Source organism: Mucilaginibacter sp. PPCGB 2223 (genome assembly GCF_001705515.1).
Lineage (GTDB): Bacteria > Bacteroidota > Bacteroidia > Sphingobacteriales > Sphingobacteriaceae > Mucilaginibacter.
Map to the genome: position 1 here is coordinate 403,700 of NZ_MDJS01000004.1, position 57,671 is coordinate 461,370.

The 57,671-nt window shown below is 46.5% G+C and carries 53 protein-coding genes (1 of these 53 cut by a window edge); 20 read left to right on the forward strand and 33 right to left on the reverse strand.

Annotated elements, in window-relative coordinates:
* The 5 genes from gldM to BEL04_RS20125 all read right to left on the reverse strand — a co-directional run.
* Nucleotides 1-1,455 carry the 5' portion of a gliding motility protein GldM gene (gene gldM, locus BEL04_RS20105; protein WP_066006851.1) on the reverse strand. The gene continues 66 nt to the left of window position 1, outside the view, so 1,455 of the gene's 1,521 nt are visible here — the first part of the coding sequence; it begins with the start codon at nt 1,453-1,455; the stop codon falls past the left edge of the window.
* 42 nt (nt 1,456-1,497) lie between these two features.
* Nucleotides 1,498-2,283 (reverse strand): gliding motility protein GldL, encoded by a 786-nt coding sequence (gene gldL / locus BEL04_RS20110; protein ID WP_066006852.1) that lies wholly within the window; start codon nt 2,281-2,283, stop codon nt 1,498-1,500.
* A 79-nt stretch (nt 2,284-2,362) separates the two neighbouring features.
* Nucleotides 2,363-3,679, reverse strand: a complete 1,317-nt coding sequence (locus BEL04_RS20115) for an SUMF1/EgtB/PvdO family nonheme iron enzyme (protein ID WP_066006854.1) — start codon at nt 3,677-3,679, stop codon at nt 2,363-2,365.
* Between the two features lie 233 nt (nt 3,680-3,912).
* Nucleotides 3,913-4,671, reverse strand: a complete 759-nt coding sequence (locus BEL04_RS20120; RefSeq protein WP_175404121.1) for a uroporphyrinogen-III synthase — start codon at nt 4,669-4,671, stop codon at nt 3,913-3,915.
* A gap of 28 nt (nt 4,672-4,699) precedes the next feature.
* Nucleotides 4,700-5,665, reverse strand: a complete 966-nt coding sequence (locus BEL04_RS20125) for a DUF4271 domain-containing protein (RefSeq protein ID WP_139113123.1) — start codon at nt 5,663-5,665, stop codon at nt 4,700-4,702.
* Between the two features lie 90 nt (nt 5,666-5,755).
* On the opposite strand from BEL04_RS20125, the gene hemW reads away from it, so the two are divergent.
* The 6 genes from hemW to BEL04_RS20155 all read left to right on the forward strand — a co-directional run bounded on the left by hemW (nt 5,756) and on the right by BEL04_RS20155 (nt 11,199).
* Complete coding sequence (gene hemW / locus BEL04_RS20130; RefSeq protein WP_066006859.1) at nt 5,756-6,877, forward strand: radical SAM family heme chaperone HemW; 1,122 nt, start codon at nt 5,756-5,758, stop codon at nt 6,875-6,877.
* Nucleotides 6,878-7,116: 239 nt separating this feature from the next.
* On the forward strand, nt 7,117-7,665 hold the full coding sequence (locus BEL04_RS20135; protein ID WP_066006861.1) for a fasciclin domain-containing protein: 549 nt from the start codon (nt 7,117-7,119) through the stop codon (nt 7,663-7,665).
* 139 nt (nt 7,666-7,804) lie between these two features.
* The gene (locus BEL04_RS20140) at nt 7,805-8,686 is read left to right on the forward strand and encodes a cupin-like domain-containing protein (protein ID WP_066007314.1); all 882 of its coding nucleotides are present in this window, start codon (nt 7,805-7,807) and stop codon (nt 8,684-8,686) included.
* Between the two features lies 1 nt (nt 8,687).
* Entirely contained in the window at nt 8,688-9,026 is a 339-nt protein-coding gene (locus BEL04_RS20145) for a hypothetical protein (protein ID WP_066006862.1), read from the forward strand.
* A 145-nt stretch (nt 9,027-9,171) separates the two neighbouring features.
* Complete coding sequence (locus BEL04_RS20150) at nt 9,172-9,927, forward strand: BPL-N domain-containing protein (protein WP_066006863.1); 756 nt, start codon at nt 9,172-9,174, stop codon at nt 9,925-9,927.
* Between the two features lie 87 nt (nt 9,928-10,014).
* Complete coding sequence (locus BEL04_RS20155; protein ID WP_066006864.1) at nt 10,015-11,199, forward strand: cytochrome-c peroxidase; 1,185 nt, start codon at nt 10,015-10,017, stop codon at nt 11,197-11,199.
* Nucleotides 11,200-11,348: 149 nt separating this feature from the next.
* Here BEL04_RS20155 and BEL04_RS20160 read toward each other — a convergent pair whose 3' ends face one another.
* A complete protein-coding gene (locus BEL04_RS20160) occupies nt 11,349-11,774 on the reverse strand; it encodes a DUF4440 domain-containing protein (protein WP_066006866.1) in 426 nt (141 codons plus the stop codon).
* Nucleotides 11,775-11,949: 175 nt separating this feature from the next.
* On the opposite strand from BEL04_RS20160, the gene BEL04_RS20165 reads away from it, so the two are divergent.
* The 8 genes from BEL04_RS20165 to BEL04_RS20200 all read left to right on the forward strand — a co-directional run bounded on the left by BEL04_RS20165 (nt 11,950) and on the right by BEL04_RS20200 (nt 21,552).
* Entirely contained in the window at nt 11,950-12,843 is an 894-nt protein-coding gene (locus BEL04_RS20165) for a carbohydrate kinase (protein ID WP_066006868.1), read from the forward strand.
* A 23-nt stretch (nt 12,844-12,866) separates the two neighbouring features.
* A complete protein-coding gene (locus BEL04_RS20170; protein WP_139113124.1) occupies nt 12,867-13,268 on the forward strand; it encodes a hypothetical protein in 402 nt (133 codons plus the stop codon).
* A gap of 90 nt (nt 13,269-13,358) precedes the next feature.
* Entirely contained in the window at nt 13,359-15,530 is a 2,172-nt protein-coding gene (locus BEL04_RS20175) for a TonB-dependent receptor (RefSeq protein ID WP_066006876.1), read from the forward strand.
* A gap of 498 nt (nt 15,531-16,028) precedes the next feature.
* Nucleotides 16,029-17,126 carry a VWA domain-containing protein gene (locus BEL04_RS20180; RefSeq protein WP_066006878.1) on the forward strand — a complete coding sequence of 366 codons (1,098 nt, stop codon included), beginning with the start codon at nt 16,029-16,031 and terminating at the stop codon, nt 17,124-17,126.
* A 96-nt stretch (nt 17,127-17,222) separates the two neighbouring features.
* On the forward strand, nt 17,223-18,722 hold the full coding sequence (locus tag BEL04_RS20185) for a sigma 54-interacting transcriptional regulator (protein WP_066006880.1): 1,500 nt from the start codon (nt 17,223-17,225) through the stop codon (nt 18,720-18,722).
* A 6-nt stretch (nt 18,723-18,728) separates the two neighbouring features.
* Nucleotides 18,729-20,009, forward strand: a complete 1,281-nt coding sequence (locus BEL04_RS20190; RefSeq protein WP_066006884.1) for a metallophosphoesterase — start codon at nt 18,729-18,731, stop codon at nt 20,007-20,009.
* Between the two features lie 37 nt (nt 20,010-20,046).
* On the forward strand, nt 20,047-20,922 hold the full coding sequence (locus BEL04_RS20195; protein WP_066006887.1) for a UbiA family prenyltransferase: 876 nt from the start codon (nt 20,047-20,049) through the stop codon (nt 20,920-20,922).
* A gap of 9 nt (nt 20,923-20,931) precedes the next feature.
* Complete coding sequence (locus BEL04_RS20200) at nt 20,932-21,552, forward strand: class I SAM-dependent methyltransferase (protein WP_066006889.1); 621 nt, start codon at nt 20,932-20,934, stop codon at nt 21,550-21,552.
* 31 nt (nt 21,553-21,583) lie between these two features.
* Here the strand turns inward: BEL04_RS20200 and BEL04_RS20205 are convergent, their stop codons facing one another.
* From BEL04_RS20205 to BEL04_RS20220, 4 genes are read right to left on the reverse strand one after another with little or no spacing between them, the layout of a single operon-like run.
* Nucleotides 21,584-21,919 carry a hypothetical protein gene (locus BEL04_RS20205; protein ID WP_066006891.1) on the reverse strand — a complete coding sequence of 112 codons (336 nt, stop codon included), beginning with the start codon at nt 21,917-21,919 and terminating at the stop codon, nt 21,584-21,586.
* Between the two features lie 58 nt (nt 21,920-21,977).
* Nucleotides 21,978-22,670 carry a response regulator transcription factor gene (locus BEL04_RS20210; protein ID WP_066006892.1) on the reverse strand — a complete coding sequence of 231 codons (693 nt, stop codon included), beginning with the start codon at nt 22,668-22,670 and terminating at the stop codon, nt 21,978-21,980.
* A 3-nt stretch (nt 22,671-22,673) separates the two neighbouring features.
* The gene (locus tag BEL04_RS20215) at nt 22,674-24,341 is read right to left on the reverse strand and encodes a sensor histidine kinase KdpD (protein ID WP_066006893.1); all 1,668 of its coding nucleotides are present in this window, start codon (nt 24,339-24,341) and stop codon (nt 22,674-22,676) included.
* A gap of 13 nt (nt 24,342-24,354) precedes the next feature.
* Complete coding sequence (locus tag BEL04_RS20220; protein ID WP_066006894.1) at nt 24,355-26,304, reverse strand: prolyl oligopeptidase family serine peptidase; 1,950 nt, start codon at nt 26,302-26,304, stop codon at nt 24,355-24,357.
* A gap of 161 nt (nt 26,305-26,465) precedes the next feature.
* Here BEL04_RS20220 and BEL04_RS20225 point away from each other — a divergent pair, with 161 nt between their 5' ends.
* From BEL04_RS20225 to rfbC, 3 genes are read left to right on the forward strand one after another with little or no spacing between them, the layout of a single operon-like run.
* Nucleotides 26,466-28,274, forward strand: a complete 1,809-nt coding sequence (locus BEL04_RS20225; protein WP_066006896.1) for a tetratricopeptide repeat protein — start codon at nt 26,466-26,468, stop codon at nt 28,272-28,274.
* A 21-nt stretch (nt 28,275-28,295) separates the two neighbouring features.
* Nucleotides 28,296-28,598: a DUF4286 family protein gene (locus BEL04_RS20230; protein WP_066006901.1), complete on the forward strand. Its 303-nt coding sequence runs from the start codon at nt 28,296-28,298 to the stop codon at nt 28,596-28,598.
* A gap of 1 nt (nt 28,599) precedes the next feature.
* Nucleotides 28,600-29,148 carry a dTDP-4-dehydrorhamnose 3,5-epimerase gene (gene rfbC / locus BEL04_RS20235; RefSeq protein ID WP_066006903.1) on the forward strand — a complete coding sequence of 183 codons (549 nt, stop codon included), beginning with the start codon at nt 28,600-28,602 and terminating at the stop codon, nt 29,146-29,148.
* 131 nt (nt 29,149-29,279) lie between these two features.
* On the opposite strand, the gene BEL04_RS20240 is transcribed toward rfbC, so the two are convergent.
* The 21 genes from BEL04_RS20240 to BEL04_RS20340 all read right to left on the reverse strand — a co-directional run bounded on the left by BEL04_RS20240 (nt 29,280) and on the right by BEL04_RS20340 (nt 50,360).
* A complete protein-coding gene (locus tag BEL04_RS20240; protein WP_066006905.1) occupies nt 29,280-30,038 on the reverse strand; it encodes a metallophosphoesterase in 759 nt (252 codons plus the stop codon).
* Between the two features lie 349 nt (nt 30,039-30,387).
* Complete coding sequence (locus BEL04_RS20245) at nt 30,388-31,236, reverse strand: OmpA family protein (protein WP_066006907.1); 849 nt, start codon at nt 31,234-31,236, stop codon at nt 30,388-30,390.
* Between the two features lie 43 nt (nt 31,237-31,279).
* On the reverse strand, nt 31,280-31,936 hold the full coding sequence (locus tag BEL04_RS20250) for a DUF2461 domain-containing protein (RefSeq protein ID WP_066006909.1): 657 nt from the start codon (nt 31,934-31,936) through the stop codon (nt 31,280-31,282).
* On the reverse strand, nt 31,914-32,321 hold the full coding sequence (locus BEL04_RS20255) for a DUF983 domain-containing protein (RefSeq protein ID WP_066006910.1): 408 nt from the start codon (nt 32,319-32,321) through the stop codon (nt 31,914-31,916). Before BEL04_RS20255 ends, BEL04_RS20250 begins: the two co-directional genes overlap by 23 nt.
* Nucleotides 32,322-32,351: 30 nt before the next feature.
* Nucleotides 32,352-32,624 (reverse strand): hypothetical protein, encoded by a 273-nt coding sequence (locus tag BEL04_RS20260; RefSeq protein ID WP_066006912.1) that lies wholly within the window; start codon nt 32,622-32,624, stop codon nt 32,352-32,354.
* A 25-nt stretch (nt 32,625-32,649) separates the two neighbouring features.
* Nucleotides 32,650-33,222 (reverse strand): DUF420 domain-containing protein, encoded by a 573-nt coding sequence (locus BEL04_RS20265; RefSeq protein WP_066006915.1) that lies wholly within the window; start codon nt 33,220-33,222, stop codon nt 32,650-32,652.
* 43 nt (nt 33,223-33,265) lie between these two features.
* Nucleotides 33,266-33,982 carry an SCO family protein gene (locus tag BEL04_RS20270; RefSeq protein ID WP_066006917.1) on the reverse strand — a complete coding sequence of 239 codons (717 nt, stop codon included), beginning with the start codon at nt 33,980-33,982 and terminating at the stop codon, nt 33,266-33,268.
* On the reverse strand, nt 33,964-34,317 hold the full coding sequence (locus BEL04_RS20275) for a cytochrome C oxidase subunit IV family protein (protein WP_066006919.1): 354 nt from the start codon (nt 34,315-34,317) through the stop codon (nt 33,964-33,966). Before BEL04_RS20275 ends, BEL04_RS20270 begins: the two co-directional genes overlap by 19 nt.
* A 20-nt stretch (nt 34,318-34,337) precedes the next feature.
* Entirely contained in the window at nt 34,338-35,060 is a 723-nt protein-coding gene (locus BEL04_RS20280; RefSeq protein WP_066006925.1) for a cytochrome c oxidase subunit 3, read from the reverse strand.
* 19 nt (nt 35,061-35,079) lie between these two features.
* Nucleotides 35,080-35,664, reverse strand: a complete 585-nt coding sequence (locus tag BEL04_RS20285; protein ID WP_066006927.1) for a cytochrome c oxidase subunit 3 — start codon at nt 35,662-35,664, stop codon at nt 35,080-35,082.
* Between the two features lie 4 nt (nt 35,665-35,668).
* Nucleotides 35,669-36,529 carry a heme o synthase gene (gene cyoE / locus BEL04_RS20290; protein WP_066006929.1) on the reverse strand — a complete coding sequence of 287 codons (861 nt, stop codon included), beginning with the start codon at nt 36,527-36,529 and terminating at the stop codon, nt 35,669-35,671.
* On the reverse strand, nt 36,526-37,590 hold the full coding sequence (locus tag BEL04_RS20295) for a heme A synthase (protein ID WP_066006931.1): 1,065 nt from the start codon (nt 37,588-37,590) through the stop codon (nt 36,526-36,528). The genes cyoE and BEL04_RS20295 overlap by 4 nt, the downstream gene beginning before the upstream one ends.
* Nucleotides 37,591-37,675: 85 nt before the next feature.
* Nucleotides 37,676-39,565 carry a cbb3-type cytochrome c oxidase subunit I gene (locus BEL04_RS20300; RefSeq protein ID WP_175404122.1) on the reverse strand — a complete coding sequence of 630 codons (1,890 nt, stop codon included), beginning with the start codon at nt 39,563-39,565 and terminating at the stop codon, nt 37,676-37,678.
* Between the two features lie 17 nt (nt 39,566-39,582).
* Nucleotides 39,583-40,794: a cytochrome c oxidase subunit II gene (locus BEL04_RS20305; protein ID WP_066006936.1), complete on the reverse strand. Its 1,212-nt coding sequence runs from the start codon at nt 40,792-40,794 to the stop codon at nt 39,583-39,585.
* A gap of 50 nt (nt 40,795-40,844) precedes the next feature.
* Nucleotides 40,845-42,113 (reverse strand): quinol:cytochrome C oxidoreductase, encoded by a 1,269-nt coding sequence (locus BEL04_RS20310; RefSeq protein ID WP_066006937.1) that lies wholly within the window; start codon nt 42,111-42,113, stop codon nt 40,845-40,847.
* Between the two features lie 14 nt (nt 42,114-42,127).
* Nucleotides 42,128-42,706 carry a cytochrome c gene (locus tag BEL04_RS20315; protein ID WP_066006938.1) on the reverse strand — a complete coding sequence of 193 codons (579 nt, stop codon included), beginning with the start codon at nt 42,704-42,706 and terminating at the stop codon, nt 42,128-42,130.
* Complete coding sequence (locus BEL04_RS20320) at nt 42,690-43,226, reverse strand: DUF3341 domain-containing protein (protein ID WP_066006943.1); 537 nt, start codon at nt 43,224-43,226, stop codon at nt 42,690-42,692. Before BEL04_RS20320 ends, BEL04_RS20315 begins: the two co-directional genes overlap by 17 nt.
* A gap of 2 nt (nt 43,227-43,228) precedes the next feature.
* Nucleotides 43,229-44,698 (reverse strand): NrfD/PsrC family molybdoenzyme membrane anchor subunit, encoded by a 1,470-nt coding sequence (gene nrfD / locus BEL04_RS20325; protein WP_066006944.1) that lies wholly within the window; start codon nt 44,696-44,698, stop codon nt 43,229-43,231.
* Nucleotides 44,699-44,729: 31 nt separating this feature from the next.
* A complete protein-coding gene (locus tag BEL04_RS20330) occupies nt 44,730-47,792 on the reverse strand; it encodes a TAT-variant-translocated molybdopterin oxidoreductase (protein WP_066006945.1) in 3,063 nt (1,020 codons plus the stop codon).
* A gap of 42 nt (nt 47,793-47,834) precedes the next feature.
* Nucleotides 47,835-49,103, reverse strand: coding sequence for a c-type cytochrome (locus BEL04_RS20335; RefSeq protein ID WP_066006946.1), 1,269 nt, complete (start codon nt 49,101-49,103; stop codon nt 47,835-47,837).
* 276 nt (nt 49,104-49,379) lie between these two features.
* Nucleotides 49,380-50,360 (reverse strand): deoxyhypusine synthase family protein, encoded by a 981-nt coding sequence (locus BEL04_RS20340; RefSeq protein WP_066006947.1) that lies wholly within the window; start codon nt 50,358-50,360, stop codon nt 49,380-49,382.
* Between the two features lie 771 nt (nt 50,361-51,131).
* Between BEL04_RS20340 and BEL04_RS20350 the strand changes: the two genes are divergently transcribed.
* Nucleotides 51,132-52,265 (forward strand): BamA/TamA family outer membrane protein, encoded by a 1,134-nt coding sequence (locus BEL04_RS20350; protein ID WP_066006951.1) that lies wholly within the window; start codon nt 51,132-51,134, stop codon nt 52,263-52,265.
* A 551-nt stretch (nt 52,266-52,816) separates the two neighbouring features.
* Here BEL04_RS20350 and BEL04_RS20355 read toward each other — a convergent pair.
* On the reverse strand, nt 52,817-53,113 hold the full coding sequence (locus BEL04_RS20355; RefSeq protein WP_066006953.1) for a GIY-YIG nuclease family protein: 297 nt from the start codon (nt 53,111-53,113) through the stop codon (nt 52,817-52,819).
* A gap of 297 nt (nt 53,114-53,410) precedes the next feature.
* Between BEL04_RS20355 and BEL04_RS20360 the strand changes: the two genes are divergently transcribed.
* Both BEL04_RS20360 and BEL04_RS20365 read left to right on the forward strand, forming a co-directional pair.
* Nucleotides 53,411-54,172, forward strand: coding sequence for an Abi-alpha family protein (locus tag BEL04_RS20360; protein ID WP_066006955.1), 762 nt, complete (start codon nt 53,411-53,413; stop codon nt 54,170-54,172).
* Nucleotides 54,173-54,686: 514 nt separating this feature from the next.
* Complete coding sequence (locus tag BEL04_RS20365; protein WP_175404123.1) at nt 54,687-55,610, forward strand: terminase small subunit; 924 nt, start codon at nt 54,687-54,689, stop codon at nt 55,608-55,610.
* A gap of 511 nt (nt 55,611-56,121) precedes the next feature.
* Here the strand turns inward: BEL04_RS20365 and BEL04_RS20375 are convergent.
* Nucleotides 56,122-57,669, reverse strand: coding sequence for an Rne/Rng family ribonuclease (locus BEL04_RS20375; RefSeq protein WP_066006966.1), 1,548 nt, complete (start codon nt 57,667-57,669; stop codon nt 56,122-56,124).
* Between the last annotated feature and the right edge of the window lie 2 nt (nt 57,670-57,671).

Consider the following 57,671-nt stretch of genomic DNA (forward strand, 5'->3'; position numbering starts at 1 on the left):
ATCATCGAAAAACACACGTGTGCCCGGGCCGATGGTATTCATCGCGGCTTTCATTTGTGCATTCAGGTCACTACCGGTTCCTTTTATTATTAACGCATCCTGACGTGGTTTTTGTATAATCAGCGTAAAATGTGTTACTGTAAATTTAGCCTCGAACTCAAAATTATCCAGGTGAGCAAAAACTTTATCCTGTGCACGCAGGTTAACGGCGCTTGTAGTACCGCTGTTTTTGCCTGCAAATTGCGCAATAGGGTCAGGGATACGTTTTACACGGAAGGTAGAGCTGCTCAATACCTGGGTTTTGCCAGGTGCTATCTCGGCCGAAATAGTAACTTTCGTTTCGCCAGGAGTAGTTACCCTTGCCTCGTAATGGCCGTTTGAACCGGTATATGAACCGCTCGACATACTGATATGTATCTTATCAACAGGTATGCCCGGGGCCGAAACCGATAACGGGTTAGCCACACCGATGTACAACACGTTCATTTTATCTGGCGATACTACTGCCGACGGTTTGGCAACCTGGTAAGTTTGCTCAGGCAGTGCGTATGTTTTTATTTTGCCATCAGTACCTCTAACGCTGATGGTACCTTTGTAGTGTTTTATCCCTTCGCTGTTGGCGGTTACGGTATAAGTACCTTTACCACCGCTCGCCTGAATTTTGCTGCCGTCGATCTCGATATCAGGATTAGATTTTGAATCATACGCTGTTAAAAATATATCAGCCTTGTATTGCTGTCCCTGGATGATATAGCTCGAAGGAGCTACTGCCACAGCAGCAAACTGGTCCAAAGTAACAACGGCCTGTTCCATTTTGCTCAGGATCTTTTTCTGAACCTGGGCCTCGTCGTTCTTAACGTCCGACTGAATTTTGATCAGCGTGGTCATCTCGGCACCCATAGGCACGCCATCACCAAAATAATTTTGTTCCCAGGTTTTTTTCTCGCCTGTTTTCGAGTCTTCGGCCTCCAATGCAAAGCTAATGCTTGCCTGGTCCTGCGGATCAAGTATAGCTTTCAGCTTCTCCTTTGTTTCGTTGATCTTGGCTTTCAGCTCTTTGGCTTTCTGGCCTTCGATCATCAAACGGTTACCTTCGTCAACGTTTTCACGTCCCTCATAATCGCCGTCTTTACTCATGCCGCCTGTTCTTTCGATCAGGGTTTTTTTCAATCCTTCAATGTAATTGTTCAATTCATCTGCAATTGCAGTAGCCTTTTTAGCTTTATCTAAAATAGGCTTCGCTCTTTCGGGCTCTTCTTTAACCTTTTTTTCGAAAGCGGTATAGTTTGCGTCAATACCATTTTGAACGTTGGTTTTGGAGTTCGTTAAGCTATCTCCGATTTTTTTGAATGCATCCAACAAATTTGCCGGTGCTTCGAGGGCAATTAAGCCCAACAGCACCAGGTACAAAATGTTGATCATTCGCGCCCTTGGGGTTTGTTTACCTCCAGCCATATATCAATGTCTTATTATTCTATTAAAAATTGGACCAGTTAATTATGCTTTAGGGGCACTCATTGCCGAAAGCATATTGCCATACACAGCATTTAAAGAAGCGATGTTTTTCGCCAGGCGGCCAACTTCGTCTTTAAATTTCTTCGAATCATCAACCGATTCGGTAAAGCCCTGCATAGTAGCGCTCAAGTTTTGATAGAATTTATTCATTGATTTTAAATGTGCGCTCGAGTCCTGTAATTCAAGTTCGTATACAGCATTTAAAGCCGACAGGTTTTTAGCGAGGTTTGAAACCTGATCGTGGTAAGTTTTAGTATCTGCGCTCGATGAAGCGAAATCGGCTAAACCGGATGATGCTTTCGTGAAAGCAGCGTTCAGGTTATCATAGCTTGCGCTTGCGGCTTTCAACTTCGAAGTAAACTCCTGGGTTGCGGTGCCTGCGTCGGCAACTTTCGAAATAGTAGCTACTTTTTCGCTGAAAGTCCTTAAACCTTCGCCAAGGCTGCCGATCAGTTCGGGACCGATCTTGGCATCAGCCATCATTTTATCTAACGAAGCCGGAGCAGCGCCTGTAGCTTTTGGGGCAGCAATTACCGGTTGGGCATCTTCGGCCAGTTCGGGGTATACTCTTGTCCAGTCAACTTCAACAGGTTCGTTTTGAAAACCAAGGATAAAGAACAATCCCGCTTCGGTTAATAAACCCAATGAGATAAAAAAGCTTGAATAAGGCCAGTGTTGAATTTTAAACAACAAGCCAATAATTACCACTGTAGCACCCCAGGATACGATGTTGTTGATCCCGATTTTAAGTTTTTGTTTGCCAGCCATACTTGAAAATAGTTTTTAGTAAATGTTTAAATAATTAATTTGATTTGATTTTGGTTAATTAAGGTATGTCTTTTAAGGATTAATGTTTATCCCTGATGTCGCGGCCTTCGAAAGCGGTTACGCAACGGAAGCCGATATATGCTTTTGAGGTATCCTGATATTCGTAAGTACGCGATGAATTCTGTAAAAACCATCCCACGTCTTTCCACGATCCTCCTCTTACAACTTTACGTTTCATTATTTCGGGATCGGTTGTTTTGGCATTATATCTGAAAGTAGGCGCCAGATCGCTGACAAAGGATGAAGCGGCGGCGTCATAAGCCGACGATGTCCATTCGGCTACGTTACCGGCCATGTTATACAAGCCGTAATCGTTAGGGAAGTACGAACGTACTTTAACGGGATAGGTCGAGCCATCGTCGCTATAGTTACCGCGCCCGGGTTTAAAGTTAGCCAGCAAGCAGCCCTTTGCATTTTTGATGTATGGGCCGCCCCATGGGTAATTGGCTCCTATCCTGCCCCCGCGTGCCGCATACTCAAATTCGGCTTCGGTTGGCAGATCATATTGCAGGCGATCTAAATCGCGGTGAATTTTATGCCTGTAGCGCTCGTATTTACGGGTACGCCATACGGTAAATGCCACTGCCTGGCGCCAGGTAACCCCAACTACCGGATAATCCTGGAATGCTGCATGGGAGAAATAGCCCTGGGTCATCGGTTCGTTTGCCGCATAGGTAAAATTGTGCAGCCAAACCAAAGTATCGGGGTATACGCTTACCGTATCGTGACGAATGAAATCAGAGCGCTTTTTGGTTACGTCGCCCTGGTAATCAGAGGCCAGGCGCAGGTCCATCTGATCGTATTTATATTTCAGCATCCTTACATCTACCTCGTCGCGATCGAAAATACGGTCGTCGCCCTGGTAGAACATGCTTTGCAATTTGTTAGTGTTATTGGGCGCACCTTTTTTATTAACCCATATCGGATTTTTTTCGACGTAATCCCAGTCTATATATTTCTTTCCGGCTTTGGGGGCACCGCCGCCTTTGGGCTTTACGTAGTACTTATTATCGTTCAAATATTTGGTAATGGCAATGGAATCGCGAACCCAGTTTACAAACTCACGGTACTTGCTGTTCGAAAGCTCTGTTTCGTCCATAAAAAACGGTGGAATAGTAACCTGCTTGTTGTCTTCAACCTGGGCAAAGGTAATATCCTGGTCGACCGGGCCCATTAAAAAACTGCCACCTGGTACATAAACCATTCCGTATGGAACCGTAGCCCTGAACGATCTCTGACGAACGCCCGTAACCTCGCCACGATGATTGCTCACTGAATTACAGCCTACAAAAACACCACCAGCCACTATAAATACTAAAAAGTAAAAAAATCTCATTTTTTTTTAAATTCCACTTAAAAAAGCCTAAGCTTCAAGATGATTCGAATATACCAAAAACTTTTTAACCGGTACAAAAATGTTGTAGCAGCAAAAGTTTCATAATTTTCTACTATAACACCAATTAGCTAAAGATATTGTTATATTTTAAAAAAATAGTGCTACAGTAACCATCTGTATGGAAACAATTATACGCAAAAAACAAAACAAAGGTTTCCTTCTGGTGTTGTATTTTATTTATTTACCTGTTTTACGTACTGTTCGATAGCCATAGTCATGGAAGGGGCGGCGGGGGTTGGAGCGGCTATATCGATAATTAAACCTGCCTCGGCCACAGCCTTTTGAGTAGTGGCGCCAAAGGCGGCTATGCGGGTGTTATTCTGTTTAAAATCGGGGAAATTTTTGTATAAAGATTGTATGCTCGACGGGCTGAAAAAGGCGATGATATCATAAAAAACCTCTCTTAAGTCAGACAGGTCGCTGCAAACTGTACGGAACAATACCGCAGGGGTAAAGTTATAACCGTTCTCAAGCAGGAATTTTTGGGTTTCCTCGGCGGCTACATCCGAGCAGGGGTACAGGAATTTCTCGCCCGAGTGCTTCTTTAATACCTCGGCCAGGTCGGAAGCGGTTTGTTTGCCGAAGAATATTTTGCGCTTGCGGTACTGGATATACTTTTGAAGATAAAGGGCGATGGTTTCAGACAGGCAGAAATATTTCATATCGGCCGGAACCTCAAAACGCATCTCTTCGCAGATACGGAAAAAATGATCGGCAGAGTTGCGGCTGGTAAATATCACCGCCGAAAAATCGGCCAGGTTGATGCGTTCTTTCCTGAACTCTTTTGCTGATACGCCTTCGACATGGATAAATGATCTGAAGTCGATCTTCAGCCCCTGTTTTTTAGCCAGCTCCGCATAAGGATTCTTATCTGTATCAGGTTTTGGTAGCGTTACCAATATGCTTTTAACCTTTTTCTTTCTGTCTTCCAAGTTTGCGATTTATTTTCCCTGTAAAATTTTAAATATCCAGTGCCTTAATCAATATTAAAATTGGGCAAATTTCGAGGGCACAAAGATAGATAAATAAATAGATTTTATGAAACCGAAAATTAGAAATTATGTTTATGGTGCTGCGCAGGTACTGAACAAGGAAAATCGCCCCCAATAAAAGCAACGAAAACCGCAATAACCATGGTAATAAGCTGGTTGACAATAAACTAAAGCCAACTACTACCGGTAAAAAAACAAACGCGATGTTAAAGTAAGTAAGATACAAAATGGAGATGTATTCGTTTACCAGGCGGTTAATATCGAAGATAAACGCGAGCACCCGCAACACCAGTATTTTTAATATAAATAAGACAATAACAATAACCGATAGGGTAATAAATAACTGAAAACCACCGATTGAATAATTTATATCATAATAATCGGTAATCTGGTAAATGTACAGGCCTATGGTAAAACCAAACAACGAAAAAAGACAGATAAACGCCCACGATGTGAGTAAACTCTCCTCCTTGCTTATTTTGCCAAATGCCCGTTTATCATAAAAAGCCAGTATGATATTGTAAATATCCTTGCCAATAACACGGTTTAATATACCTGTGTAAATAAGCAAGGCGAATATGGCCCACATTACCCATTGGTCTCGGCCCTGGCGTGGCGTACCAACACCAATATGGTGCCTTGGTGTACCGCCCTTAAACAAAATACCATCAAAACCATCATTTTTTAACAGGGTATCAATAAACTGGTTATGACGGTTAGGGTCGGGGTTACCGATGAACAGCATGGCGAGCGAGTCGGCCGTATGCTTTTTGCGGGCCTGCGCCAGGCTATCCGCAACATAAAGCATATGCTGTACCCTGAGCGTATCTTCGTGTGTGCGTACGGTATCGGCCTGTGCCAGGCAGCTTACCGCCATGCCGAACACGGCGATAAAAAACAGCAATACCTTACGCATATAAATTTTGAGCCCCATACTTTGTAATGCAAAAGTATACCAAATATGTATAACCTGTGCTTTGCCGGGCAATTATAAAAGCACTGATGTTTTTACGACCTTTGCCGCATGGCCGGTATCTACATCCATATCCCTTTCTGCAAGCAGGCTTGTTATTATTGCGATTTCCATTTCAGCACATCTTTACAATATAAAGAGGAAATGCTGGCTGCGCTGCAAAAGGAAATCACCCTGCAAAAGGATTACCTGAACGGAGATACCATAGAAACCATCTACTTTGGCGGCGGCACGCCATCACTCCTGCAGGCTGCAGAGATCAATTTACTGGTAGATAGCATTACAAAGCACCAAACTATCTCATCAGTTGCAGAAATTACATTAGAAGCTAACCCCGACGACCTGGATAGCGAAAAAGTTAAGCAATTGCGGCAAACCGCCGTTAACCGTTTCAGCATCGGTATACAATCGTTTTTTGATGAGGACCTGCTGTGGATGAACCGCGCGCACCGCAGCCGCGAAGCCGAAGCATCGGTAAAACGGGTACAGGATGCAGGTTTTGAGAATATCACCGCCGACCTGATCTATGGTTACCCCCTGCTCACTGACAATAAATGGAAGCATAACCTGCAGCAGATATTTGAGTTGAATATCCCGCATATTTCGGCTTATTCGATGACGGTTGAACCTAAAACAGCGCTCGACTCCTACATCAAAAAAAAGGTATATCCGCCTATGAACGAAGGTCAGAGCGCCGAACAATTTATGGTACTGATGGATGAGATGCAGCAGCATGGCTACGAGCAGTACGAAATATCAAACTATTGTACGCCGGGCAATTACTCGCGGCATAACTCCAACTACTGGAAGGGTGTAAAATATCTCGGCATCGGCCCATCGGCGCACTCATTTAATGGTGAGGCAAGGCAGTGGAACATCGCCAATAACGCCAGATATATCCAGTCGTTAACCGCAGACAAAGTACCTGCCCAGCGGGAAGAACTAACAGAAGCCGACCGGCTGAACGAGTACATCATGACCTCGTTACGCACCATTTGGGGGCTCGACCTGGACAGGCTCGAAAGCATCCGAAAAGGTGCGGCTGAAGAGTTAAAACATGAGGCTGAAGAGCATTTTTATCGTGGCTGGATATTGCAAAAAAACAACGTTATTACCCTGACCAATGCCGGTAAATTATACGCCGATAAGATCGCTTCCGACCTCTTCTTTTAACACAGGATCTATCCTGAATATCACACTCAATTAATTTTTATATAATTATAAATAACTGACAAACAGATTATTATAAACTTTTTTCGTTTTCCTAAAAACCAACGAACACAATACCGCCGTAACTTGTAACAAATAAATTGATGAATGCTTCGCGAGTTTGAAGTAAACAGGAAATCAAACAAGCGGGCCCTGCAGGCAAGTTCATTTTTACCAGTTTAAAACAAGTTAAAAAGACAAAAATGAAAAAATTATTTTTTGCAGTATTTGCATTAGTAGCTCTTGCAGCAGCACCAAAAACTTACGCTCAAACCAAAATGGTTGGCGGCGCGGCCATGTACCCAACCAAAGACATTATCGACAACGCCGTTAACTCGAAAGACCATACCACCCTGGTTGCCGCAGTTAAAGCAGCCGGTTTGGTTGAGACTTTAAAAGGCGAGGGACCGTTCACCGTATTCGCGCCAACTAACGAGGCTTTTGATAAATTACCCGCCGGCACCGTATCAACGTTACTGAAGCCTGAAAACAAAGCCACGCTGACCAAAATTTTAACTTACCACGTAGTTGCAGGCCGCTGGAGCGCTGCGCAACTGATGGCTAAGGTTAAAGCCGGCGGCGGCAAAGCCGAATTAAAAACAGTAAGCGGCGGCGCTTTATGGGCAATGGCGGATGGTAAAAAACTCTACCTGGTTGATGAAAAAGGCGGCAAAAGCTGGGTAACCATTGCCGACGTAAACCAAAAGAATGGTGTGATACACGTGGTAAATACCGTGTTAATGCCTAACTAACTTTTAACACTACCTGTGTTGTCAGAAAGGCCCGGCCCTAAACGCCGGGCCTTTCGTCGTTTTTATTTTGTGACATTGCCGCCATACAATGCCCGTTTTTAAAACGTTATCTTTGCTGAACCTTGTAAAACAGCCACAAATGAGTTTTAAGCTTTCGCCGATAGATACCGTTGATACGATCAGTCCTGAAGATTTTAAGAAGAATTATTTAGATGCCCGCCGCCCGCTTATTATAAAAGGCCTCACCAAAAACTGGCCCGCCCGCGAAAAATGGACGCCCGAATACTTAAAGCAGGTGGTTGGCGACAAAGTGGTGCCATTGTACGATAACTCAAAGGCCGACCCATCGAAACCGATCAACGCCTCTGCCACCCAAATGCCTTTCGGCGAATATATGGACCTGATCAGATCGCAGCCTACCGAGCTGCGCATCTTTTTCTTTAACATATTTAAGCAGGCCCCGCAACTGGTTGAAGATATTATCTTACCCAAAGACCTGATGGGCGGTTTTCTGGAAAGCATGCCGGCCATGTTCTTCGGCGGATCGAACTCGGTAACTTTTTTGCATTATGATATCGACCTGCCGCACATCTTCCACACCCATTTTGGCGGCCGTAAGCATGTTATCCTGTTCGAAAACAAATGGAAACGCCGTTTATATTGTATCCCCAATGCCACGTACGCTTTGGAAGATTATGATGTATTGAACCCCGATACCAAAAAGTTCCCCGCGCTGGAAGGTGTTGAAGGTACCGAAGCCTTTTTAGAACACGGCGATACCTTGTTTATGCCTACCGGCTACTGGCACTGGATGAAATACCTGGATGGCTCGTATTCGCTGAGCCTGCGCGCCTGGGATGCTTCGATATCGCGTAAAGCAGCCAGCTTGTATAACCTGGCAATTAAAGGCGGTGTGGACAGTGTTTTAAAAATGACCTTTAAAGCTAAATATGCAGCGTATCGCGAAAAGCTGGCTGTTAAATGGGCCGAAAGGGAGTTGAAGGCGGGGAAACCTTATTAACATGAATGATTTTGGAAATTTAAGCAGACGCTCTGTCCTTGCTATTTTTGCAGCCTTCGGACTTTTATTTGCTTTTGTTTTGATTTATTGGAATCATCAATCTTTAGCAGCTAAAGAGCAAAGTCTTAACATCAATTTTGTTGGTACAGTAAACAATGTGTCTTATGATGTGAAAGGTATTCCGAATATTACTATTGGCGATAAAGAATTTTACCTGGGATCGGGCTATCATTTTGATTATCAAATACAAAAAGGCGACTCTTTAATTAAAAAAAAGGGGTCAAACATTTATAAATTGATAAAATCCAAATCTGGAAAAACTTTAGAATTTTCAAATTGAGTTAAAGTCGCTTTTGCGCCGGGTATAGCGTTCTCTTTTTCAATGGCTTGTAATACCTTTGTATAAGTTCACTTTGCGGTAAACAGGTCCGGGATAAGTACGCGAGCCGGCATACCGTTAACATTTGCACTCTAAATCTTGTAAAATGGCTACCCGCGTCACGCTTTTTCTTCTCTGGCTTATTTTCGCCATAACGGTTGCAGAGAGTTGCCGCAGACACAAAAATAAAAGCGCTGGTACCGCATCTTTACTTTTGTTTAATGGAACTGGTGTTTCGCCCAATGATGTCGATGCGATTGAAAAAATTCTGGATAGCCTCCATATTAATTACATGACCGCAAATTCGGCAGAATTGAACGCCATGAACCTTTCGGAGCTAAAATCTTACAGGCTACTTGTCTTGCCTGGCGGAAATTTTATTGAGATGGGCAACAGTATCGAAAAAAACACAGCATATCGCATAAAGCAGGCTGTAGTGCAGGGTTTAAACTATTTTGGCATTTGTGCGGGCGGCTTTCTGGCAGGCGGCTCATCTTATTATAACAGCTTAAATCTTACTTCAGGGTTATCTTTTGGTTTTTTTGCAGCCGAAAAACAAGGCATACGCAAAGCAGCGCTGCCAATAACGGGCCCCAATGGCAAAACACTCACCCAGTATTGGGAAGACGGCCCACAATTTTCGGGATGGGGCCAGACAGTAGCCAGGTACCCCGATGGCAGCCCTGCCGTAGCGGAGGGCCGGTTTGGAAAAGGCTTTGTATTACTGTCCGGTATACATGCTGAAGCACCCGCCAGCTGGCGAAAAGATATGGTTTTTAATACCCCGGTTAGTACCGACAATGCCTATGCCTGTACACTTATCCGCGCAGCTTTGCAAGGCATACCCTTACCCCGATACTGACCATTTGCGGAACAGGTTAAAAAAAATCACATCAACCCGCAGGAAAATAACATCGCCGACATCAAATGGTATATAAACCTAATTACCATGTCATCACGCAAGCTATTTTTATTGGGAGCATCGGCCCTGATCACCGCTTCTCTCGCCATCCAGGCCTGTAAAAAAAACAATAACGAAACTACAGTTGCCGGCTACCCGGCGGTGCAGGCCGCCTTTGGCGATAATATCAATCTCAACAATCTCGAAAATTATGCCGGGCAAACTATTCCGGCTTATATTACTAAAGATAACTCGGGCAGTAACCCGGTTACCAATGCAGGCGCTACGCTTGGCCGTGTATTGTTTTATGATAAGGCGCTATCAGCAAACAACAATATCGCCTGTGGCAGTTGCCATAAGCAAAGTATGGCCTTTGGCGACGATGCCATACAAAGCACCGGTGTGAACGGGCCAACCACACGGCATAGTATGCGCTTAGTAAATGCACGCTTTGCGCAGGAAGTTGCCTTTTTTTGGGACAAACGTGCTACCACACTCGAAAACCAGACCACCCAGCCTATTCAAAATCATAACGAAATGGGCTTTAGCGGAGCCAATGGCGATAGGGACATCAACTTTTTGATAGCCAGGCTGCAGAACATCGGTTATTACAAAGAGCTGTTTAAGTTTGTTTACGGCGACAGCGTGGTGACGCAAACGCGTATGCAGAATGCCATAGCACAGTTTATCCGCAGCATCCAGTCCTTCGATTCGAAATTTGATGATGGTATGGCGCTCACCAAAAACCAGACCGTCGATTTCCCGAATTTTACGGCACAGGAAAACTTAGGCAAGCAGCTATTTCTGGCCCCCCCGGCGCCCGGCGGTGGCGGTGGCTTTGGTTGCCAGGGGTGCCACAGGGCGCCTGAGTTCGATATCGACCCCAACTCACGTAACAACGGCATTATTACGGTAGCCGGCAGTACAACAGCTATCGATATTACCAATACCAACCCGCCATCGCTGCGCAACTTGCTCAATGCATCGGGACAGGTTAACGGGCTTTACATGCACGATGGCAGCATTAATAATTTGAGCGCTGTTATCGATCACTATGCGCACATTGTTGCCGAGCCGGCCAATACCAACCTCGATCCTAAATTATTGCCCGGCGGGCGGCCGCAGGTTTTGAATGTGAGCCAGCAGCAAAAAGATGCCATCATTGCCTTTTTGGCAACGTTAAGCGGCAAGGATGTTTATACGAATAAGAAATGGGCGAGCCCGTTTAGGTAGTCTATAGTCGTGAGTCAAGAGTCCTGAGTCGGAAGCATCGATCACTAATAATTCGTTAGCGTGGACGCTAACATGTGTGTGTTCGAACGAGGGCGCTTGAACGGGCAGAAAAACTTAGTTATCGCATTATGCAATATGCTATCGCAATACTAACTCGTATGATCGCAAACGATAACCCACTTTCCATCTATCTTTTTAAACCATAAAGTAAAATACCCGCCCACATCACCTTTCTCGCGTTTAAGGTGCCAGCCGCCTAAAACAAAGGCATTGGTTTTATCCAGCACGTCGACTTTGGTGATACTAAAAACAAGCTCGCCCATGGTAGCCTTATCCGGATAGCTTTTTTTGTAGTGATCGAGCGTGGTTTGCCAGCCGTAGGCGGGTGCTGTTTTGCCGACAAATACTAACGAATCGGATTTCCAGTACCCTTGCATAAATGCGTCGATATCGCCGCGGTTCCAGGCCAGTTGCTGGGTGTGCAGCACTTTTAAGATAGTTTCCCTATCCTGGGCATTGGCTTCAAATAAGCTGAAAGCCAAAAGCAGAAAGCTAAATGCTAAAAATTTCTTCATAGCTTAAAAATAGCAAAAGCTTTCGGCTTTCAGCCTTTTGCTTTCAGCTCAAAACAAACTCACAGGCGAAGTCAACAATTGTATAAAACTTTTCCTGACGAATAGGGCATTATAAAACATTTCCGACGCTTAAACCTTATAGCTTTGTAGCAAACCCTTTATCATTTCAACCTCTATGAAAAAACAAGTGCTCTGTTTTGGCGAAGTGCTCTGGGATGCCTTCGGCAATGATAAGAAACCGGGCGGTGCCCCCATGAATGTGGCTATGCATCTGGCCCGGCAGGGCGTCAGCTCTTCGTTACTGAGCAGGATAGGCAATGATAAGGAAGGCCTGGAATTATCTGAATTCTTAAAGCTGAACAAATTGCATTCGGGCCTGATACAGGTTGACGAGAAATTGCCAACCTGCAAGGTCGAAGTTCAGCTGGATGCACAGCACCAGGCAACTTATACCATTCCCAAACCCGTTTCGTGGGATTGTATACAAAATAACGAAACGGTTGCCGAGCGGATCAAACACATGTCGGCCATTGTTTTTGGCAGCCTTGCCTGCCGTTGCAAAACCAGCCGCAACACGCTTTTAGACCTGTTCGAGCAAAAAATGCTCAAAGTTTTTGATGTAAATCTGAGGCACCCGCATTACGAGCAATCCACCATACAGACGCTGGCCGCCGTAGCCGATGTGATCAAGATGAACGAGGAAGAGGCTAATTTATTGATCGGCAATTATAACGAACCACTGAAAGATAAGATCATCGAGTTTCAGCGTAAGTTTCACAGCCAGACCATTTGCGTAACCCGCGGCGAGAACGGCGCTATTGTTTGGCACAATGAAAAATTTTACGAACACCCGGGCTTTAACGTAGATGTGGCAGATACCGTAGGCGCGGGCGATGCCTTTTTGGCGACGTTTATTGCCGGCTTGCTGAATGAACAACCGATAGACCAGGTACTTGAACGCGCATGCGCAGTTGGAGCCTATGTAACTACCCAGCGTGGTGCAAATCCGGTTTATGATGATGCCCTAATAAATAACATTATTTCGACAGCCGAAATAGCTGTATCCTAAAACAAACTTTTATTTTTGTGCCGGTGATCAGAAAGATATCGGCATACCTGCTGGCTTTGTATTTCCTTGCGGGAAGTATGCTTTTGCCTTTGGGCGATTTTTCGCTCATCAAAGATCTGCCGCAAATGTACCGCGCCTACCAAAAGCTCGCGCCCGCGCAGGAACAGGATGTTTTTGATTTTATTGGCGATTACCTGTTAAATGGAAAGGCACTTTTGGGCCATAACAAACACGATGCGCCGGAATCGCCACAGTCGGGTATTCAATTTCAGCACGCTACCGTATCCTACGGTCTTACTGCCGCGTACATTCAGCTTGAGCAGGTGATTGTTAACGGGCAAACTATTGAGCACCTGCAAAACGACCTGCCGGTTAACACCTCCGACTTTTATCCGGAACTTTTCAGGCCGCCATCAGCAGCTTAAACAAAACGCTTCATAACGCTTCGGAGTGACACTGCTGAAGCATTTTGTTTAACCGGGTAGTTTTTAAACGCCCATTACTGCTATTTTTAAATGAAATACCATTTATTATTACTGCTGGCTATAATGGCTGGTCATATTGCCTGCGCTCAAAATACGCTGCGGGCCATTGTTAAAGACGATAAAACCAAACAGCCGCTCCCGGGCGCTACGCTTTATATAGCCGACCTGAAAAAAGGCGCTACCGCCGATACCTCGGGAAGGATTATATTATCCAACATCCCCGATGGAAAATACGAATTGAAATTTAGCTTCATCAGTTATTTTGGCCAGGATAAAACATTGGTATTCCCGCTTAAAAACCCTGACGAGGTTTTAGAGATCTACTTAGAGCCACAATCGGGCGAGCTGGCCGAAGTAGTGGTACAAACTACGCGCACCAACCAAAACCTGGCCGATATCCCGACAAGGGTTGAAGCCCTGCCGCAGGAAGAGCTGGACGAAAAAGGTACCATGCGCCCCGGCGACATTAAAATGCTGCTGGGCGAAAGTACGGGCATCAACGTACAGCAAACATCGGCGGTAAGCAGCACGGCCAATTTTCGCATTCAGGGTTTGGATAGCCGGTATACCCAATTATTGCAGGATGGCATGCCGTTGTACCAGGGCTTTTCGGGCGGGTTAAGTTTGATGCAGGTATCGCCGCTTAATCTGAAACAGGTGGAATTTATCAAAGGCTCAGCCTCTACTTTGTATGGTGGCGGCGCTATTGCGGGTTTGGTGAACCTGATCAGCAAAACGCCGCAAGCGCAGCCTGAGCTTACTTTTTTATTGAACCAAAACAGCGCGAGAGGACTGGATGTTAGCGGGTATTACGCTGAAAAGAGTAAACACGTGGGCACGACTATTTTTACATCGTACAATTATAATGGTGCCTATACCCCATCGCATACTGATTTTACGGCTGTACCACGAACACAGCGATTCAGCATTAATCCAAAAGTATTTCTGTATATGGATGATAAAAACAGCGGCTGGTTTGGGGTGAATGCCACTTATGAGGACCGCTTTGGCGGGGATAGACAGGTTGTTGACGGCAATGCGGATAACATTCACCAGTATTTTGAACGGAATGAAAGCTACCGTTTTTCGACGCAGTTGTCGTTTACACACAAAATAGATTCGGCGAGCCTGGTTAATTTTAAAAATACGATAGGATATTTTGACCGGCGGCTGGTGCAGCCCGGTTATACCTTCCGCGCAAAGCAAACATCGAGCTATAGCGAACTGAACTACGTTTACAGTGGTAAAAAAACCAATTGGGTTGCAGGTGTCGATTTGTGGTCGGATCATTTGAACGCTCCTGACCCTTTCGCGCAGTTGAGTTATGATCTGGATACTTATGGTGCTTTTGTGCAGAACACCTACCGCTTTACCAAATGGTTTGCGGTGGAGAGCGGCTTACGTTTGGATGGTAATTCGCCTGCGCCGATGAACGCCGGTAACGGGTTGTTTCTATTACCGCGCATTAACGGGCTGTTTAAGATCAATGAGCAACTGACCAGTCGTATCGGTGGCGGGTTGGGTTATAAGATGCCGACCATTTTTAACGATGACAGCGAAGAAAAAGGTTATCAATACCTGCAACCCCTGAACGTCAACAATACCGATGCCGAAAGATCGTACGGGGCTAACGGCGATGTGAACTACCGCCATACTATCGGTGATGTTTTGATCAATATCAATCAACTGTTTTTTTATACCAAAGTAAACCATCCACTTATTTTACAGGGTAATGCTTTTGTAAGCGTACCGGGATATTTGGATACTAAAGGCACCGAAACCAACATTAAACTATTGATGGACGAACTGGGTATTTACTTTGGTTATACACATACCGACACCAAACAACATTTTAACGGCATATCCTTAACACAAACGTTAACACCTAAAAACAAAATAAGCGCCGATGTGACTTACGAAATAGAAAACAGCTTTAGAGCAGGTGCTGAGGGTTTTTATACCGGTGAGCAGTTGCTGGGCGACGGCACAACCGGCCGGGGCTATTATACCTTTGGCCTGCTCATCCAAAAAATGTGGAAGCATTTTGATGTGTTTATCAATGGCGAAAACATCACCGACCAGCGGCAAAGCAAATGGGGCAGCATTTATACCGGCAGCATTACCAACCCGGCATTTAAAGATATTTATGCACCGCTGGATGGCGCGGTGTTTAATGTTGGGGTAAAAATTAAGCTGTTGTAGAAATATTTTAGCCCTTGCGCTCGTTTGCAACGAGGGCATAATGTGGCTTAGCGATTGTATCGCTTCATTGCGTTTTAAAACGCGGAACCATGTTAAGCACTCGTCAGGAGACGAGCGCAAGGTGCTGTAAAGTTGTGTTGGGGATAGAAGCGCCCGCCTGCCGGCAGGCAGGGATACCGGCCATGTGGCTAAGGCCTTGTGCAGTATGAGCGCCCGCCTGCCGGACGGGCAGGGAAAGCCCGGCCGCAGGCGGGCGCCCAAATTCGACTATTAAAATTACTCTGTGTATCGCTATGCTTTTCCCTTAGTGTGCTCTGTGATAAAAACCGCTTATAAAAATTAACCACAAAGAACACCAGGGGACACTGAGTGCACAGAGCTAATTGAGGTATATCTCCTGTAAAACCCTCGTCACACAAACGTAAACACACGGCTTGGTATTGGTTGCTATAAAACTAATAGCGTAAATTAGTCGTTAGTTAGGATTGAAAGGATAATATGCGTGGTTTTGGTTTTTCGAAGTTCATCCCCCGGCAAATACCCAAAGGCGGTTTTGACGAATTGCTGAAGTTGTTTTTAGAGCTGCTGAATTACACCGCGGGCGATGCCGGCGAGGCTTTGCAGTGGATGAACGAACTGGACAAGCAATACAAATTGACCAACGACCAGTACGGCATGGGCGATTTTATCGACGAGCTGAAAGCCCGTGGTTACCTGAACGAGGACGGCCAGACCGGCGATTTTAGCATCACCGCCAAAACCGAGCAGAGCATCCGCCAATCGGCTTTGGAAGAGATCTTCGGCAAGCTGAAAAAATCGGGTAAGGGTAATCACCGTACGCCGCAATCGGGACAGGGCGATGAAAAGAACTCGGAGCGCCGGGAGTTCCAGTTTGGCGATAGTTTGGACCAGATCGATATGACGCAATCGGTGCATAATGCGCAGGTAAACCATGGGATTGACGATTTCAGGCTCACGGAGCGCGACCTGGAAGTGGAGGAAATGGATTTCAAGACCCTCACTTCGACCGTGCTGATGATCGATATTTCGCACTCGATGATCCTTTACGGCGAGGACCGTATTACCCCCGCTAAAAAAGTGGCCATGGCATTAGCCGAGCTGATCCGCACCAAATACCCCAAGGATACGTTAGATATTGTTGTTTTTGGTAACGATGCCTGGCCGATAAGTTTGCAGGATTTGCCCTATTTACAGGTTGGGCCTTATCATACCAATACTTACGCGGGCTTAGAACTGGCAACCGATATTCTGCGCCGCCGTAAAACGCATAACAAGCAGATTTTTATGATTACCGATGGCAAGCCAACCTGTTTAAAGGAGGGTACGCGGTATTATAAAAACAGCATCGGGCTCGACCGTAAGGTGGTAAATAAAACGCTGAACATGGCCGCGCAATGCAAGCGCCTTAAAATACCGATCACGACGTTTATGATAGCCAAGGACCCGTACCTGCAACAGTTTGTGCGTACGTTTACCGAAACCAACGGCGGCAAGGCTTTTTACAGCTCGCTGAATGGTTTGGGGGAATATATTTTTGAGGATTATATCAGGAATAGAAGAAGGACGGTGCGGTAGAAGCCCCACCCAAACCCTCCCCGGTAGGGAGGGCTTTTTATAAATATTTACAATAATGAAAGTCTCCCCTACCGGGGGAGATTTAGAGGGGGCTAAATGAGCATACCAACTATAAAAACATTAGGCGAGTTAAAAAAGATCGGTTATGTAAGCCGATCGGTGAAAGAAGAACTTCGCGAAAATTTGATTGCGCAGCTGCAAAAAAGCGAGGGTGGCTTTGAGGGCATTATTGGTTATGAGGATACGGTGATCCCTGATCTGCAAACGGCTATCCTGTCGCGCCACAACATTTTGTTGCTGGGTTTACGCGGGCAGGCAAAAACACGGATTGCGCGTTTACTGGTTAACTTATTGGACGAGTACATTCCTTATATTGAAGGATCGGAACTATTTGATGATCCGCTGAACCCGATATCGTGGTTCGGGCATAACGAAGTAACCACCAAGGGCGATGCCACGCCTATTGCCTGGATGCACCGCAGCGAGCGTTATACCGAAAAACTGGCTACGCCGGATGTTACCGTTGCCGACCTGATCGGCGATGTTGACCCGATCAAAGCAGCGACTTTGAAACTGACCTACTCGGACGAGCGGGTACTGCACTTCGGTTTGATACCGCGCGCCCACCGGGGCATATTTGTAATTAACGAACTGCCAGACTTGCAGGCACGGATACAGGTATCCCTGTTTAACATCTTACAGGAAAAAGATATCCAGATACGTGGTTTTAAACTGCGTTTGCCGCTGGATATCCAGTTTGTGTTTACCGCCAACCCGGAGGATTATACCAACCGCGGATCGATAGTAACACCGCTGAAGGACCGTATCGAAAGCCAGATACTGACGCACTACCCGCGTTCGGTGGATATCTCACGTAAAATAACCCAGCAGGAAGCCTCCATCACACCCGAACAAAAAATAGCTGTGGAGGCTGATGGCCTGGTGAAGAACTTAGTGGAGCAGATCGCATTCGAAGCGCGTAATTCGGAGTATGTCGACAAAAAGTCAGGCGTATCTGCCAGGCTAACCATCTCGGCTTACGAAAATTTGATCAGCAATGCCGAGCGCAGGATGATCATCAACCGTGAGAAGAGCACTTTTGTGCGGATATCCGATTTTTTGGGTGTGATCCCGGCGATAACCGGCAAGATAGAACTGGTGTACGAAGGCGAATTGGAAGGACCGGCCAAAGTGGCCAATATCTTACTTGGTAAAGCCATAAAAGCACTTTTACTGCAATATTTCCCCGATCCGGAAAAAGCAAAAAAAACCAAAGCGCCGAATCCTTATGCCGAAATCATCAATTGGTTTGGGAACGGCAACACCCTGGCTATCGACGATAACATGTCGTTACAGGAATACAAAAAACTGTTGAACGCAGTACCAGGGTTGAAAGATGTGATCAAACAATTTCACCCGAAACTGACAGAGAATCAGCAATTTTTGCTGATGGAATTTGTACTGCACGGTTTGGCAGAGTTTTCGCAGTTGAATAAAGGTTTCCTGGATAACGGCTTCGCCTTTTCGGACATGTTTAACAGTTTGTTCAACCTGCAGCCCGATGACGAAGACGATATCGACGACGACCGTTATTAACAAACAATGCAACAGTTTATAACTATCCTTACTATAGCGGCTATACTTTTAGTGGCCGATGCCTATATCATCACCGGCGTACGAACCGGTTTAAAAAAATGGAAATTCACTGCTAAAAGAGCGTTTACCTGGTGGTACTGGGGAATCTCCATTTTTTTAATACTGGGGCTTTTTGCGAGTATTTATATCAAATTCGGCATTGGCTTTAAAGGGGCGATATTACTCATATTTTTTGTGATGCTGGGCGCCAAAATATTGTTCCTGCCGTTTTTGGTTGTGGATGATGTGCGCCGTTTGCTGTTATGGAAAGCTCGTAAGCATAACAGGCCGGAACCCGAATTCCCGGCAAGCCAGCCCGCGCCGGATACCATACCCCGTTCGGAGTTTTTAATGAAAGCCGGCCTGTTAGCCGGGGCATTGCCTATGGCATCGTTAGGATACGGCATCATCAACGGCGCCTACGAATATCGTGTTAAGCACCGCACCCTTTACCTGCCAAACTTACCCAAAGCTTTTGATGGCATTAAACTGGGGCAGTTATCCGATATCCATTCGGGTAGTTTTTATAATAAAAAGGCAGTTACCGGGGGCGTGGAAATGCTGCTGAAAGAAAAGCCCGACTTTATCTTCTTTACCGGCGACCTGGTGAACAACATCAGCAGCGAAATGCGCGATTACCAGGATATTTTTGCGAAAGTCAAAGCGCCGCTGGGTGTATATTCGTCGTTAGGCAACCATGATTATGGCGACTACCACAGCTGGCCGACACTTGCGGCCAAACAAAAAAATCTCGACGATTTAAAAGCCACCCATAAAAATATGGGCTGGGATTTGATACTAAATGATAACCGCCGCCTGAAAGTTGATGGAGAGGAGATCGGTATTTTAGGGGTGGAAAATTGGGGCAGTATGAGCCGTTTCCCTAAATATGGGCGGATAGACCTTGCCGAAAGAAATACGCAGGATCTGCCTGTTAAGCTGCTGCTCTCGCACGATCCATCGCACTGGCGGGCACAGGTTTTAGATCACAAAGATATCGACGTGATGTTTGCGGGCCACACACACGGTATGCAGTTCGGCATCCAGACCAAACATTTTCAGTGGAGCCCGATACAGTATGTTTATAAGGAATGGGCAGGCCTTTACCGTGAGGGCAATCAGCAATTATATGTAAATACCGGGTTTGGCTTTTTAGGATATCCGGGAAGAGTTGGAATATTGCCCGAAATAACGATATTTACATTGAAAGCCGCTGCCGACCCGGCGCTCAAAGGCAAAACAGCATAAAAAGCAGGCTGTACGGGCGGTATTGCTTTGCGATACCATGAAAAAAATTTTTCAGCCTATACTGGATTTTGTGCTGTTCAGTAACCTGTTTATGGCGCTTTGCGCTGTTGCACAGGGTTTACTCACCCTGGCGCTGATAGGCAGCCCGCCTATCTATCCTTTACTGGCCCTGCTGCTCACATCCACGCTTGTTACCTATAACGTCAGTATATTTTTAAGCAAACCCAAGGACCCTCAAAAATCGGAATACAAACGCGTGCGCTGGTTTTTTGCGCATAACCGGCTGATGTACACCATCACCATTATTTGTACTTTACTGCTTATCCCGCTTTTTTGGATGCTGTGTTTTGAGTGTAAGCTGCTGGTGATATTTTTGGGTTTTATATCTATCGGGTATAGCTTACCTTTATTTTCGATAGGCGACCAACGGTTTGGCCTGCGCAATATACCAGGGTTAAAATCGCTGATGATCACCAGCGTTTGGGTATTAAGTTGCGTATTGCTGCCCATATTCGAGGCCGAAAGCCAGCATTTGGCCGATACCTCGCTGCGCAATACCGCGATATTGTTCAGCAAGCGTTTCCTGTTTGTTTTTGCTTTGACCATTCCGTTCGATATACGCGACCTGTTTAGCGATCTGAAAACCGGCGTAAAAACTATCCCGGTATTGATCGGCGAACGGCGCGCCTACCTGTTTTGCCAGGCTTTATTGGCGGGCTATTTAATCTTACTTTTCACTTTTAATAATAATGGTTTTAACCGCGATTTCTTCGCGCTTGGCTTAACGGTTTTATTGATGGGCTGGCTCATTTTTAAATCAGAATGGGAAAAGAACGAATACTATTACTTTTTGTATATGGATGGGGTGCTGATACTGCAATATTTGTTCCTCGTTGTCTTCAGGTTGTTTTAACCACAGCTTATGCCATCCAACTATGATAATTCGGCCGGCTTCTACGACAGGCTTTCGCGGTTGTTTTTTGGCAGGGCGCTTATCAATTCGCAGGTTTATCTATTGAATTATATCCCGGAAGGGGCCAATATTTTGATCGTTGGAGGCGGTACGGGCTGGATACTGGAAAAAATAACCAAACTGCATCCATCGGGATTGAGCATTACTTACGTGGAGATATCGGCTAAGATGACGGCGCTTGCCCGGCGGAGAAATTACGGCGCAAACGCGGTAGTCTTTATTAATAAACCGATTGAAGAGGTGGAAGATATGACCTTATACGATGTGATCATCACGCCGTTTTTATTCGATAATTTTACCGAGGCAACTATTGAAAATGTATTTGTGCATATGCACCGAAGTTTAAGGCCGGAGGGCTTGTGGTTGTGCACCGATTTTCAATTAACAGGGAAATTATGGCAGCGCGTTCTGTTAAAATCGATGTATTACTTTTTCAGGGTATTGTGCCGTATAGATACGACCAGCATGCCCGATATAGAAAGCCGGTTTGTAAAATACGGGTATAAAAAAACAGCCGACAAAGCGTTTTTTGGCGAGTTTATTATGTCGACAGTGTATCGACTTATTTGATAGCACGCTTTCGCTAAGCTGCGGCTAATCGTTATCTCTTAATTTTTCCGACAATTACAGCATATTCATCAGGATGCTCATTCGATACCTCTAATAACAATGCTTCTCCTACTTTAAAGGTATCTACCCGGACCGAAATCTGGTTTTCTATTAATTTCCCATTAAAGTTATATTCAACCTCCAATATTCTGTTTCCTCTTGAAGGTATATAACGTATCAACTTAGCGTTAACTAAACTGCTGTTTTTCAAAGCTGATCTTTCATCTATTTCATGCCAAATCCAGTAGGAAATAACAAAGACAATAAAAGCTACACCAAATCCTAAGTTAAGTCTGTTGTTTCTTCTTTCGTTGCTATTGCTATTCATTAATGACAGCAGTTTATTAAATCTTGCTTCCTGATTCTTGCTTCTTGACTCTATTTCCTTATTCCGACGAAAATTTATAACCGATGCCCCTAACGGTTTGCAGGTATTGAGGCGAATCGGGGTTGATCTCGATCTTTTTACGCAGCCTTACAATGTGCATATCCAGCGTGCGGGTATTTACATCGGTATTATAGCCCCAAACCTCCATCATCAGTTCTTCGCGGTTAATTACCTTGTTCTCGTTCTTTAAAAAGTACAGCAGGATGCGGTTTTCGAGGATGGTGAGCTCGATCTTTTTACCATCGCGTATCAGCGTGTGGGTATTGGGGTGGTGCTCCATATTGGCGAATTTGTACGATTCGCTCTTCTCGCTGTTGAGCGTGAACTTGATCTTATTGTCGATCATCGCTACCAGCACATCCATATTAAATGGTTTGGTGATATAGTCGGATACGCCGAACTGGTAGGCTTCTATCTTATCAATATCCTGCGCTTTGGCAGTCATCATAATCACCAGCTTATCAAACCCCTTTTCGCGGATAGCGGTACATACTTCGGAGCCCTGCTTGCCTGGCAGCATCCAGTCGAGCAGTACGATATCCGGTTTCTGGTCGAGGATCATTTTCTCGGCTTCGTCGCCGTCGGCGGCTTCCAATACCTTGTAGCCTTCGAGCTCTAAACGCTCGGCAACTAAAAACCTTAAGTTTTCGTCGTCCTCAACCAGGGCGATCTTTATTTCTTTATTGTTCATATATCAGGGGTTAATAGGCAATATAATTTTAAATTCGGAACCTTCGGCCAACTTACTCTTAACGGTGATATCGCCGTTCATAAAATTAACAAGTTCTTTACAGAAAGCCAAACCCAAACCAACGCTCCCATTTTGGTTGTACTGGCTTTCGATGCGATAAAACTTACGGAATATATTATCAACCTCGCGTTTGGGTATGCCGATACCCTTATCCTTAAATGAAAAAACGATATCTTTTTTAACACGCTCCACCGTGATATGCTGCTCTTTACGGTTAGGCGGCGAGTATTTATAAGCGTTCTCGATCATGTTCTGAAAGATGCTGCCCAGCAGCACCGGGTCGGATTGGAAGGTCTGCACATTTTTAATATCATAGCTGAGTTTAAAATCGGGATATTTAATTTTAAAGGTATTGATGTATTTGTCGACAAATTCATCCAGTTTGATCTCCTCCTTTTTGATCAGTATCGACCGGTTCTCGAGTTGGGTGAACGAGAGCAGCCTGTTCATCAGTTCATTGAGTTTATCTGCTTCCTGATCGAGTATCTTACCGTAATGCATCCGTTGCCTGTCTGACAGTTCGGCATCGCTGCGCAGGTTCGATCCGGCAATTTTGATCACGCTCACCGGTGTTTTAAATTCGTGGGTAAAGTTGTTGATGAAATCGTACTGGAGCTTAAACAGCTTGTGATTAACGTTGAGGTTGCGATAGATCAGCCAGCCGATGATAAGCAAAAAGATATAAATAGCGATGATGATACCGGCCGACGGTAAAAAACGTCTAAAAACCTCTGTTTGGCCAAAATTAGCGTCGGACTGGAAGTACAACTTATATCCCGAAAAAGCGCCGGGCAGAGCAATTTCGTCGGTAATGAGCTTCTCCCCGGCATTGGCGTCTAAAGGATAATAGAGCACCTGTTGTATGCTGATATGCTGATACAGCTCGGGGTGGGTATTTTTAACAACGAGGTTGGTTGGCGTAAGATTAAACACCATCAAATCCTGCGGGTAGACAGATGAAGATGTTTTACTCGTTAGCAAATCCTTATATATCCTTAAAAACTCGAGGCTCGGGTTATTGATATAGCTTATTTTGTTGGGCTTGATATCGTAAAAAGTACTGAAAGTTTCTTCGGATGTATAGGTGCGCGAAGTATCCACTTCCTGTATGAAGTTACCCAGCTTTAAAGCCATCAGGTTAAAATCATCTTTGCGCTTTACTTCCTTATCGCTGATGGTTTTAGTTTGTATTATGCCGGTATCCCTGGCGGATGGGGTAAAGTGATAGGCGTTCCGTACCACCTGGTTCAACCTTTCGGTATGCACGCCTTGCGGGTCGGGGTGGTTGCTTATCTCGAAATGATAAAAATCGACGCTTTTTACAAAGGGATATGTTTTAAAAACCGATGAGGCATACTCGGTTGCCGAGGCCTTGTTGAGGTATCCCTGGTAAGAGGTGATACGGGGAATTTTATTGTAAAAAAAATCGTTATAGGGCCTGATTGTCTGCTCCAGTACTTCAATTTTTTTCGACGAAAATTCGTTGGTTACGTATTTGCGGGTAAGGCTGTAGGTAATGAGCAACGCAACAACTAAAATGGCCGAAAGCAGCACAATAAATGCGATGATCAGCGAAAAGTTTTTGCGGTATACACTTTTCTGTTTCGTCATGTAGCCGTTGGCATCACTTTTTATCCTGCAGGTTAGCAGCCAGGAACTTTTCGAGCTCAGTATAGATCAGCAACCTGTTACTTTCGCGAACGCCCCCATTACCACCACCCCCATGCCTGTATTGACCGGGCATTTTACCGTGCCCTCCTCCGGGAGGCCCCCCGGGCATCCTGATATTTTTATAGGTAACGGGCACGCCGCGGCGTTTAAGCTCGGTTACATACTGGTTAACTTCGGTAGTGTTGGTACGCTGGTTTTCGCGCTGCACAAATAACAATGGTACTTTTAGCTTGTCGGTATTAAATACGGGCGATATGGCACGGAACTGATCTGCATCCGCAGCGTTTTCGGGGTTGCCCACCATCTCGTAACGCATGCTGAGCATGGCTTTGTAAAATGGCGGGATATCGCGCACATAGGTAAACAAATTGATGAGCGGGTTTTGCACAGCCACGCAATTGTACATACCCGGGTGAAACGATGCGCCGTATAAGGCCGAAAAACCACCAAAGCCCGCTCCGTAGATAGCAATTTTTTTAGGATTGGCTATCTTTTGATCGATGAGCCAGTTTACACCATCTGTAATATCCTGCTGCATTTTACCGCCGGCCTGTTTAAAACCCGCGCTGAAAAAAGCTTTACCATACCCCGCAGAGCCACGGTGGTTCACCTGGAAAACAGCATACCCCCGATTGGCCAGAAACTGTACCTCGGCACTATACCCCCAGCTGTTGCGTTTCCAGGCGTCGTTGTGAGGGATGACCACGACCGGCAAATTTTCGCCGCCGGTGTTTTGCGGCAGTGTTAGGTAACCGTTGATAACCATACCGTCGCCGGCTTTGAATGATATGGCTTTCATTTCGCACAAATCAGCCGGATTGATATCGGCATTCATATCGGCCAGTTTCACCAGCGACTTATCGGCCTTAGTGTACAAATAGTACGCGCCCGGATTACGGTCGCTGTAGGCGTTGATGATCATCTTGTCTTCGGTACTGTCACGGTCAACTATCCGCACCTCGTTACCGGGTAGTTTAGCCAAAAGATCGTTGTAAATGGCTTTGATCTGCGCATTTAAAAAATAATGCTGCGGCTTGGCCTCTTCCCAGCTTACACCATCCAGCCGGTGTTTGCTTCGCAGGTAGATCACGTCCTCAATATCGGCTTTATCATTACTAAAAATAACTTTCTCGTCTTTAATATTCGTCGCGTTGATCTCCATCAGCGCAGTTTTGTCGCGATCGACGTTTGATAAGGCATAGAAATGGGTCCTGTCGTCGCTAAAAACAATCGGCTCCACCCTGTTTTTAAAGTTATTGACGATGATCGGGGTAAATTTGGCATCATCATTAGGGCGATAGAGTATGCTTTCGTTAACCCCGTCGGATGCTTTGGCCAGGCGTATTTTTCCATCCGGATCTGATACCCATTCGGTAACATTACCAGGGTTTTTAAGGTACATCTTTTTTTCGCCTGTTTTGGTATTCAGCCAGTAAACATCGAGGGCGGTCGAGTCGCGCTCGTTGGTAGTACAGGTTATCACATCGGGATCTTTGGTTTTGCGGGTAAGTACCCTGAAAGCCACTTTGCCTGCCTTAAATAAACTATGCCATTGCAATGTGCCGACATCAATTGCCGATAGTTCGAACTCATTGCTCTCAAAACTGTATTTCGGTATGATGATCTGGTTACTGTAGGTCCAGAAATAATCTCCCCGCACATCCGAAAGACCTGATACCGAACGCTCCTTACCATCGGCAAGCGAACGGATAACCAGCGTTTGCTGCCGTTTATGATTGATGAGGTAAGATATATTCTTCCCATCGGGCGAGATATGGTAATTGCTTTTGGTGGTTTCGTTAAAAAAATTGCCAACGGGTATGAGTACAGGAGCTTTGCCCCCGCATGAATATATACTGATAACTATCGCTACAAATAAAAACTTCTTAATCCTGCTCAGCATTCTTCGGTGTTAAAGTCTATTTAGTTAATAGAATAGGTTAAATTAGGAAAAATGAAATGGATAAAGCAAAATGTCACCACAATTTTACCCTGTTGTAAATTTAAATAACTGAAACACAAGCTAAGCAATTTAAATTCGTTTTAATGTTTATTTTTGATTGTATGAGGATAGCGCTCGTTTTGTTTGTGATGACATTTACCGCGCTGGGCGCCTTTGCCCAGAATGACGAACTGCGCCTTGCCGGCCAGTATACCATGAACGGCGAAATGCAAAAAGCCGCCGATGTTTATCAAAAGCTGTACAGGCAAAATAACGAAACCTATTACCCCCTGTACTTTAACAGCCTGCTCGGCCTTAAAAAGTTCGACGAAGCCGAAAACATCACCAAAAAGATGCTAAAACAGCATCCGCAGGTTTACCTGTATACCATTGCACTTGGCCGCATTTACCGCGAAACAGGTAACCAGGAAAAAGCCGACGCAGTTTACGACGGCTTGTTAAAAAGCATGCCTGCCGATCAGAACGCTATCAACGATATTGCCTCACAGTTTTACCAGGCCGAAAACCTGGATTATGCCATTAAAGCATTTGTACAGGGCCGTAAGGTATTGCATAACGAGCAGTTGTTCACTAACGAGCTGATATCGCTTTACCGCTTTAAGCATGATAAGGTAAACATCGTAAACGAGTACCTAAACCTGCTGCAGGTTAGCCCCGAATATATTATACAGGCCAAAAGCGTTATCGCCAGCCAGTTTGATGGCGCTGCCGATTACAACATGCTTAAAATGGCCTTGCTCAAACTGATACAGCAATACCCGCAGCAAACCGTTTTTGCCGATATGCTTACCTGGCAATACCTGCAGCAAAAACAGTTTAACATGGCCATGAACCAGGCGCTTGCGCTAAACCGCCGCCAGAACGATGGCGGAAGCAGCATTTTGGAATTATGCCAGACGCTGGTTGCTAACCAGGCCTACGATGAGGCCATACGGGGCTACGATTATATTATCGCCAAAGGAAAGGATAACGACCTGTATGTGAATGCAAAGATCGAGCTGATCAACACCAAAAGCTTAAAAATAACCTCGGGCAAATACGAACAGGCCGACCTGATTGACCTGGAAAAGGATTACAACAGTTTGCTCGGCGAATTTGGCCGGAACCAGGGAACAGCCTTCGCCATGCAAAAGCTGGCTAAGCTGGAGGCTTTTAAGCTGCATAAATTTGCCGAGGCGCAAAAGCTCCTGGAAGAAGCTATCGCCATACCGGGTTTACGACCGGGGTTGTTAGCCGATTGCAAGCTCGACCTCGGCGACGTTTACCTGCTCAACAATAAACCCTGGGATGCGTCGCTCACTTATATGCAGGTACAATCTGACCAGCAGGGCAGCCCGCTGGCACAGGAAGCAAATTACCGCAATGCCAAATTAGCTTACTACACCGGCGATTTTACTTATGCCAAAGGACAGCTTGATGTGCTGAAAGCCGCCACATCGCAACTGATAGCTAACGATGCACTGAACCTTTCGCTGGTGATCAGCGATCATACGGTTTTCGATAGTACGGGTAACGCGCTTAAAATGTACGCCCGCGCCGACCTTGCGATATTTAAGGAAGACCCCGATAAGGCCATGCTCACATTAGACAGCATCGATAAGGTATATCCTAAAAACGACCTGATCTATGATATTTTGATGGCCAAGGCCCGTATCCTGATTCAAAAAAAGGATTATCAGCTTGCTGTGGCCCCGCTGAAAAAAATAGCTGAGGAAGGAAAAACCGACCTTTGGGCCGATGATGCCGTGTTTATGCTGGGTGATATTTACGAGAACCACCTCGACGATAAAACATCGGCGCAAGCCTGGTACCAAAAGATCATCAGCGATTACCCGGGCAGCCTGTGGATAAACGAAGCGCGAAAGCGCTTCAGGGTATTACGGGGCGATGTTATTCCTTCGGGCTCTTAAATATTTGGGTATTTTTGCAGCATGATCATTTTAAACGAGACCATCATCATCGACGAGGCCATACAGGCCGACTGGTTGAAATGGATGGGCAGTATATACATTCCGGGTGTAATGTCAACCGGTTATTTCAGCGGGCACCGGGTGCTTACCGTGCTCAATTCGCCCAATGAGGGCATTACTTATTGCCTGCAATTTGAAACCGACAGTATAGATAAATACCACGAGTACCAGCAAGGTATCGGCGTAAAAATAAGGGCGGCTCATCAAAAACAATTTGAAAACAGCTTTGTGCTATTTGAAACCATAATGCAACAGGTAAACTGATATGAAAGTAACTACTACACCTATTGAAGGATTATTGATTGTTGAACCGCGTATCTGGCCGGATGACCGCGGTTATTTTTACGAGAGCTACAATAAAAAGAAATATATAGATGCGGGCATCGATGTCGATTTTGTGCAGGATAACCAGTCGAGTTCGTCAAAAGGCACTTTGCGCGGCCTGCATGCGCAGGCGCCGCCTTTTGGCCAGGGCAAGCTGGTTAGGGTAACCCAGGGCCGGGTGATCGATGTAGCGGTCGATATCCGTAAAGCCTCACCTACTTACGGGCAGCATTTTAAGATCGAGCTAAGCGCCGAAAACCATTTACAGTTCTGGATACCGGAAGGTTTTTTACATGGCTTTTATACCCTGGAAGACGATACCGTTTTTGCTTATAAGATCACTAATTTTTACGATAAGGCCTCGGAGATAGGGGTTAAGATAACCGATAAATCGCTGGGGATTGACTGGGGCTTCCCTACAGATAACGTGCTGCTATCATCTAAGGACGAAGTTTTGCCCGATTTTAAGGATTTTGTCAGTCCGTTTTAAGATAGTTTGCAGGTGATTGTCGGTGAGGACACGTGAAGACACCGACAATGGCACAAATCTCCCGCGGCAGGGGGGAGACTTTAAACAAGCATTTTTTTAAGCACTCCCTTCCGGGGAGGGTTTGGGTGGGGCTACCGTAGCGCTTTAGGCATGCGCCCGTGCAGTAAAAACTCTGCCCAGGTATCGCTGCCGTTGCTTTTGGCTGCTTCCGAGGCCTTGTGCCAATCGTACGAACACTGTACCTGCTCGATACTGATGGAAGTACCATCGGCATGAATGATGGCGTATTTGGCGTGGGGGGTCATAGATTCCATCGCAAAACGGTGCTCGCCGTTGCCGAGGTATGCAGGCAGGCCTACACTGCCCGGGTTCAGGATGATCTTATCATTGCTTAAATATACCACCCTGCTTACATGCGAGTGGCCGCAAAGGATGATGCGTTCGCTGATGCCTTTTGTTTTTTCGATGAGTTCTTCGTCGTTATAAACAAATACGCCTTTTTCGGTTACTTTTTCGAGCAGATATTCATTGTCATTATCCGGTACACCGTGGCAGGCGAAGATCAGATCGTCCACTGTTAAAGTTAAGGGCAGCTGTTGCAAAAATTTAATGCTCTTTGGCGACAGCTCGGCTTTTACGCGTTCCATCTGGTCTTTTTGCGAAACTTTGCCCAGGCTTTCGAGTATCTCACGGTCGGTATTGCCGCGGATGCTGAGCATGGGGTTTTCGCGCAGTATCTGTGCTACACCTTCGGGCTCGAGCGCTCCGAAAAAGTGATCGCCTAAGTTGATGATGGTTTCGATCTGCCGGGCGTGAATATTTTTCAATACAGCCAGCAGCGCGAGCAGGTTACCGTGGATATCGGAGATGACGGCATAGCTTTTTTTCATCGCGGAAATGTTTGATGTTTAACAATTACAAAAGTAAATGTGTTTGGGGAGATTTTGGTTATAGGCAAGGGTTGATGCGAGACCGAAATTTGGTGTAAATTGGATTTAGTGTTAGCTAATAAATATAAGGGTTAATATTGGGGCGTTGCCTGCGGCCCGCGCTTTACGCTCATACGCCTTCAGGCCTTAGCCTCGGCCTGCCCTGAGCCCGTCGAAGGGCCGGTATCCCTGTCTGCCGACAGGCAGGCGCTCCAATCGCTAACGCAAAACACCCGTGTAGTTATAAATTGCATGCATAATAGTTCGAAATCAGGAGGAACTTCGAACAGCTTTTAAAGTTTTATCAGACCTATTTCGAGATCAAATTATACAGCTCATCCAGCTTCGGCGTGAGCACGATCTCGATGCGGCGGTTTTTGGCCAGCGCTTCGGGTGTGTTACCGGTATCGATTGGCTGGAACTCGCTTTTACCGGTGGCGGTTAAACGTACCGGGTCGATCTTTTCGACTTCGGTTAAGTAACGGGTTACCGAGGTGGCGCGCAGCACGCTCAGGTCCCAGTTATCTTTGATCTGGCCGAGGTTGATCACCTTTTTGTTATCGGTATTGCCTTCAACCGAGATGTTGATATCGGGCTCCTTATTTAATACCACGGCCAGTTGTTTTAAAGCGGCTTTGCCTTTTTCGTCGATCACGATACTGCCCGAAGGGAAAAGCAGTTTATCGGTAAGCGAAACGTATACCTTGCCGTTGCGGATATCGACACTCAAGCCACTTTGCTGAAAGCCCAGTAAAGCTTTTTGCAGTTTCTCTTTCAGGGCGTTGGTAGCGGCATCGCGTTTACGCAAAATTTCTTCCACTTCTTTTAAGCGGGCTTCGCGGGCCTGCAGATCGCTGGATAGCTGATTTACTTTTGAGGTGGTCGATGTCAGGTTATTATTCAGTGAGCTGTATTTATCGCTCAGGGCGTTATAGCTATCCTTTGCCGCAGCCAGTTGGCCCTGCAGGTCGGCTATTTCGCGGTGCAGTTTGGCGGTATCGCTTTGCAGGCGCGAAACCTGTGCTTCGAGCGTGCCGGTGCGGGTGGTGAGCGAATCCTGAGTAGCTAATAAGGCTTTATATTTTTTTGGCGAAAGCACCACGCAGGAGTGCAGTACAAAGCATGCGGAAATCAGACAAAGGATGTGTTTTACTTTCATGGGCCGGTAGTGTTTGCGTATATGCAATAATAACGATTAAATATTAAGCCAATGCGTTTTTTAAGAAAGTTGTGAGCGGGTAAATATAGCCCAGCACCTCGGCTACCCGTTTAGGCGAATCTTTCTTCATCATCTCGGCATCGGTTAGCTGATGCAGGGCGGCAAAGCTTTTGAGCTTGATGAGGCTGATGTTTTCGTTATCAGGTTCATATTCGCGCGGGGCGCCTTTGAGCTGTTCCTGATGGCGGAACTCGCCGAAGAGCTTTTTGAATTCGGGCCGGTCGATGATCTTTTTCAGGTCGTCGCCATTATAATCTATCTCCTGGCGGATGAGCTTGAGGTGATCGCCTTCGGGCATCCAGTAGCCGCCGCCGGCCAGGTTACGGCCGGGCTGTACCTGCACATAGTAACCGATATGCACTTTGGTATTGCGCAGGTTACCGATACCGAAATTATCTTTATACGGCGTTTTATCTTTACTGAAGCGGATATCGCGGTAGATGCGCATCACGCACTTTTTAGGGTCGAGATCGGCAGCTACGGCTTTATCAAAACGGTTGAGCTCTTTGATGAGCTCGCCGGTAAAATCCTGTACGTTTTCTTTAGCTTCTTCGTAGCGTTGTTTGTTATCGGTAAACCACTCGCGGTTATTGTTTGCGGCCAGATCGGATAAAAAGTTAAACGTGCTTTGGGTTATCATCGGTATCTAAGTGTGGTTGGTAGTGCACTTTGGGCGAGAGCCAATATAGCAAAAACACACGCGAGTAACGAAACGTTAAGGGCGATAACAGGAAACATCCACCTAAAATTACGGCGATATACAACCAGGGCGAATCGGTATTGTGGGTAAGGAGGTAAGTACCCGTCCACAAGGCACCGGCATACATCACATTGAGCGCGTAGCTTACATACATGGCGGCATAAAAATAGCCCGGTTCGATCTCGAAGCGCATACCGCAATGCGGGCAAAACTCATTTATTTTATTCGAACCAAAATTGTATGCGCCACCCTGAAACATATTGCCGCGGCGGCAACGGGGGCATTTGGCATGGAGCATAGCCCACGATTTTGAAGTTTGGGGCATTGGAGTGTTATTTAATCCCCGTAAGGGAAATTAGTTAAGATTAAGTTTTTCGCTGCGCATGTTGAGTTCAACATTTTTGCGGCGGTATTTTTTATACCATAAAAAGCCAACAGCTGCAACTGCGAGATAAGGAGCTGCCAGCAAATACATAATACCATGATTAAGGCCGTTGGCCTGTTTGCCGCCGTTTTGCTTATTACTCTCCACATTAACCGAACACACGGTGCACTGGGCCTTTACCGGCTTACCCGGCAGGGTTAAACCTAATACGGCTACAAACAGCAATAGCTTTAAGTATTTCATGCAGCAAATTTACCAAAAATTAAACTTAAAAATGGTAATACGGCGATATCAATAAATAAACGATAACACCGGTCACGGTTACATAGAGCCAGATAGGGAACGTCCACCGTACGAGTTTTTTATGCTTTTCGACCTGCATCTGCAAACCGCGGTAAAAGCTCAACAAAATTAAGGGCAATACCGCGGCGGCCAGTACGATGTGCGTTATCAGGATGAAATAATAAACATACCGGAAACTGCCTACCGCGCCAATCTCCAGGGCCGATAGCTGGCCATCGCCATCCAGGTCGCCATAACGTGTTTCGGGCGCGAGGTAATGAAACACTATATACGATACCAGGAATAAGGCCGACAGGCAAAAAGCTGCGATGTTGATACGTTTATGTACAGCAATATTGCCTTTGCGGATAAAATATAAAGATACTACCAATAGTACGCTGCACGTGCCGTTCAGCATAGCATTAAGCTTTGGCAAAAAGTAAGTGAATGACGGCAATACCTCTGGCGCCGGGATAAGTTTACGGTTGAGTATCAAAACCACTAAAAAAACAAATATGGAAACGCCTGCTATAAAACGGAATATAAGTTTATCGTTCATTGTATTATTGAGCTAAAAGCCAATTATCTGATTAAGCTGTTTACTACATCTCCGGTGTTTCGACCTTGCGGAGCTCTTCGGTTATCTGTACCCGGATCTCGTCGTCAAGGCGTTGCATATCGGTAACCGATGTGCCCGAATAATACCCCCGTATGCGGCGACTGGCATCAACCATGATCACTTTATCACTGTAGATGAAATCATCTTTACCCGGGCCCGACTTTAGGGCGTTTACCAGCAATCCCTGCCTTGCCAGGCGGTAGATGTTGGTGGTATCGCCGGTTAAAAAACTCCATTTATTACTGCTAAGGCCGTACTGCGCTGCATATTTTTTCAAAGCTCCCGGCGTATCGCGATCGGGATCGACGGTAACAGATACAAACTGTATCAGCTTATTTTTCTGATACCCTTTCGCCAGCGAATCGAGGTTGCTGTTAACCTGTGCGCAAACAGTCGGGCAGTTAGAGAAAAAGAATGAAAAGATGACGATCTTTTTTTCGAAGGTTTTTAAAGTTACCGGCCGGCCATCCTGATCGGTCAAATTAAAATCGCTTACCTCGTGATAGATGGTATCGGGTATACGTTTACCGTGAAAACCCTTGTGGGTGGTTTTGGCCACTATTTTAGGGCCGTAAATGGGCAGCGGCTTATACCTGTTTTTACCTTTCGCGGTAAGTAAATAATATAAAAATCCCGGCACTGCTAAAATGAGCGCCAGGATTACTATGTTTTTAATACCCTTTAAGATAGGGGATGCCATACATCAAACCAGTGATGGCTTTCGTTAGTTAACACTAATATCAAACCGATAATAAACAGCGTAGGCACTACTATGGCATAGATTAAAGTGATCTTTTCGAACTTTAAATGCATAAAGAAAGCCACGATATAGAAAGCCTTGGCCAGGGTTAACACAATGTAAACCGGGTTTGCGCTGTGGTAAGTCATTTTACCATGCGGTACCAGGTAAAGTGCGATAAAGAATTCGATACAGGTAATGGCCGAAAGGATAAGCGCCACTTTAACGATCCTTCCTTTGGTCATGGTATCGCCGTGCTCTTCGCCGGCGTGTATATGTGTTGGTTCTGTAGACATGATATACGATGTTTAAGAGATTATACTAAATAGAAGAAGGTAAATACGAATACCCAAACCAGATCTACAAAGTGCCAGTACAGACCAACTTTTTCGATCATCAGGTAGCTGCCGCGCTTTTCGTAAGTGCCCAGCAACACATTGATGGTAATAATGATATTGATAATAACCCCGGTGAATACGTGGAAACCGTGGAAACCGGTAATGGTAAAGAACAGGTTTGCAAACTGGTGCGTAGATACGGATGATGCCGCAGTTATCGGATCGTTAAAAAACTCCTTTAGTTTTTCGGCATCCGGGATATGGCCCCACCAGAAGCCTTCGCCATGCAGGTGAGTCCACTCTAAAGCCTGGCAGCCCAGGAACATGAAACCGCCTATTACGGTAGCGATCATCCACCAGGTTACCTCCTTTTTAGCCATACGATGGCCGGCTTCAACAGCCAATACCATGGTCACGGAGCTCAGGATGAGGATGAACGTCATGATACCTACGAACACCAGGGGCGCGCCTTCGTTAACAGATGTTCCGGGTATCGACTGAAATACTTTATCGGCCGCAGGCCAGGTTGTGGCGCTAAAACGTAACGCCCCGTAGGAAATTAGTAGTGATGAAAAAGTAAACGCATCCGACAACAGGAAAAACCACATCATCAGCTTTCCATACTCTACCGAGAAAGGAGACCTTCCGCCTGCCCATGGGGTTGTTTTAACTTCGTCAATTTCTGAAACTGCTGTGCTCATTGCAATTAAATTGTAATTTTTAATATTGGTTCAAAAGTAAAAAAACATACAGATAAATCCATATAATATCGATAAAATGCCAAAAAATCGAAGCGAACTCCATTCTGAACAAATTTCGCACCTGGGGTATGTTTTTATAGCTGCCCGAAAGCGCGTTAAAAATTAAACCGAGGCCCGCTATTATATGCAGCAAATGCATGCCGGTAAATACGTAAATAAAAGATTGCGAAGCGTTTGGGTTAACAAAGTAAACTCCCATTTTAACCAATACGCTCCAGCCATAAATCTGTATGGCAAAAAAGGCTATGCCTAAAACAGCCGTGAGCCACAAAAACAAGCGTTGCTTATCGAACTGCAGGCGCTTTGCAGCGCGGCTTGCCATAAACAAAGTAACACTGCTTACCACAATTACCCCGGTGCTGTACATAAAAGCATGGGGCAAAATAATTTTTATGCCACGGCTGGTACTACCGCCGCTGTATACGATAAAGCCACTGGTTAAGGCCGCAAAAAACATAAATGAGGTAAAAATGAACAACCACATATTAAATTTTTTGGGCGCCAGGTTAAGCTTGTCTTTATCTTGTTGTAACTGAGCCATCATTCAACTAAACTTTTCCTAAAAAATTAAACAACAAAACTAATTGTACTACCGGCAAAACAAAGAATGAGCAATACATCAATTTTTTTGCCGAAGGTATATCCAACGTCCGCACTAAATTGAACGCAAGGTATAAAAATATTACGCTGCAAACGAGCGATACCCCCCCTATGATCCAACCGCCAAAACCCATGATTGTTGGCAGTAAACTTACGGGCACCCATATCAGGGTAGTGATAAAGGTGATCACGGCACTCGTTTTATCGCGCTTGCCGGTTGGCAGCAGCCTGAAACCGGCCAGTTTATAATCATCATCCAAAACCCATGCTATGGCCCAGAAATGCGGGAACTGCCATACAAACTGGATACCGAACAAAACCAGGGCGATCTTATCGATCTGCGGGTGCGCGGCTACATAGCCGATAAGCGGGGGCAGTGCGCCGGGTATAGCGCCTACAAATACTGCTATAGGCGATTTACGCTTTAATGGCGTATAAGCAAAAGCGTAAAGCAAAATAGAGAATACCGACAGGTAGCCGGTGGTAAAATTGAGTTTGCCTAAAACATAAGTGCCCATTATCCCCATAAACAAACCTATTACGAGGCCCTGCCCGGTAGTCATCCGGCCCGAGGGCATTGGCCTGTCCATGGTACGCTTCATGAGCTTATCCAGGTCTTTTTCGATGATCTCGTTAAAACAATTGGCCGCACCGGTAACTAAAAAGCCGCCTAAGATCAATAACCCCCAGTTTCCCCAATCGATAACCCCGTTCACTTTGCTGCCGATAAGGAAAGATATCGATGCCGAAAATACCACGAGGAATGTCAGCCTGAATTTGATCAGTTTCGAAAAATCGCTCATCTTCATACTCTTGCCCCCCAAACTTTAGCCGTTTTTTGCAGGTTTAATGCCAGGTATACCTGTGCGCCAAACACCAGGCTGGCCAATACGATATGGATAGCCTGCGCAACCGGCGGTAGCCCCCAATAAGATAAAGCAATACCCGAAACAATCTGCAGCATGATCATCAGAAACGTAAAACTCATCAATTGCTGCTGTATAGAATGCCTGCTGAAACCTTTACGGATAAGCGCATATAACAATACGTTAACAACCAATACCAATATGGATAGTTCGCGGTGGTTAATAAATACCGAACCTGCGTCTGCCACCCAGCCTTCGCGGGGTTGTCCCGGGAAACGGCTTGCCGCCATATCTACCGCTTCGCGTACTTCGGTACCCAGGGCGATCTGGAGAATGCTGATCGCAATAGCGATATAAGCCATAAACTTAGTGATAGATTTAGTTTGCACGGCGTCGGTATTGTTAACGATAACGGCTTCGTGATAGGTGTAAATAGCTATGGCCAAAATAGCCAAGGCTAACAACATGTGCACGGTAACCGTCCAGCTCACCAGGTTGGTCGACACGACGATACTGCCAAACCAAGCCTGGAAAACGATCAGCAAAAGGTTAATTATGCTTGCAGCCACAATACGTTTGCGAACACGCGCGTAAGCAAAGGAGAACACTACGGTAAGCACCATAAAAACACCGGTAACCTCGCCTACCAGGCGGTTTATATACTCCGTCCAGGTTTTGGCGGCGTTAAACTCTTCGGGAACGAGGATGGATTTATCGTTGCGGATGCGTTGTGCCAGATCTTTAAAACCAAAAGCATCCAATGTGCGGGCAAATCGCTCGTTTTTTTTGCTGCGCTGGGCAACATACCTGGCTTTATAATCCTTTGGTATCTGGCTTACGCTGGTTGGCGGTACCAGGCAATCGAAACATTTGGGCCAGTCGGGGCACCCCATACCTGAGCCTGTACTACGTACTACTCCGCCGGCTAAAATCACCAGAAAAACCAAGAACACAGTGACTAAGTTGATAGTCTGGAACCGTTTTTTCGCCGGGGATATCTTCATTTAAAATACGTTTGTAAAAAAGTAGGGTACCTGCTTAGGAAAACTCCCGCTACAGATACCCCAAAATATCAGATCGCTTGCTCGCTTATTTTACTTCTTCCTGGGGCTTGTTTGCTAAGTCCCATTTGCTTTGCGCTTCAAGGCCAGCTTCATTGTCTTCAAAATCGTGAGGCAGGTTTGAGCTCATGGTTTGCGAGAAAGGTACCGTCTGCGGGATGAAATCCTCGTCGTGGCCAGGCTTGCTATAATCGTAAGGCCAGCGGTAAACGGTTGGTATTTCGCCGGGCCAGTTGCCGTGAATATGCTCAACGGGTGCTGTCCACTCCAAAGTATTTGAGTTCCATGGGTTTTGTGTTGTTTTCTTACCCCAGAAGATTGAATGTATAAAATTATACAGGAATGCTACCTGCGCCAATGCCGACATGATCGCTGCCCAGGTAATGAATGTATTAACTGATAACCAGCGCGCCATCGATTTAAACTCGGTAAAGGCGTAGTAACGGCGTGGTACGCCATCCAGGCCCATAAAGTGCATCGGGAAGAACACCAGGTAAGCACCGATGAAAGTTAACCAGAAATGCAGGTAACCTAATTTTTCGTCCATCAAACGGCCGAACATTTTAGGGAACCAGTGATAAACCCCCGAAAGCATACCAAAGATGGCTGCCGAACCCATTACCAGGTGGAAGTGGGCAACCACGAAATAGGTATCGTGCAGGTTGATATCCAAAGCAGCGTTACCCAGGAAGATACCTGTCAAACCACCGGAGATAAAGAAGGATACCAGGCCGATAGCGAATAACATAGCAGGTGTAAACCTGATGTTACCGCGCCACAAGGTAGCCAGGTAGTTGAATGTTTTTACAGCAGATGGTACCGCGATGATCAGTGTGGTGATCATGAACACCCCGCCCAGGAACGGGTTCATACCCGTAACGAACATGTGGTGCCCCCATACGATGAACGACAATACCGAGATACCGATCAGCGAGTAAACCATGGCATGGTAACCAAAGATCGGTTTACGCGAGTTGGTGGCGATAACTTCGGATGAGATACCCAAAGCAGGCATAATTACGATATATACCTCGGGGTGGCCCAGGAACCAGAACAAGTGCTGGAACAGGATTGGGCTGCCGCCTTCGAAAGGCATCACCTGGCCGTTAACCACAATCTCAGATAAATAGAAGCTGGTTCCGAAGCTGCGATCGAATATTAACAATACCACACCTGCAACCAGTACCGGGAACGCCAGTACGCCTAATACGGCGGTCAGGAAGAAAGCCCAAACGGTTAAAGGCATTTTCCAAAGGTCCATACCTTTGGTACGCATGTTCAATACGGTACTTACGTAGTTGATACCGCCCATTAAGGATGATGCTACGAAGCAGATCATGCTGATGAGCCAGAGCGTCATCCCCTCGCCCGAACCGGGCATCGCTTTTGGCAAAGCCGATAAAGGCGGATATATTGTCCAGCCGCCGCTTGCAGGGCCTTTTTGTACGAAGAAAGAGCTTAGCATGATAACGCTGGCTATAAAGAAGAACCAGTACGAAAGCATGTTCAGGAACGGAGAGGCCATATCGCGGGCGCCCACCTGTAACGGAATTAGCAGGTTACTGAAAGTACCGCTCAAACCTGCTGTTAACACAAAGAATACCATGATGGTACCATGGATGGTTACCAGCGACAGGTAAAAATCGGGCGATAATTTGCCGCCCGGTGCAAAACGGCCCAATAAAGTTTCCAGCAGAGGGAAGGTCTTTTCAGGATAAGCCAGCTGAATACGGAACAGGATAGACAAGATCATGGCGATAACGGCCATAGTAATACCTGTGATGAGGAATTGCTTGGCGATCATCTTGTGATCCTGGCTAAAGATGTATTTAGTTATAAACGTATCATGATGGTGATGTTCGTGGTCGTCGTGACCATGGTGTGCAACCTCGTGACCGTGTACTGCTATTGTCGACATATTCTCTCTTCTTGAAATTAATAATTTAAAGCTAATTTTTTCTCAGCAGGAGCCGGTGCAGGCACTGCTGGTTTAGGTGTGGTATCAACCGGCATTTTCAATTCTTTTTTCAAAGCATCGCTCAGATAAGGTTTTTGTTTTGCCAGCCATTGCTGATACTCACTATCGGTAACTACGCGTACAACTTTTTGCATGTTATAGTGGCCCCCACCGCATATTTTGTTGCAGTAAAGGAGGTATTCAAACTCGGGGTTACCTGTTTCGCCCTTCATTGCCGAAGTGGTGATGGTAGGTGTGAATTTGAAGTAGGTTGGCAAGCCCGGCACGGCGTTAACCTGTACGCGGAAATGCGGCATATAAACGCTATGGATAACATCCTGCGCGATAATGTTTAACCTTACGGGGCGGTTAACAGGTAACACGATGGTATCGGCGGTTAAATCGTCGAAACTGTTTTTATCGGCATAATCGACGCCTAATTTGTTGATGCCGGTTACTTTTTTAAAGTCTTTTGCACCCAACACGCCATCGGCTCCGGGATAGCGTATCTCCCAGGCAAACTGGTGGCCGGTGATATCGATATTGATAGCTTTGGCTTCGCCTGGTCTGTCGCTGCTGTTTTCGATCTTGGTCCAGGTAAAGAAACCGGTGATCACCAATACGGTTAATACGATAGCCGGGATAACTGTCCAAACTTTTTCGATGGTGTTGTTATGCGGATAAAAGTAAGCTTTACGTTTATCAGAACCTTTGTACCTGAAAGCAAAAGTGAACAGCAGGAACTGGGTAATGAAAAACACGATAACAGTAATACCAAAGGTCACAAAAAACATATTATCGAGATCGACACCGTGTACCGAAGCTGCCCTCGGGAGGCTCATCGTACCCTGGTTGGTAAACTCCCAGTAAGCGCCGTAAAAACCTGCCACCAGGAAGATGAGGAACAGAACGCCCATCACACGGTTCCAGTTGATCGGTTTTTTACCCTGGATTTGCAGGGTTAAATCGTAAACGCGTAATATTTTACCTACTACGCCCACTACAATAGCAGCAAGTATAAACAGCAACACGTAGTATCCGACACTTGTCCACATGGCCGAGCTGGCGGCATCAGCATCTGCAGCGGGGGCTGTTGCCGTTGCTGTTTGTGCCATTGCAGCGCCCGTAAATAGCAACGCGGCAAGCGATGTTGATAATGCTTTAAAATTTATTAGTTTTTTGAATGCCATTATTAAATGTGTTTGGTATTCCTTTTTATTGTGCAAAATTAAACTTTTTGTTAGATATGGTGGTGTAAGCTTTCCTGTAAGAACGGGTGGTTCTTTGGTGCCAGGGCTTTAAATTTGCTTAAAGCGGTAAGCATCAGGAAAGTGAACAAACCTGCAAAACCTACGGCTACGCCGGCTTCTATCCAACCTATCTGGCTATACCAGTGTGCCTGCGGACCTATTGTGCTTGGGCTTACCATCATATAGTAATCCAGCCAGTGGCCAACCAGTACCAGTATACATACATATTTTAACCTGTTGATCATGCGTTTGTAGTCGCGGGCCATCAGGAACAATATCGGTAATGCAAAGTTAACTACGATGTTTAACCAGAACCATGGTTTAAACTCGGGCTCCCAACGGCGGAAGAAGTAAACTGCTTCTTCGGGTAAGTTAGCGTAGTAGATCAACAGGAACTGCGCGAACCAGGTATAAGTCCAGAACACGGAGAAACCGAAAATTAGCTGGCCGAAGTTGTGGAAGTGGTTTTCGTTGACCCATGACAGGTAACCGTTTTGTTTGAGCAGGATGATAACCAAAGTAATGGCAGCCAAACCGCTAACCCACATGGCGGCGAAGTTGTACCAGCCGAACATGGTTGAGAACCACCGTGCTTCTAACGACATGATGGTATCGAAAGCGAAGATCGGGGTTGTGAAACCGAAGATCACCAAGAAGATACAAGCCATTTTAAAGCTGTTGTTGTAGTTGCTCATGCCGCCGATCTCATCCTCGTTGGTTGAGTATTTAACCAGCAGGAAGCCGAACAGGCTATAAACACCCAGGAATACTACTAAACGGGTTAAAAAGAAACCTATGTTTAGGAACGAAGACTTACCGGCGATGATGGCATCGTAAGCCTCGCTTTTAGGATCGGTAACGCCGTGTGCGCCCCATATTTTATACAGGTATGGTATTACAATTTGTTTACCCTCTTCGTTGGTAACGGTATGGGTCATATTCAAACCGGCCAAAACAATTGCAATCAGTACAACGGCTGCAATTGGTAATGTTTTTGCAAAAGCCTGCGGTATACGGATAAGCGATGCCGACCAGCCAGCCTGAGCCACGTATTGTACAGCGCAGAAGAAGATACCAGCCATACATACGCAGGCAAAGTAATAACCCATCAGCAGCATATTGGCGAATGTGCGTTCGATGGCGCCGGTAGCAAAGCCCAAGGCAATAGCTACCACACCGATAGCGATGCCCGCTAAACTCAGGGTTTTTGCTTTTCCTGCAAACTCGAACTTCTGGTCAAAATTATTGTGAGTTTCCATCAATATAAATATTCTTATAAGGTTTGTAAATGGTGAACATACATCACTACTTTCCAGCGCTCATCGGGCGCCAGTTGCGATGCGTATGAACCCATGGCGTTTAGGCCATAAGTAATGGTATGATAAATTTTTCCGTCGGTAAGGTCCTTCATAGCCCCGCCGCGCGATGACTGCCCTTTTGAGTAACTTGGCGGAGCAGGGAAACCGTGCGCAACCACTGTACCATCGCCCTGACCGGTAACGCCGTGGCATGGCGAGCAAAAATGCGAGAACAGCACCGCTGCACCAGCTGTATCGGCAGTTGTTAACGGGTTTTTTACTTCAAGGCCTGCCTTATCGTAACCGTCGCGGGTGTTCGGGTAATCGAACTTTACGAACCCAACCGGGATAGTGCCCTTTGGCGGTACCTGAGCGGTTTGGCCGTTGGCAAAATTTTTATTCGGTTGATCGGGATCATAAGCAATATGCTCGTACATATTAGGGGCATACTCCCAGCCTGTACTGCGCTTATCACTGCAAGAGGTAATGATTGCCGAAGCAATAATGGTGATCAGCGTTAAGCCTAATATTTTATATTTATTCATAGCTAACATATTTTCTCTCGTTGTGCTTAACTTCAACAGCACCTGCTTCTTTTAATATATTGGTAATATCCGCATGCGGAGTGTTGCCTTTTGCATCGATGGCGATCACAAAGCGATCGTCGGTCGCTCTAAGGTCCATCACCCTTGGGGCACGGCCCGGGAACAGGTGCGTTGCGTAAAAAAACGTTGCAACCATACCAAAGGCGGTGAACAACACGGTCCACTCGAAAGTGATCGGTACAAAATCGGGGATGGCGAACGATGGTTTACCACCGATGTTCATCGGCCAATCGTGCACCAGCATGTAATACAACATACTGAAAGCTACGGTACCACCAGTACAACCGAATAAAAACGCAGCGTATCCGAGGCGCGAATCCTTGATGCCTAACTTAGCTTCGATGCCGTGGATTGGCATAGGCGTATACACATCATAAATAGGCACGCTGTTTTGCTGTAATTTATGTATCCCATCCATCATTGCGTCGGGATCGTCAAATAAGCCTAATATAAATTTTGTTTTACTCATGGTTATATCTTTCCGTATTTAGCAAGGTCAACACTATCAAACTTCTCTAATGCTTCTTTATAAAACTCTACCTGCGATTTATCTTCGTGGCCGTGTTTTATTTTTTCGAGCTTAGCCTGCTCGCTGGCGCCTTTCAGCAATAATTTAACCTCGGCCATAGCTACCGAAGGCAGCACGCGGATAAATAACAGGAACAAGGTAAAGAACAAACCGATAGAGCCGATGAAAATACTTACCTCAACCCAGGTTGGCTGGAACATTGCCCAACTTGATGGGATATAATCGCGGTGCAGCGAGGTTACGATAATTACGAAACGCTCGAACCACATACCGATGTTTACCACGATTGACAGTACCCACGAGAACGGGATGCTGGTGCGCCATTTTTTAACCCAGAACAACTGAGGCGAGATTACGTTACAGCTCATCATGCTCCAGTATGCCCACCAGTACGGACCGGTTGCGCGGTTAATGAAGGCGTATTGTTCGTACTCGACGCCCGAATACCAGGCGATAAAGAATTCTGTTAAATAAGCCACACCTACTATCGAACCGGTTAAGATGATGATCTTGTTCATCGACTCGATGTGGAACATGGTGATGTAGTTTTCCAGGCCTAATACTTTACGCGCCACTAACAACAGGGTTTGCACCATGGCGAAACCCGAGAAGATAGCACCGGCAACAAAGTATGGCGGGAAGATGGTAGTATGCCAGCCAGGCTCTAACGATGTTGCAAAGTCCATTGATACGATGGTGTGCACCGAAAGTACCAGCGGGGTTGATATACCGGCCAGGATGAGCGACACGGTTTCGAAACGCTGCCAGGTTTTTACCGAACCTGCCCAGCCGAAAGAGCATATGGAATAAATGCGGCGTTTTATGCCGGTTGCACGGTCGCGGATTGAAGCGATATCGGGCAGCAGACCGGTGTACCAGAACACCAGCGATACCGAGAAGTAAGTCGAGATCGCAAACACGTCCCAGATTAATGGTGAGTTAAAGTTAACCCATAAGGTATACTGGTTTGGTAAGGGTAAAGAGTAAACGGCCATCCACGGGCGGCCCATGTGGGCGACAATGTAGCTGGCGGCGCAGATAACGGCGAAGATGGTCATGGCCTCGGCCGAGCGGTTGATAGAGTTACGCCAGTTTTGACGGAAGAGCAATAACACCGCCGAGATGAGCGTACCGGCGTGACCGATACCTACCCACCACACGAAACCGGTGATATCCCAGGCCCAACCTACGGTTTTATTTAAACCCCAGGCGCCGATACCGTACCAAAAGGTCCAGCTTACGGCAAACACCCAAAGCATAGCAAAGATGGACGATACGGTAAAGCCTATCCACCAGGCTTTGGTAGGTTTATTTTCTACAGGGCGAAGTACATCGTTAGTTATCTGGCTGTAGGTAATGTTCTCGCCGGTAATTAACGGTTCCCTTATTATCGATTCGCTGTGAGATGACATATTTTAATCTCGTTATGTTTTTGTATAAAAATTAAGCTACTGTTGGTTGTGTGTTGCGAACTTTAACCTGGTAACCGATACCTGGCTGTACGTCCAATTCTTCCAATACGTAATAGGTTCTTTCGCTCTTTAAAGCTTTTGCCACTTCCGATTCCGGATCGTTAACGTTACCGAAGATGATAGCGTTGGTTGGGCAGGTTTGCTGGCAGGCCACTTTGATGTCGCCATCTTTAACCGAGCGTTTTTCGATCTTGGCTTTCAGTTTACCGGCCTGGATACGCTGGATACACATCGAGCATTTTTCCATCACACCGCGGAAACGGGTAGTTACATCAGGGTTCAATACCAGTTGTGTGTGCTCGTTGTTAAGGTAGTTATCAAAGCGCGAATCGTTCCAGTAGTTAAACCAGTTAAAGCGGCGTACTTTGTACGGGCAGTTGTTAGCGCAGTAACGGGTACCGATACAACGGTTGTAAGCCATGTGGTTCAAACCTTCGCTCGAGTGTACGGTTGCGAGTACCGGGCAAACGGTTTCGCAGGGAGCGTGATCGCAATGCTGGCAAAGCATAGGCTGGTAAACTACCGATACATGATCTAAGTTATCCAGTTTGTTGATCTCTTTCTCTTTGGTAACGTTATCGTTAAAGCTGTAGTAGCGGTCGATACGGATCCAGTGCATTTCGCGGCGGCGGCGTACCTCGTCTTTACCTACAACCGGGATGTTATTTTCGGCGTTACAAGCTACCACGCAGGCACCGCAACCGGTACAGGCGTTCAGGTCGATAGCCATCACCCAGTTGTACTGAGGGCGCTCGTACTCATCCCACAACGTGTAAACTTTTTTCTCGTTGTTTTTGCGCGTACCTGCTGCAGGGTTCTTTTTATATTCGGCAAATGTAGTTTCCTGGATCACCGAACGGCCCTCGTACGAGTGGTGCGTTTGGGTTTGGGCCAGGATGGACACCTCGCCTGTCGACTCCATTTTAGCTACCGACGAGGTTTGGAAAGTACCGTTAACATTCGTCAGGAACGGGAAGGCGTTTTGCCCGACACCGTTACCTACCGGGCCCGCCAGTGTACGGCCGTAACCTAAGGCAACCGAAACAGTGCCCTGCGCCTGGCCGGGCTGGAACAATACCGGCAACGATACGCTGTAACCATCAACGGTAATTTTAACTACATCCCCTTCTTTCAGGTTCAGTTTTTCGCCGTATTTTGGTGCGATAGCTGCAAAGTTATCCCAGGTAACTTTCGATACCGGCTCGGGCAACTCCTGCAACCACGGGTTGTTGGCTTTTTTACCATCGCGCATAACCGAGCTTTGGTAAACCTGCAGTTCGACATCGCTGCCGCTTGCGGTAATCTTGTTGCTTTGGTTCAGTATGGTTGTTGCAACGGCGTTCAGATCTTTCGAGAAACTGTAGCTGCCGGCAGGCTTTTCGGCTGCTTTAACCGAACCTGTCTGCAACAGGGTTTCCCAGCCTTTCTGGCCCGATAAGCCGCCCTTCGCCAGGATACTGCTATCCCAGTTGTTGCGTACGTAAGTATAGTAATCCTTAACTGGTGCATCGGCCCATATTAGCAGGCTTTGTTCGGCCTGGCGGGTGTTGTAAACCGGGTTGATAGTTGGCTGTACAATGGTATAGTAACCGCTGATCACTTCGGCATCGCCCCACGACTCTAAATAGTGGTGGTTTGGTGCGATCACATCGCATAATGATGATGTTTCGTCGCCGATGGTTTGGTTACCTTCGCCGTTACCGCCATGATCGCTGAAAGATACCTTCAGTTTCACCTTGGCCAGGGCCGCAGTAAAATCTTTTGCTTTATAATAATCGTAAGCAGGGTTAGCGTTGAGGAAGAAGATCGCGTCGACATCGCCTTTGGCCATATCGCTGATCAGTTCAACCATTTCGGCATCGTTACCTGCATATTGGTTCGATACGTTATCCAGATCGATAGTAGTACCGTAAGCGCCCAATTTAGCGTTGATGGCATTAACGAGCACCTGTGTAGCCACATCGTTGCTGCCGGCAACTACCAAAGCTTTACCCTTTGCAGCTAATAATTCCTTTGCGGCCAAAGTAATTGCAGTATCGGCAATACTATTGTTAGCCAATTTTTTGCTGCCTGGCAGGGTAGTTCCCGAAATTTCGTTATACAGGTTGATCAGCGCTACGCCTTCTTCCGACGGTTTGATCGGGATGCGAACATCGGCATTGGTACCGGTTAAGCTCATACCTGTTTCAAACTGGATGTGGCGCGACATCTTTTTAGCCTCGAGCGATTTTGCGTTACGGTTGCTCACGTACTGGTTCATGAACTCGGCCTGCGATATCCATGAGCCTAAAAAGTCGGCGCCGAAGCTCACGATCACATCGGCTTTATCAAAGCGGTAATGCGGCAATACGGCTTTACCAAAGCTGTTTTGGTTGGCCTGTATGATACCGGTATACGATACCGCATCGTAGTTGATATGTTTTGCAGTTGGATAAGCCTTAACAAAATCGTTAATAACGGCCAAAGTTGAAGGGCTGTTTACGGTTGAGGTTACCAAACGTATTTTTTTACCGCCTGCTTTAATTAATGATAACTGTTGTTTAACAAAGCCATCAACAGCGCTCCACGAAGTTTCGGCTTTGTTGATAACCGGGTTTTGCAAACGGTTAACGTCATACAGCTCCAATACCGATGCCTGCGCCAAAGCGTTCACACCGCCTTTTGACAGGATATCGCTTGGGTTACCTTCGATTTTGATCGGGCGGCCTTCGCGGGTTTTAACCAAAATGGCATGCCCGTCGTAGCTCGAGGTATAGTAGTTGGCTACACCCGGGGTTACTTCTTCGGGTTTGATCAGGTAGGGTATCGATTTGTGAACAGGCACTTTTTCGCAGGCTGCCAGCGATACCGCACCGACCCCAAAGCCCAGGGCTTTCAAAAAGTTACGGCGAGGCGTTTTAGCCATCAGGCCGGTTCCGCTCAATATTTCTTCGATAGGTATAGGTTCGGCGAACTCGTGTTTGTTTTTCTCAACAAAATCGGGGGTATTGTTCAGCTCCTCTAAACCTTTCCAGTATTTTTTATTGCTTTCCATTTAAGCTATATAAAGTTATGCTGCTGATTTACTCTTTTATTATTAATAGTGGCATTTACCGCACTCTAAACCGCCCATAGACGCTTCAGTTACTTTTTCGCCGCGTTTGATTTTTTCGTGTACCTGAACCATGTTATCGTAGTACGCGTTGCCTTTGTAATCAACATCGGTACGTTTGTGGCACTGGATACACCATTTCATAGTTAAAGGCGAGTATTGGTACACCTCTTTCATGGTTTCGATCGGGCCATGGCAGGTCTGGCATTTTACCTTACCCACTTTTACGTGTTGCGAGTGGTTGAAGTAGGCAAAATCGGGCAGGTTATGTATACGTACCCACTGGATCGGGCGGGCCTTGGTCGAATCGTATTTGGTTGTAGCCGGATCGTAACCTAAAGCATCATAGATCTTGTGTATCTCGGGCGATTCGGTCTTCACTGTTTTGTGGCAGTTCATACAAACGTTGAGCGACGGGATAGACGCGTTTTTTGATTTGTATGCACCCGAGTGGCAGTACTGGCAATCGATCTTCATGATACCGGCATGCAACTCGTGCGAGTATTTGATAGGCTGTACCGGCTGGTAACCTGTGTGCACGTTGGTGTTCCACAAAGTAACCCACTGCCATGTACCGCCTGCAATTACGCAGCACACTACAAAGAAACCCACCAGTTTTTTGTTTTTTAACAGTTTTTTGATGGTAGCCTTACGTTTTTCGGCTTCCTCGTCAACAGCTTCGGTAACGGCTTCGGCAGGCAGGTCCTTACGGGCAAGCACCAAACGCTCTAAGCTGGCAATAACTTTATTTAATACCAGGATAACGATGAAAGCGATGATGATAACGCCGATCAAACCCCAGATAACCAAAGTGCTCGGGCCGTTATCGGCTGCGGCAGCATCGCCACCTGCAGGCGTTTTTGGAGCCGATTGTTCCTTCTTCCATTCGGCACGTACATAACCGATGATGTTGGCAACATCCGCATCGGTCAGCTCGCTGAACACGGTCATGCCGGCCTGGTTAAATTCGTTGTAGATTTTTAATGCTTTAGGATCGTTAGCCTTAATTAAGGCCTGGTTGTTTTCGATCCAATGGGTGAGCCATTTGTCATCGGTTTCTGATGTGATCAGCGGACCCAATGCGGGGCCGGTCATCCTCACATCAAGCTTGTGGCACGATGTACATTTTTGTTTAAAAAGGGCTTCACCTTTTGCTACGTCCTGGGCACGTACTGAAGTTGTGAGCAATGCAAGGCCTGCAAGGAGTAGTACCGACCGCGAAAATTGCTTAAAAATCAATGAGATATTTCTCATAAAGTGTATTTATGCTGAATAATATTGTTTTTAGTGTTTGAAATTGTTGAAAACCGTTAACAGTTAGCCCTTCTTTCAGTCCACAAAAGTATAATTTATTACAGTACCGCTGACAAATAAATGACAGTTATCTATAATTTATAATCATTCTAAACAAAGTTCAAAAACCTCTTAATTTCGATCAAAAACAACTTTTTTGAACCCGGCTATGATAGTTTGGTGTGCCATTTGTGATAACAATCACTAAAAAAGGCGACCAAAACATTTGTTTATTGTTTACTGTTTTAGTATCCACGCAAAAATGAGCGGGGCCACGATCGTCGCGTCGGACTCGACTATAAATTTAGGTGTATCGATATCGAGTTTACCCCAGGTTATCTTTTCGTTCGGTACCGCGCCCGAGTACGAGCCGTACGATGTGGTCGAATCGCTGATCTGGCAGAAATAGCTCCAGAAAGGTATTTCTGGCATCTCCATATCCTGGTAAAGCATAGGTACCACGCAGATCGGGAAATCGCCGGCAATGCCGCCGCCGATCTGGAAAAAGCCGATGCCTTTACCTGCCGAATTCTTTACGTACCAGTCGGCCAGCCAGGCCATGTATTCGATACCGCTTTTCATGGTCGATGCTTTAATTTCGCCTTTGATGACGTACGAAGCAAAGATATTGCCCATGGTGCTGTCTTCCCATCCCGGTACCACGATAGGCAGGTTGCGCTCGGCTGCGGCCAGCATCCACGAGTTCTTCGGGTCGATCTCGTAGTATTGCTCCAGCTCGCCGCTCAGCAGTATTTTGTACATATACTCGTGCGGGAAATAGCGCTCACCTTTATCGTCGGCATCTTTCCATATTTTATGGATGTGCTTTTGCAGGCGGCGGAAAGCCTCCTCTTCGGGGATGCAGGTATCGGTAACGCGGTTGTAGTGGTTCTCTAACAGGTCCCACTCGTCCTGCGGACTCAGATCCCTGTAGTTTGGCACGCGTTTGTAGTGCGAGTGCGCTACCAGGTTCATGATATCTTCTTCGAGGTTGGCGCCGGTGCAGCTGATGATATCGATCTTGCCCTGGCGGATCATTTCGGCCAGCGAGATGCCCAGTTCGGCGGTGCTCATGGCGCCGGCCAGGGTAACCATCATTTTGCCGCCTTCCAAAAGGTGTTGCTCGTATCCTTTGGCTGCATCCATCAAGGCTGCTGCGTTGAAGTGCAGGTAATTTTTTTCGATGAATTGAGAGATCGGTCCGCGGGTAACGCTCATTGTTGTAGTGTTTTGGTTTTACGGCGCAAAAGTAGGGAATTTTTTGATTTCGGAATTCGGAATTCGGAATTGGGATTTCGGATTTTTTTGATTTTGAATTTGTTGGAAGGTTGTAATGTTTGAAGGTTGAAAGGTTGGATGATGGGGTACGCGTGCGTGTTGAATTGCCAGCGATGTCCGCTCATTTGAATTGCCAGCGACGTCTCAGTCCTGATTGAATTGCAACCGATGTCCGCTCATTTGCCGCGGGGGCTTGATACTTTTGAAGCCCAAAAGTATCCAAAAGGCTTGTCGGCAAAAGGCTTCTCTGCCGCACAGGGCCTTTACCCTGCAAAGCGGTGAGAAAACACGGGCTGGCACAGCTCTTGATCCGCTGCTGATGCCCCACCCGCATACCAAGATCTGTAAGGCCCCTGCCTACCCTCAGGGCCTGCTTTTTTCTCACCGCTTTCGGCCGAAGCTGTTTGCCGACGGGGTTGAACCGAAAATTTGTGATTTGATGGTGTTTGCGTGAGGGATAGTAGCGGATACCGGCCGTGCGGTGGGTTTGGCGTGAGCCGTGACTAATGCCTGCAGGCGTATGAGCGGATAGCCCGGCCGCAGGCAACGCCCTTTTGAAAAAGAATCAAGAAGCAAGAGGCAGGAATCAAGACCCTTGCTCTTCCTTAAAAACACATTGCCTCTACCCGCGTTGTGGAACCTGCGAAACAGCGGACTTTCGGACTTCTGCGGACTTTCGGACTAAATTCCATTATCTTCGCGAACTTACTTATGAAAAAAATATCCATCCTCATTATATGTACTCTTTTTACATTGCAGCTATCCGCCCAATATAAAATAGTGCCCAAGTTTATCCGCCGCATTATTTTTGAGAAGGACAGCAGCAAGCGCAGCAGCATTATCCCCCTGCCCGTTTTGAGCAGCGCGCCCGAAACAGGCATCGAGGTTGGGGGCTCGCTGCTGTACAGCTTTTATACCGATACGCTGCACAGCGGCACGCGGGTGAGCAATATTTTTGCGTACGGCACCATTACCACCAAGGGGCAAAACCGGGCGAGCATCAGCACCAGTTACTGGAGCCCGGGCAACCGCTACCATTATACCGCGGCGCTGAGCTACCTCAACTTCCCCTTCGATTTTTACGGCATCGGCAACGATACCCGCAAGGCCGACGCCGAGCATATCGGCCAGAAGCGCTATAAATTCAACATCGGCGCCGAAGAACTGGTGGCGCCGCACCTGTACCTGGGGCTTAACGCCGGGCTTTATAAATACGCCTTTACCAGTACCAACACGGGCATTTTTGAGACGGACCCATTGGTGCACAACCAGGGCGGCGGCGATGGGCTGAGCGTTGGCCCGAGCTTCATCTTCGATACGCGGAACAACAATACGTATACCACCCGCGGCATCTTGTTCAACACGAGCTATAATTACCTGAAGGGCATCTTCGGCAGTAACGGTTACAGCGGCGGCCTGTTAACTGTTGAGTTTGCCGAATACTTTCGCCTGAGCAAGCATTTTGTTTTGGCGTACGACCTGTACGATAACAGCCTGTTCGGCAGCCAGACGCCTTTTTACCTCCTCCCCGCCATGGGCAGCGACAGCCGCATGCGCGGCTACTATAACGGCCGCTACCGCGATCAAAACTACGCTGCTGGCCAGGCCGAACTGCGCTACCGCATTAACGACCGCTTCGGCATCGTAGGCTTTGGCGGCACGGGCACCGTATGGCACGGCAGCTTTAGCGCCGACCTGCTGAAACCTAACTACGGCGGCGGCCTGCGCTATTTTTTCGACGTGGAGAAGGGGCTGAGCATCCGCGTCGACTACGGCGTGGGCGAGCAGCGGCCGGGCGAAGCCCGGCAGAGCGGGGTGTATATTGGGCTTGGAGAGGCTTTTTAACCCTCCAACCCCCTAAAGGGGGAGTTTGATTTCGGATTTGTTTTTTAAGAAGTCATGCTGAACTTGTTTCAGCACCCCATGTACAGAGCGGATTTGCATGGCTTAACTTGTGCCTGGAATGGTATGCTTGCGATAGCATTCTGGTTCCCGCTCGCCGCCGCGGGAGGGCTCGTCACTTTTTTCTTGATAAAAAAGTAACCAAAAAATCAAGAGAATACGATCCTTCCTCCCGCCCTGCCGGTTCTTAACGCTTTTTGGGTTGCGGCCCCAAAAAACTAAACCGGCATTCCCGCCAACTCCCGGCCCGGCGTATTCTCAGGCCTGCGCTCCATTCAGTATTTATTTTATGGAACCGTGCCTGTATTTTTACTGGCGCAAGTTTAAGGGCTGGTGGTGTGAGTTAACTTGTGCCTGAGGTTGATTAGCCTGTCGGAGAGGCACACGCGGCACGCGTGCGCCAGCATGGGGGGTGGGTTAACGTGCCTGAGGTTGATTAACCTGTCGAAGAGGCACACGCGGCACGCGTGCGCCAGCATGGGGGGTACGATTTATCAATCATACCAACCCTCACTAAGATCTCTCCATTCGGGATTTTCCTTAATGATCAAATCTATCTTCTTCTGTCTCGAACCCGCCTTGAGTTGTTTTTCTCGTGCTATCGCATCATCTATCCATTGATATGTCTGGTAATAAACCAGCTTATTGCATTGATATTTTTTTGTAAAACCATTATTTACACCAGTTTTATGTTGTAATACTCTATTTTTTACATCGTTGGTAACTCCGATGTATAATACAGAATCGTTTTTATTAGCGAGGATATAAACATAATACTGGTGCAATTTCATTTTGCAATATATTTATTATCATCGTGCTTTTTGTAAAACGACTAAATTATCCTCATGTCATTGCGAGGCACGAAGCAATCCCTGAGGACAAGCGAGTTTGCTAATCATGTTTGCAACTGTCCTCGGAGATTGCCGCGCTATCGCTCGCAATGACATGGCGTAGAGGTTAGGCTTGGGGTTGATAACCGTGTTAGCCGCTGTAAACGGTGTAACTACTTTTATTTTGGTTAACAGGGTTAACAGAATATATATATATATCATTTATAATATCTTAATTTGGATATAAATTAAGGATATATGGGCGAGAAACATTTGAATATTAAATCATCCACCATTGAGAAAGGTTTAGACTTAGCCAAAAGTTTTTTAGAAAAACTTATTTTCCCTACTATAGAAGAGGTTGGGTTATTAATAGCTGACAATATCAAATTATTCAGGTACAAAAATCAAATTAAGATATTATTGAAAGCTGAAAAGTATGTAGCCGATAATAATATAAAAATTAAGGAAATACCAACAAAAATCCTCGTTCCGTTATTAGAAAATGCTTCCTTAGAAGATAATGAAGATTTGCAGGATAAATGGGCAAAGATGATAGCGAATATGGCTGACTCTGACAGCAACCTGCAAAATCAGATTTTTCCGTATATCTTAAGTCAAATATCCATTAATGAATATAATGAACTTAAGGAATTATCATTAGGAGAATACAAATTTAAGTTATTGAGGAATGATTATAGTCGATTAATTAGAAAGGACAAATACGGAAATGCATATGACACCCAAGTCCTGCGTCAAGACATAAATAAAATAGAACAAGAGGGTTTTGATTTAAATTTGGTAGAATACGAAGCAGCAAATCTCATTAGACTTGGCTTAGTCAAACAACTACCCCCTACAATAATTATTGACGAATTTAAAACAGGGGGAGAAAATGTGCCACTTTTTGATGAACAGTGGCATATGATTGGTGCTCAGTATGATCAAGATGACAATGGTTATAGAATAACAGAGCTTGGCGAGAGGTTTCTGCAAATTTGTGAGATTAGCAAAAAGTAAATGCAGTAACGTGTTTACAGTTTGTTAACTACTTTTAACCCTGTTAACCAAATTCAAAACAGTTAACAGCATTTACAATTCACAGCACAAGGGATTGTCCTGAGAGATTGCTTCGTGCCTCGCAATGACATGATGGACACGGGGTTTGCTGCATAGCCGTTCTGCAAATCGGGGATTGCTTTACCGAAACAAGTTCGGCACAGGCTGTGCCTCGCAATGACACAAAGTAGAATATCTATATTCCGTCTTAAAACTGTGAGACAATTTTGGGTGGGGTGTTTTGTAAATTTATGGCTTGCAGTGAGTAAGTGGTTGTTGGTGACAACACCAACAACGGCGCGGTGGGTAAGTCAATGCCTGGCTATCGTACTTTCCTGCAAGGCTTCTTTTAATTAGTCCATGGTCGCCGGACCGTGGAGTTTGACGTTTCCTGATACTTCATTTTGCTATCGACCATGGTCCATCGACTATGGACTTCCCTCCTTTCGTAAACTCTAATCCCAATAATACTATTATGGAACCTATTATTTTAACTCCCAAACAGCAAAAATTTTGTGATGAATATCTGATTGATATGAACGCTACCAAGGCGGCTTTGCGGGCCGGGTATAGTGCAGGCACGGCGCTCAACGGGCAGCTGATGCAGATACCTAAGATCCGTTATTATTTACAGCAGCGTACCGAAGAGGTGAGCCGCAAAACACAGATCAGCCACGAACAGGTTCTGGCCGAGCTGGGTAAGATCGCCTTTGCCAATATGCGCAACTATTACCATAGCGATGGCCGCCTGAAGGGGGCGCATGAGCTGACGGATGATGAGGCGGCGGCGCTATGGTGCATGAAGGTGACGGACGGTAAGGACGGGCAATCGTCGTTCATCAGGCTGGCCAGCAAGCTTTCGGCGCTGGAAAAAATTGCCAGGCACCTGCGGTTTTACGAACCTGAGGAGCAACAGCCCGAAAAGGTGTTTGTATACCTCGACCCGAAAACGCTCGACAATTACGATACTTTTGATGATGAGCTGTTTAACCGCCTTGATTACGAGAACGCTTATTACGACGCCGACCATAAAGATTACTACCATTGGGATACCGAATGCAAGGTTGCCGTGGCGCAGGCCCGGGCGGCATGCAGGCTGCGGAGAGCTGAGGTTGTTAGCCCTGAGCCTGGAGTCGATAGCCATGAGTTGGGAAGTGAGGAGGAAGAAGTGGCGGTGGCGGGAGAAAAAGTCGGGAGCCTGGAGCCGGGAGCAGGAAGCCTGGAGCAGGAAGCTTTTTTTGAAAGCCCGACGGACGGGGCTTTACCGATGACGGAAGGACCGGCAGCAGCGACTGGCGGGGAACGGGCCGGCGGGGTGATTGATTTTGGTTCGGGCAAGAAAGGGAGCTGTAAGGTACCGCTTATGATGGGGAATAGCCGGGAGTACAGATATGATTGAATGATTGAAAGATTGAATTGCAACCGATGTCCGCTCATTTGCCGCACGGGGCCTTGCCCTGCAAAGCAATGAGAAAACACGGGCTGGTACAGCTCTTGATCCGCTGCTCATACCCTGCCCGCATATCAAGATCTGTAAGGACCCTCCCCGCACTCAAGGCCTGCTTTTTTCTCACCGCTTTCGCCCGAAGCTGCTTGCCGACGGGGTTTGAACCGATATTTTTGCCAAAGACGGAATTTGCGTTAGGGATAGGAGTGTATACCGGCCGTGTAGTGGACCTTGGGCAGGCCGTGGCTAATGCCATGTGTAGTATGAGCGGATAGCCCGACCCATAGGGGCACGCCACAATAATAATTGATTGAATAGACAAGACCGCGATGTGAATACCCATAAATACCCATGTGCCAAAACATTGCATGGTTGATTGTCCTAAGTAGAGATTGCTTCGTGCCTCGCAATGACATGGTGGTGAGGCAAATCAAAAAAATTCGAAATTGAACATTCGAAATCCTTACAGCTTGATCTCTTCGCCTTTGGATGACAGGAAACGGTATTGGGTGATCTGGTAGGCGGGGTTGGCTTTTACCTTGATCCACTGGCCGTATTTGAAATACCATTTCATTTGCAGGTTGACGAGGCCTTTTTTGATATAGGCTTCGATGTAGGGGTGTACGCAGAGGGTGATATTCTTCTCGTTCTGTTCTTTGAGGATGTAGTTGAAGTTGGTCTCGATATCGTCGATGAGGAGCACCGTCGGGCGGATGGTGCCGGTGCCGTTGCAGGCCGGGCAAACTTCGGTGGTCACGATGTTCATCTCGGGGCGCACGCGCTGCCGGGTGATCTGTACCAGGCCGAACTTGCTTGGCGGCAGGATGGTGTGCTTGGCACGGTCGAGCGCCATTTCGTCGCGCAGGAAGTCGAACAGGTCCTTACGGTTGGTGGGTTTGTGCATGTCGATAAAATCGACCACCACGATGCCGCCCATATCGCGCAGGCGCAGCTGGCGGGCAATTTCCTTGGCGGCTTCCTTGTTTACCTGGAAGGCGTTTTGCTCCTGGTTCTCTTTGTTGGCGGTGCGGTTACCGCTGTTTACGTCGATGACGTGCAGGGCCTCGGTATGCTCGATAACCAGGTAGGCGCCGCCGGCCAGGTTCACGGTTTTACCAAATGCGCCTTTGATCTGCTTATCGACGCCGAAGTGCTCAAAAATAGGGTCCTTATGCTTGTGCAGTTTGACGATGTTTTCGAGATCGGGCGATATTTCGTGGATATACGAGCGTACTTCTTCGTAGATGCCCGTATCGTTCACGTAAATGTTCTGAAAATCGGAGTTGAGGATATCGCGCAGGATGGTGGAGGTACGGTCCATCTCGCCTAAAACCTTTTTAGCAGGGTCGGTCGAGGGCAAACGGGTAGTGAACGACTCCCATTTGGAGATGAGGTCGAGCAGGTCCTTCTGCAACTCGGCAACGCCCTTATCTTCGGATACGGTACGGATAATAACCCCGAAGTTTTTAGGTTTGATGCTCTCGATGATCTTGCGCAGGCGTGTACGCTCGGGGTTGCTCTTGATCTTTTTGGAGATGGAGATCGTTTCGGAAAACGGCACCAGGATAACGTACCGGCCAGCGATAGACAGGTCGGAACTGAGGCGCGGGCCCTTGGTCGAAATAGGTTCTTTAGCTATCTGCACCGGGATGAGCTGCCCTTTGGTAAGGATATCGGAGATCTTACCTGCTTTATCGATGTCGGCCTCGAGCTTGAAGGTATCCAGCAGTTTGGCCTGGTGGCCGCTGCGGATCTGCTTGGTGAGCTTCATGAGGCTTTGTACCTGCGGCCCAAGGTCGAGATAATGCAAAAAGGCGTCCTTCTCGTAGCCAACGTCAACAAAAGCAGCATTTAACCCGGGCATGATCTTCTTGATCCTGCCAAGGTAAATGTCACCAACAGCATAATTGTTGTTGATCTGCTCCTTGTTGAGTTCTACAAGTTGTTTATCCTGTAATAAAGCAATAGTAGCCCCGTTGGGGGATGCATCGATAATGAGTTCTTTTACCAATG

What these genes read in the sequence shown, in the direction of transcription:
- gldL (WP_066006852.1), bottom strand. Translation starts at nt 2,283, where the DNA reads ATGGCTGGCAAACAAAAACTTAAAATCGGGATCAACAACATCGTATCC.
- BEL04_RS20115 (WP_066006854.1), bottom strand. Translation starts at nt 3,679, where the DNA reads ATGAGATTTTTTTACTTTTTAGTATTTATAGTGGCTGGTGGTGTTTTT.
- BEL04_RS20125 (WP_139113123.1), bottom strand. Translation starts at nt 5,665, where the DNA reads ATGGGGCTCAAAATTTATATGCGTAAGGTATTGCTGTTTTTTATCGCC.
- hemW (WP_066006859.1), top strand. Translation starts at nt 5,756, where the DNA reads ATGGCCGGTATCTACATCCATATCCCTTTCTGCAAGCAGGCTTGTTAT.
- BEL04_RS20135 (WP_066006861.1), top strand. Translation starts at nt 7,117, where the DNA reads ATGAAAAAATTATTTTTTGCAGTATTTGCATTAGTAGCTCTTGCAGCA.
- BEL04_RS20140 (WP_066007314.1), top strand. Translation starts at nt 7,805, where the DNA reads ATGAGTTTTAAGCTTTCGCCGATAGATACCGTTGATACGATCAGTCCT.
- BEL04_RS20145 (WP_066006862.1), top strand. Translation starts at nt 8,688, where the DNA reads ATGAATGATTTTGGAAATTTAAGCAGACGCTCTGTCCTTGCTATTTTT.
- BEL04_RS20150 (WP_066006863.1), top strand. Translation starts at nt 9,172, where the DNA reads ATGGCTACCCGCGTCACGCTTTTTCTTCTCTGGCTTATTTTCGCCATA.
- BEL04_RS20155 (WP_066006864.1), top strand. Translation starts at nt 10,015, where the DNA reads ATGTCATCACGCAAGCTATTTTTATTGGGAGCATCGGCCCTGATCACC.
- BEL04_RS20160 (WP_066006866.1), bottom strand. Translation starts at nt 11,774, where the DNA reads ATGAAGAAATTTTTAGCATTTAGCTTTCTGCTTTTGGCTTTCAGCTTA.
- BEL04_RS20165 (WP_066006868.1), top strand. Translation starts at nt 11,950, where the DNA reads ATGAAAAAACAAGTGCTCTGTTTTGGCGAAGTGCTCTGGGATGCCTTC.
- BEL04_RS20175 (WP_066006876.1), top strand. Translation starts at nt 13,359, where the DNA reads ATGAAATACCATTTATTATTACTGCTGGCTATAATGGCTGGTCATATT.
- BEL04_RS20180 (WP_066006878.1), top strand. Translation starts at nt 16,029, where the DNA reads ATGCGTGGTTTTGGTTTTTCGAAGTTCATCCCCCGGCAAATACCCAAA.
- BEL04_RS20185 (WP_066006880.1), top strand. Translation starts at nt 17,223, where the DNA reads ATGAGCATACCAACTATAAAAACATTAGGCGAGTTAAAAAAGATCGGT.
- BEL04_RS20190 (WP_066006884.1), top strand. Translation starts at nt 18,729, where the DNA reads ATGCAACAGTTTATAACTATCCTTACTATAGCGGCTATACTTTTAGTG.
- BEL04_RS20195 (WP_066006887.1), top strand. Translation starts at nt 20,047, where the DNA reads ATGAAAAAAATTTTTCAGCCTATACTGGATTTTGTGCTGTTCAGTAAC.
- BEL04_RS20200 (WP_066006889.1), top strand. Translation starts at nt 20,932, where the DNA reads ATGCCATCCAACTATGATAATTCGGCCGGCTTCTACGACAGGCTTTCG.
- BEL04_RS20205 (WP_066006891.1), bottom strand. Translation starts at nt 21,919, where the DNA reads ATGAATAGCAATAGCAACGAAAGAAGAAACAACAGACTTAACTTAGGA.
- BEL04_RS20210 (WP_066006892.1), bottom strand. Translation starts at nt 22,670, where the DNA reads ATGAACAATAAAGAAATAAAGATCGCCCTGGTTGAGGACGACGAAAAC.
- BEL04_RS20215 (WP_066006893.1), bottom strand. Translation starts at nt 24,341, where the DNA reads ATGACGAAACAGAAAAGTGTATACCGCAAAAACTTTTCGCTGATCATC.
- BEL04_RS20220 (WP_066006894.1), bottom strand. Translation starts at nt 26,304, where the DNA reads ATGCTGAGCAGGATTAAGAAGTTTTTATTTGTAGCGATAGTTATCAGT.
- BEL04_RS20225 (WP_066006896.1), top strand. Translation starts at nt 26,466, where the DNA reads ATGAGGATAGCGCTCGTTTTGTTTGTGATGACATTTACCGCGCTGGGC.
- BEL04_RS20230 (WP_066006901.1), top strand. Translation starts at nt 28,296, where the DNA reads ATGATCATTTTAAACGAGACCATCATCATCGACGAGGCCATACAGGCC.
- rfbC (WP_066006903.1), top strand. Translation starts at nt 28,600, where the DNA reads ATGAAAGTAACTACTACACCTATTGAAGGATTATTGATTGTTGAACCG.
- BEL04_RS20240 (WP_066006905.1), bottom strand. Translation starts at nt 30,038, where the DNA reads ATGAAAAAAAGCTATGCCGTCATCTCCGATATCCACGGTAACCTGCTC.
- BEL04_RS20245 (WP_066006907.1), bottom strand. Translation starts at nt 31,236, where the DNA reads ATGAAAGTAAAACACATCCTTTGTCTGATTTCCGCATGCTTTGTACTG.
- BEL04_RS20250 (WP_066006909.1), bottom strand. Translation starts at nt 31,936, where the DNA reads ATGATAACCCAAAGCACGTTTAACTTTTTATCCGATCTGGCCGCAAAC.
- BEL04_RS20255 (WP_066006910.1), bottom strand. Translation starts at nt 32,321, where the DNA reads ATGCCCCAAACTTCAAAATCGTGGGCTATGCTCCATGCCAAATGCCCC.
- BEL04_RS20260 (WP_066006912.1), bottom strand. Translation starts at nt 32,624, where the DNA reads ATGAAATACTTAAAGCTATTGCTGTTTGTAGCCGTATTAGGTTTAACC.
- BEL04_RS20265 (WP_066006915.1), bottom strand. Translation starts at nt 33,222, where the DNA reads ATGAACGATAAACTTATATTCCGTTTTATAGCAGGCGTTTCCATATTT.
- BEL04_RS20270 (WP_066006917.1), bottom strand. Translation starts at nt 33,982, where the DNA reads ATGGCATCCCCTATCTTAAAGGGTATTAAAAACATAGTAATCCTGGCG.
- BEL04_RS20275 (WP_066006919.1), bottom strand. Translation starts at nt 34,317, where the DNA reads ATGTCTACAGAACCAACACATATACACGCCGGCGAAGAGCACGGCGAT.
- BEL04_RS20280 (WP_066006925.1), bottom strand. Translation starts at nt 35,060, where the DNA reads ATGAGCACAGCAGTTTCAGAAATTGACGAAGTTAAAACAACCCCATGG.
- BEL04_RS20285 (WP_066006927.1), bottom strand. Translation starts at nt 35,664, where the DNA reads ATGATGGCTCAGTTACAACAAGATAAAGACAAGCTTAACCTGGCGCCC.
- cyoE (WP_066006929.1), bottom strand. Translation starts at nt 36,529, where the DNA reads ATGAAGATGAGCGATTTTTCGAAACTGATCAAATTCAGGCTGACATTC.
- BEL04_RS20295 (WP_066006931.1), bottom strand. Translation starts at nt 37,590, where the DNA reads ATGAAGATATCCCCGGCGAAAAAACGGTTCCAGACTATCAACTTAGTC.
- BEL04_RS20300 (WP_175404122.1), bottom strand. Translation starts at nt 39,565, where the DNA reads ATGTCGACAATAGCAGTACACGGTCACGAGGTTGCACACCATGGTCAC.
- BEL04_RS20305 (WP_066006936.1), bottom strand. Translation starts at nt 40,794, where the DNA reads ATGGCATTCAAAAAACTAATAAATTTTAAAGCATTATCAACATCGCTT.
- BEL04_RS20310 (WP_066006937.1), bottom strand. Translation starts at nt 42,113, where the DNA reads ATGGAAACTCACAATAATTTTGACCAGAAGTTCGAGTTTGCAGGAAAA.
- BEL04_RS20315 (WP_066006938.1), bottom strand. Translation starts at nt 42,706, where the DNA reads ATGTTAGCTATGAATAAATATAAAATATTAGGCTTAACGCTGATCACC.
- BEL04_RS20320 (WP_066006943.1), bottom strand. Translation starts at nt 43,226, where the DNA reads ATGAGTAAAACAAAATTTATATTAGGCTTATTTGACGATCCCGACGCA.
- nrfD (WP_066006944.1), bottom strand. Translation starts at nt 44,698, where the DNA reads ATGTCATCTCACAGCGAATCGATAATAAGGGAACCGTTAATTACCGGC.
- BEL04_RS20330 (WP_066006945.1), bottom strand. Translation starts at nt 47,792, where the DNA reads ATGGAAAGCAATAAAAAATACTGGAAAGGTTTAGAGGAGCTGAACAAT.
- BEL04_RS20335 (WP_066006946.1), bottom strand. Translation starts at nt 49,103, where the DNA reads ATGAGAAATATCTCATTGATTTTTAAGCAATTTTCGCGGTCGGTACTA.
- BEL04_RS20340 (WP_066006947.1), bottom strand. Translation starts at nt 50,360, where the DNA reads ATGAGCGTTACCCGCGGACCGATCTCTCAATTCATCGAAAAAAATTAC.
- BEL04_RS20350 (WP_066006951.1), top strand. Translation starts at nt 51,132, where the DNA reads ATGAAAAAAATATCCATCCTCATTATATGTACTCTTTTTACATTGCAG.
- BEL04_RS20355 (WP_066006953.1), bottom strand. Translation starts at nt 53,113, where the DNA reads ATGAAATTGCACCAGTATTATGTTTATATCCTCGCTAATAAAAACGAT.
- BEL04_RS20360 (WP_066006955.1), top strand. Translation starts at nt 53,411, where the DNA reads ATGGGCGAGAAACATTTGAATATTAAATCATCCACCATTGAGAAAGGT.
- BEL04_RS20365 (WP_175404123.1), top strand. Translation starts at nt 54,687, where the DNA reads ATGGAACCTATTATTTTAACTCCCAAACAGCAAAAATTTTGTGATGAA.